The organism is Haloparvum alkalitolerans (assembly GCF_050122995.1).
In the GTDB taxonomy this organism is placed as follows: domain Archaea; phylum Halobacteriota; class Halobacteria; order Halobacteriales; family Haloferacaceae; genus Haloparvum; species Haloparvum alkalitolerans.
The window spans coordinates 57,672-113,626 of sequence record NZ_JBNLIA010000005.1 but is presented as its reverse complement, the minus strand read 5'-3'; the positions used below and the strand labels follow the sequence as shown (position 1 = coordinate 113,626).

Here is a 55,955-nt window from a genome sequence, read left to right as displayed (position 1 = left end):
TTCTCGTACTGATCGGGGATCGCCTGCCACGTCCCGTCGAGCGACCGCGTCTCTCGGGGGTATGCTAACAGGTGCATCACCGGGTACTCGGGTCACGAGTGTATTAAAAATACTGGAACGACCGATCGCGCTCCCGGCCGCCCGCTCCGAGCCCGTCGCGCCCCCCGGAATCCAACATCGTTGAACCGACTGGGCGTGCGGGACGGGGGGCGCGGAGTTCGCGCCGGAAACGACCCTCACGATCGTTACTGATCTTCCCGAACCCGCCGCTCTCCCGGCGCTGGCCGGCACGTCGTTCAACACTGTCGGACACACGCCGCTGGCCGGCGGCCGCCAACGCCACATGATTCCCGCATCCGACGGTAGATGGCCCAGAACGCGCATAAAATCGTTCTCTCGTTTCACCGGATCGAAAAAGATCCCTCTCGTGTCCGCGGGGCGTCGTCGACTGCAGGGCGGAGACGACGGTGAAAGACGGATAACGTTACAAATGTATTTCTGTAATCCCGATCCGGATCTGAATTCCTCTCCGTTCAACTATATCGGACGCTGATCGCGGTCGTGCTCTGCCGATCCGGTGTTCCTCGCCGCAGCACCGGCCACTCGGCGTAGCTCGCGTTGCCGATTCGTTCGATCACCTTGAACGATCGTCGTCGTTCACGGGGCCGCGGCCGCCGAGAGCCTCTTCCCCTCGAAGTCGATGACTGCGGTCGGGTTCGGGCGGACCGCACGCCGCTCGGGGCCGAAAACCCCCTCTAGAACAACTTTTATTTATTGGAGCGGAATTACTACTGACACATGGTACAACTGTCGCTGATCCTGCCGCCGGAGCCGGACGACCGGTGGCAGCTCGCCCGCCAGATGGGCGTCACGAACGCGGTCGTCCACCCCCTCGAGATCGGGGACGACAAGACGAACTGGACGTACGACGAGCTCAAGGGGATGGCCAACTGGTTCGAGGAGGTCGGCATCGACCTCTCGGTCATCGAGGGCTCCGTGCCGCTCACCGACCGCGTCCGGTTGGGGCTCGAGGGTCGCGACGAGGACATCGCCGAGTTCAAGCAGTTCCTCAGGGACTGCGGAGCGGTCGGCATCCCCGTGGTGTGTTACGACTGGATGGCGGGCGTCCGGTGGGCCCGAACCGAGGTCCACGTCGAGACGCGGGGCGGGGCGTACACGACCGGCTACACGGACGAGCGGATGTCCGGCGGTCCGGAGATCGACTACGCCGACGTGAGCCGGGACCAGCTCTGGGACGCCCTCGAGTACTTCCTGCAGGAGGTCGTCCCGGTCGCCGAGGAGGCCGGCGTGAAGCTCGGACTTCACCCCGCCGACCCGCCGATCGACTCGGTGCGGGGCGTGCCGCGGCTCGCCAACAGCGTCGAGTCGTACGACCGGATCCTCGACATCGTCGACAGCGAGCACAACGGCGTGACGTTCTGTCAGGGCAATTTCGCCGCGATGGGCGTGGACGTTCCGGAGACGATCCGCCACTTCGGCGACCGGATCAACTTCGCGCACTTCCGCGACGTGGAGGGGGAGGCGGACGACTTCGTCGAGACGTGGCACGACGACGGGCCGACCGACATGCTCGCGGCGATGCAGGCGTTCCGAGACGCGGGCTTCGACGGGCCGATGCGGCCGGATCACGTCCCCACGATGGCGGGCGAGGACAACTCAAACCCCGGCTACCACACGAAGGGGCGGCTGTTCGCGATCGGCTACATGCGGGGACTGCTGGAGCAGACGACCGCGGGCGGGAGCGAGACCGACGGCCGCGAGGCGGCCGTCAACCCCGAGACCACGGCGGACTGAGACCCTCTCGACGGATCCGGACGTAACTCTCGACCGACCCGGACGAAAAGATACATGCCGTCTGCACGCGAGGAACGAAGCAGACAGCCAATGAGCGTATCCAACGACTTCGACGTCGACGACAAGGTGTGCGTCGTCACCGGCGGTTCCGGCGTGCTCGGCTCCGAGATGGCGCGGGCCCTCGGCGAGAACGGCGCGACCGTCGCGATCCTCGCGCGGGGCGAGGAGAAACTGCGCGAGACCGGCGAGGAGCTCGCCGAGGCGGGGATCGAACACCTCACGCTCTCGGCGTCCGTCCTCGACCGCGTCGAACTGGAGGCGGCCGCCGAGACGGTGGTCGACGAGTACGGCCGGATCGACGTGCTGATCAACGCCGCGGGCGGGAACAGCCCCGACGCGACCACTGGGCCGGACACCTCGTTCTTCGACCTGTCGACGGAGGGGATCCGGCAGGTGCTCGACGTCAACTTCACGGGCACCGTGCTCGCCTCGCAGGTCTTCGGCGAGTACATGGTCGAGGAGGGGACGGGCTGTATCCTGAACGTCTCCTCGATGAACGCCTACACGCCGCTGACGAAGATCCCCGCGTACTCGGGCGCGAAGGCGGCCGTCTCGAACTTCACCGAGTGGCTCGCGGTCCACATGTCGCACAACTACTCGGCGGATATCCGCGTCAACGCCATCGCGCCCGGCTTCTTCCTCACCGAACAGAACCGCTACCTGCTGATCGATGAGGAGACCGGCGAGTACACGGACCGCGGCCAGACGATCATCGACCACACGCCGCAGAACCGGTTCGGGCGGCCGGAGGACCTCGCGACGACCGTCCTGTGGCTCGTCTCGCCGGGCGCGGAGTTCGTCCACGGCGCATCGATCCCCATCGACGGCGGGTTCTCCGCGTTCAGCGGCGTCTGAACGCTTCTTCCGGGCAGATTTCTTCTATCCGTTAACAGGCGGCCGTCAGAAGTCCCACAGCTCCGCCGGGCGCTCGTAGGCGACCCGCCGGACGAGGTCCTCGGCGACGTGGCCGGGCACCTGTCCGCGCTCGACCATCCCCCCGACCGTGTTCGCCAGCGTCCGGCGGAACATCTCGAAGCGTGAGCCGAACGACAGGAGCTTCCGAGAGTCGCTCACCATGCCGCCGTAGTTCGCGAGCAGGTCGACGGTCCCCACGTACTCCAGTTGCGACCCGATCCCGTGCGGGCTGTCGTTGAACCACCACGCCGCGCCGACGCTGACGTTCGGGAACGCGCGGGCGACGGTCGCCACGGTCGGGTAGTGGGTCGGGTCGACGACGTAGAGGACGACCTCCAGCTCCTCGTCGAACCGGTTGAGGAAGTACCGCAGGTTGTCGGCGAGGTCGAGGTCGCCCGTCGAGACGTCCCCGCCCGCGTCGGTGCCGAGCTCCTCGTACAGGGAGTCGCGGTAGTCCCGGACCGGCCCGATGTGCAGTTGCGTCACCCAGTCGGTCTCCCGGTTGAGCTCGCCGATCCGCTCGAGGACGAACGCCTTGAAGTCGGTGACGTCGGCGTCCGTCAGCGGTTCGCCGGCGTACGCGCGCTCGTACACGTCCGCGGCGCGGTCGCGGTCGACCGGCTTCGTGACGGCCTCGCTCAGGCCGTGGTCGCTGGCGCCGCAGCCGTTGGCGTCGAAGTACTCGTGGCTCGTCCGGAGCGCGGCGAGGAAGCCGTCGAGGTCCGCGACGTCCGTGTCGGTGGCGTCGCCGAGCCGATCGACGTATGCCGGCCAGTCCGGGGCGCCGGCCCCCATCGCGGCGTCTGGGCGCCACGTCGGGCGCACGGTCACGCCGTCGAACTCGTCGGCGAGCGTGCGGTGGTGCTCCAGGTCGGAGGTCGGGTCGTCCGTGCTAGAGACGACCTCGACGTCCATCTCATGGAGGAGTCGGCGCTGGCGCATCTCGGGGCTCTCGAGTGCCGCCTTCGTCTCGGTCCAGATCTCGTCGGCGGTCTCCGCGGAGATCGGCTTCTCGATCCCGAACCGGCGCTTCAGGTCGAGGTGGACCCATTCGTAGGTGGGGTTGCCCGCGAACTCCGGGAAGACGGCCGCGAACGCGTCCCACTTCTCGCGGTTGGGCGCGTCACCGGTGATCTTCCGCTCCGGGACGCCGCGTTTCCGCATCAGCTCCCAGACGTAGTGGTCGGTCGCGCCCTCGACCTCCCAGATGTCGGTCCACCCCTCGTTCCGCGCGAGCGCCGCCACGTCCACGTGGCTGTGCGGGTCCAGGATCGGTAGGTCGCGGATCTCGTCGTACAGCCGGCGCGCGGACGCCGATTCGAGCAGGTAATCTTCGTCGAGGAAGCCCATACGCGCCGGTCCGTCCGTCATCCTAATAAAACCGTTGCGGTCGTCGCACCGCCGCTGACGGTCGTCGCGCTCCGCTGTCCGGTGACTCACTCGTCCGGTCGTCGCTGGGCGCCCCCGTTCTCACCCGCCCGCCACACCGGTGACGATACCCGCCACTTACAAAAATTATTAATAATATAAACCGTGTATGTGTGGTCGTAGCATGAGAGACCACTACGGGGTCAATAGGCGACGGTTTCTCCGGACGGCCGGAGCGACCGGAGTAGGCGCATCGATCGCGGGCTGTCTGGGTGGTGACGGAGGCGACTCGGACGAATCGGGCGGGTCGACGTCCTCCGACGGGGCCGACGGCGAGACGACCCTCCAGATAACCCTGCTCTCGCAGATGACCGAGCAGGCGATAAACGGGTTTGAGCCCGCGCTCAAGGAGGCCGGCCTCTCGGAGGACATCACCCTCGAAATCAACACCGCGACCCCGGGCCAACTGGAACAGCAGTACCGGCAGTGGCTCAACGCCGGGCGCGGCGATCCCGACGTTCTCCTGATGGACGTCGGGTGGTCGATCCCCTTCATTCGCCGCGGCCAACTGCTCAACCTCAACGACCACCTCTCGGACGAGGAGATCGACACGCTCGAGTCCGAGTTCAAGGGGCCGAGCGTGGACTCTAGTCGAGGGCAGAACGGGAACCTCTACGGCGTCCCGTTCATCATGGACGTCCGCGGCGTGATGTACCGGAAGGACCACGCGGAGGCGGCCGGCTACGACCCCGAGGCGGAGAACTGGGGGAGCGAGCCGATGTCGTGGGCCGAGTTCTCGCAGATCGCCGCCGACGTGAAACAGCAGCAGGAGCTCGAGTACGGGATGACGATGCCGTTCGAGCTCTCACAGACGATCACCTGCTGTGCGTTCAACGGGATGATGTCCCAGTGGGGCGGCGCGTACTTCGGCGGCCGCGACAACCTGTTCGGCCCCGTGGGGGAGCGGCCGGTCACGGTCGACGAGGAACCGGTCCTGAACGCGCTCCGGATGCTCCGGACGTTCATGCACGGGCACGACGACGAACACTCCCTCGACGAGTCGGAGTTCGCGGGCGACATCGTCCCCAGCGACGCGCTCGGGTGGCGGTACACCACCGACATGGAGTCGTTCATCGCGGGCGACGCCTTCGCCTATACCGTCGGCCAGATGGGGCTCCTCCAGCAGATCGGCGCGTCGGTCGACGGCGACGTGAACGACATGATCGGCATGATGCCGTACCCCTACGGCGTCGAGCGGTCCGAGGCCGAGTACGAGGGGCTCGGCGGCAGCGTCTCGCCGCTGGCGGGGTACAACCTCTCGGTCAACCCGAACTCCGACAAGATCGACGCCGCACTCGAGGTGCTGCGGGCCGTCCTCACCGACGACTTCCACCGCAACTACTTCGAGGTGTCCGGCTCGCTCCCGCCGAAACCGAGCGTCTTCGAGTCCGAATCGCTCACCGAACACGAGACCTTCGGTCAGTACCTCGACACGTTCCGTATCGCGGCCGAGAACCCGGTTCCGCGTCCGGTGACGCCGATCTACTTCCAGGAGGCCGACATCATCGCGCAGGAGGTCCACAACGTCGTCTCGCAGGGCAAGCCGCCGGAGCAGGGGATGACCGACCTCAAGGAGCAGTTGCAACAGATCGAGGAGAACAATGCCTGACAGGGGGGCGAACGTCTCCACGCGGTCGACGCTGCTTCCCGACCCGGTCGCGGACGGCACCGCTCGCGTCACCGACTGGGTCGAGGACCTGTCGGAGACGCAGTTCGCGTACCTCGTGTTGGCTCCGGTACTCGTGGTGTTCTCGGTCGTCGCGCTGTGGCCGGTGCTCTACTCGATCGAGACGTCCTTCTACGCGGACAGCTTCAGCCAGTTCCGCGGCGAGTTCGTCGGGCTGACCAACTACGTCGAACTGGTCACGGGGCAGCGGGACGCCCTGCTGTTGCGACCGTTCCTCGACCTGAGCAACCCGTTCCAGAGCATCATTCCCACGACGCTCATCTACACGGCCGTCAGCGTCGTGCTGGTCACGACGCTCGGGTTCGTGCAGGCGCTCATCCTCGACAAGACGTTCCGGGGCCGCTCCGTCGTCCGGACCGCGGTGCTGCTCCCGTGGGCCGTCCCGGTCGTCATCCAGGGCATGATCTTCTACCTGCTGTTCATCCCCGACGCCGGTCTCGGGACGCAACTGTTCAACGAGCTCGGACTCATCGGGGCCCGCCCGCTCAACGACAGCGGGGCGACGCTCGGCGTCGTGACGCTGTCCGCGGTCTGGAAGCGCTCCGCGTTCGTCGCGCTGATCGTCCTCGCGGGGCTCCAGAGCATCGACGAGCGGCTCTACGACGTGGCGAAGGTGGCGGGAGCCTCCCGGTGGGAGCGGTTCCGGCTCATCACGCTCCCGCAGGTGATGCCCGTGCTCCTCATCGCCATGCTACTCACGTCGATCGGCTCGATGCGCGTGTACGGGCAGATCGACGCCATCTCGAACTGCAGCACGATGCCCTCGATCACCTGCGCGGTCGTCGGGACGTTCAACGGGAGCCTCTACGGCACCGCCTCGGCGCTCGCGATCATCACCGCGGTCCTGATCGGGCTGGTGTCGATGGTGTACCTGATCAAGTACAACGACTCCACCGCGGGGGGGATCTGAGATGGCGGCAGACGGCGCGGCGGGAGACGCAGCGGCGGACGGGACCGCGAACTCCGGGTCGGAGGGGCTGCTCTCGTCGGTCACGGACCCGGACGCGCTCCACCGGACGACGTTCTTCCTCTCGACCGCGGCGGTGTTGCTCATCGCGCTGTTCCCGTTCTACTACCTCTTCGTCATCGCGTTCACGCCCGCCGGGCGCACCACGGACGCCGGCCTGCTGCCGGCGGGGTTCGACCCGTCCTCGTTCGTCGAGATGTTCCAGGTGTTGCCGTTCCATCGGTTCGTGTTCAACAGCCTCGTCATCGCGGTCGGCGTGACGGCGTTCGTCCTGGTGTTCGCGAGCCTCGCGGGGTACGTGTTCGGTCGGATGGAGTTCAGGGGGAAGCGACCGCTCTTCCTGCTGCTCATCGCGGTCTCGTACTTCCCCGGTGCGACGTTCCTCGTGGGGCTGTTCAAGCTGCTCACCGGGAACGTCACCGTGTTCGGCGTCACCAGCCCGAACCTGTTCAACACGCCGGCCGCGGTCGGGCTGCCCCTGACCGCGCTGGCGCTCCCGTTCGCCATCCTCATTCTCACCACGTTCTACGGGCAGATCCCGGACGGGCTGGAGGACGCGGCGCGGGTGACGGGGTCGACCCGTCTGGGAGCGCTCTACCACGTCATCATGCCGCTTTCGGCGCCCGGACTCGTCACCGCCGGCATCCTCACGTTCATCACGGCGTACAACGAGTTCTTCTTCTCCCAGCTGATGACGACCGGCGCCGCACAGGACTGGTCGCCGATCGTCTGGGGGCTGACGAACTACCAGGCCGAGTTCTCCATCCGGTACGACCTGATGGCCGCGGCCAGCATCGTCGGCGTCCTTCCGGTCGCCATCCTCGTCCTGCTCGCGCAGCGAAAGATCGTCAGCGGCCTCTCGTCGGGGTCGCTGAAGGGATAACGCCGACGGACAACTCACACACAATACGAACATGACACACCTCAAACTCGACAACGTAACGAAGCAGTACAGCGACGTCGTGGCGGTCGACGGGATGACCCTCGACATCGAGGACGGCGAGTTCATCTCGCTCATCGGCCCCTCGGGCTGCGGCAAGTCGACGACCCTCGAGACGATCTCCGGGCTGACGAAGCCCACTGGCGGCCACATCGAGATCGCCGGGACGGACGTCACCGACGCGGCCCCGAAGGACCGAGACATCGCGATGGTGTTCCAGAACATCGCGCTGTTCCCGCACATGACCGTCGAGGAGAACCTCACCTTCGGACTGCGGCTGAAGAACTACGACCAGGAGGCGATCGACGACCGCGTTTCGCGCGCGGCGGACATCCTCCAGATCGAGGGAATGCTCGACCGCATGCCGGACGAGCTCTCGGGCGGCCAGCGGCAGCGGGTCGCGATCGGTCGCGCGATCGTGATGGACCCCGAGGTGTTCCTGATGGACGAGCCGCTGGCGAACCTCGACGCGAAGCTCCGCGTCCACATGCGCACCGAGCTCCAGCGGCTCCAGCAGGAACTGGACGTGACGACGGTGTACGTCACCCACGACCAGGCGGAGGCGATGACGATGTCCGACCGCATCGCGATCATCAACGAGGGGGAGCTCCAGCAGTTCGCACCCCCGCTGGAGTGTTACAACGAGCCCGCGAACCTGTTCGTCGCGGGCTTCGTCGGCTCCCCGAGCATGCGCTTCGTGAACGGAGCGGTCGAGGACGGCCGCTTCGTCGACTCGACGTTCGGGTTCGACATCGACGTGTCGGGCGCGCCGGTGGCGGCGGGCGACGACGTGGTGCTCGGCATCCGGCCCGAGGACGTGTACCTCGAGGGGTCCCACCGCGACCTCGACGACACGACCACCGCCCGCCTCATGGTCGACGTCGTCCAGCCGATGGGCGACGAGCTGGTCGTGTACCTCCGCGCGGACGACGGCGACGTCACGCTCGGCGCCGACCTCGACGAGGAGGGCGGTCGGCCGGCCGGCGGCACCGACCAGCTCCTCATGACCGTCGAGCCGACGGCGGACCTCTCCTCGGGCGACGCGGTCGACGTGGTCCTCGACCGCGCGCAGATCCACCTGTTCGAGGGAACGACCGGCGAGGCGATCAGTCACGGGCTCGGCGTCGACGACGAACCGCTCGCGAACGGCGCCGAGGTCTGATCTCTCGACCGCATCGCCCGTTCACGACCGCACCGCCCGCTCGCGACCGCACCGACCCCCCGTCCCGTACGTGGCGCTCCCCGACGAGACCCTCCGACCGCTCCGTTCTCGCTCCGCGATTCCGAGCCCGGTCGCTCGGGTCTAAGCGCTAGGATTACTATACTGATTTTGACCTTTTAACCGATAACTCGAATTTCTTATGATTATCTGCGACTCGGGATTTCGTCACACGCAACCCGATCTCGGTCCGTGACATCGCGACGATTCGGACGTACCGACCGGATCGACCGAGACAAACCCGCCGATGTCCGTGTCTTTTTGATTTCCATTGGACCCCCGATCGCGGTCGGCAGTCACTCGCGGGAACTGAATAGAAATCGCTGGGAGATCTGGAATATTGTAGAAAAGACCGACGAATATGGTCGTATAGTTCCTTCATAACCACAAAAAGAGGGATATTCGGAGTCCAATGTCGGATCATCCAGTTTTCTCACAACTGGGTTCTTCGATGTCGCCCAGTCCGGTTCATCCACAAACTTATCAATATCTAGTTTATTCGGTAATCGTTATCGTTATGCGAACCACCGCCGATCCGGATCGCCGGCTCCGCGCCGAGGACGGTCGCGGTCGCGCGTGGGGCTATCGACGCGTGCCGCTCGACTCCCTGTCGCTCCCGCCCCCCGGTTCGCTCCGCGAGGGTCTCGGCGAACGCGGGAGTCGGTCGCGGTCGAAAACGCGAACGCCGGCCCGGCCTCTCGGGACCGGTCAGCGGTCGGTCGTCACGTCGAAGCGGGCGCCGCCGTCGGCCCCGTTCGTCGCCGAGACCGCCCAGCCGTGGCGGTCGGCGACCTCGTCGACGATGCTGAGCCCGAAGCCCGTCCCGTCGTCGGCGGTCGTGTACCCCGACTCGAACACGTCCTCGAGCTCGGACTCCGAGAGCCCGACCCCGTCGTCGGCCACGTAGAACCCGTCCGGCGTGTCACCCACCGTTATGGTGACGTCCGCCCCGCCGTGTTTGACCGCGTTCCGGAGCAGGTTCGACGCGAGCTGGCGGAGCTGGTCGCGGTCGGCCTCGACGGTCCGGTCGGTCTCGACCGTCAGCGTCGCGGTCGTCGCCGGAAGCGTCTCCCAACACGACCGCACGACGTCGGCCAGCCGGACCGGCTCGACGTCCATCGCCGCTTCGCCGGTCTGTGCGAGCGCCAGCAGGTCCTCGATCAGCGCGTCCATGCGGTCCAGCGCGTCGCCGATCCCGTCGATGTGCTCGCTTTCGCAGTCCTCCCGCAGCAGTTCGAGGCGCCCCTCCGCGACCTGCAGCGGGTTCCGAAGGTCGTGGCTCACGACGCTGGTGAACCGGTCGAGCCGTTCGTTCTGTTGCATGAGTTCGCGCTCGCGACGCTTCTGCCGGCTGATGTCCCGGTCCATCGCCACGAACCGGTCCTCGCCGTCCAGATTCAGGCGGATGAGGTGGACCTCGATGGGGAACGTCGACCCGTCCTCGCGTTCGAGCTTTCCCTCGAACCGATGCGAGGTGTTCGGCGGGAGGGTCTCCCAGAACGAGGTCGCGCGGTCGCGGTCGGCCGTCGGGTCGATGTCCCAGACGGTTCGCCCGACGAGTTCGCTCTCGGCGTACCCGAGCTCGGCGCACAGTCGCTGGTTGACGTCCCGGATGACGCCGTCGATGTCGTGGACCGCGATCATGTCCGGCGAGTGCTCGAAGAGGGCTTCGAGCCGCGCGGTGTGGGACTGCAGCCGCTCCTCGTCACGTTTGCGCTCCGTCACGTCCTCGTGGAACTCGACGAAGAAGTCCAGGTCGCCCTCGTCGTCGAACAGCGGGGCGACGCGGACGCGGTTCCAGAACTCCTCGCCGTCTTTCCGGTAGCTTCGCAGTTCGACGGTCGCCGGTTCGCGGTCGTCGATCGCGGTGCGAAGCTCCGCGAGCGCCCCGGCGGCGGTGTTCTCTCCCCAGAGGATCCCGCGGTCCCGCCCGACGACCGCGTGCGTCTCGTAGCCGGTGAGCGTCGTGAACGCGTCGTTCGCGTAGACGATCGGCTCGTCCGTCTCGAGGGGATCCGTCAGGACGATCCCGATCGGCGCCTCGTTCATCGCCCGCTCCTTCGCCGACGGCGTCGACGCGCCCGCGTCGGCCGACGGCGTTTGTGCGTCCGCGTCGTCCATCGCCGGCGGTGTGCCCGTGTCGGCCATCGCCCGCGGACTGAGCGTACAGATGAGCGAGCCGTCGTCGCTGTACGAGAGCGCGTGATCGACGTCGATCTCCGTCCCGTCCTTCCGCACGAACGAGGTGGTCCCGCGCCACCGTCCGTCGCGCGCTTTCGGGAGGAGCACGTCGTAGACGAACGGCACGTCCTCGTCGCGGTAGAACGTCTCCCAGTGGAGCCCGACGAGCTCCTCGCGGTCGTAGCCGAGGATCTCGCCACAGGCGTCGTTCGCGTACTCGATGTGTCCTGTCCCGTCGAGAATAGCGATACCGTCCCGCGCCGTCTCGATGGCCTCGAGGCCGCGGTTCGCGTCCCGCTCGGCCCGGTACCCCGCGACCGCGTTCCGCACCCGATTGGCGAGGACCCGGTACTGCTCCGTGCCGCCGGCCTTCTGGAGGTAGTCGGTAACGCCGGCCGAGATGGCCTCGCTGGCGATCTCCTCGCTCCCCTTCCCGGTGAAGAGAACGAACGGGAGCCCGGGACGGCGGTCGCGGACGCGCTCGAGGAGGTCCAGGCCGTCCAGCGCCGGCATGTCGTAATCGCTCACGACGCAGTCGACGGCGCAGTCCTCGTCGTCGAGCCGGTCGAGGGCGTCCCGCGGGTCCGTCTCGGTGTGGACGGTGAACGCGCCGTGTTCGCGCTCCAGGAACGTGGCGACGAGGTCGGCGAAGTCCGGCTCGTCGTCGACGTGGAGGATGTCGACGTCCTCCAGCTCCGCGGGCAATGACGAGTCCGGGTTGGCTTCGGCGTCACCGGTCATGGGTCCGTCTCGGGGCCGCCGTGGTAATTGTCTTACTGGTCGCCCCGAACGCGGCTCGCCGCGGCGGTCGCGTCGCGGTCCCGTCGCCCGGCCGTCGCGGCCACGGTGGTTGTTGTCCCTGAAACCGGGAATACACTCCCAGTTGATAAGTAAACAGCAGCGTTTTGGTCGTCGCACGAGTAGCTGTCGGCATCAGACCCCCGCACCGACCCGCGGGTTTCGTGCTCGACCGTTCCCACTCCCGTTCCACACATGAGTCCCACCGCCAGTAGCCTCCTCGACACGTCCGCGGTCGTCGTCGTCGGCGACGAACCGTGGCTCGCCGCCTACGCCGACGCGCTCCACCAGGAATCCGGCGCGACCGTCCGCCGCGTCTCGACCGCGGCGGCGGCCCGCGAGACGCTCTCCCGCGAGCGCGCCGACTGCGTCGTCGCCGACTACACCCTCCCGAACGGAACCGGCATCGACCTCGTTCGTCGCGTCCGCGAGGAGATGCCGACGCTCCCGGTCGTCCTGGGAACGGCCGACGGCAGCGAGTCGATCGCCGCCGAGGCCATCGAGGCGGGGGTCACCGACTACCTCCGGGTCTCCGAGCCGGTGTCGGACGCCGTCGACGACGCCCTCCGGCGCACCGAGGCCGCGATCCGGGAGGCTCGCCGGTCGGAGACGCGGCGCGAGCGTGCGCGACAGTTCGACGCCGTCTTCCACGACGCCGAGTCGGCGACGTGGGTGCTCGACCCCGAGGGCACGCTCACGCGCGTCAACCGGGCCGCCCGCGAGGCGGTGGCCGCGGACGCCGACGCGGTCGTCGGGGAGCCGTTCTGGACGCTCCCGTGGTGGGGCGACGACCGGACGCGGGCGGACGTCCGCCGCCTCGTGGACGCGGCGCGGGACGGGGAGTCCGGTCACGCCGTGCTTCCCCGGGACGCGGTCGCCGGTAGCCGCGTGCTGGAACTCTCCGTGCGGCCGGTCACCGACGGACAGGGCGAGCTCGTCTCGATCATCGTCGACAGCGACGAGATCACCGACCGCGTCGACCTCGAGCGTGAGCTCCGGCAGTCCGAGGAGCTCCACCGGGTCACGCTCAACAACATGACCGACACCGTGCTCATGACCGACGCGGACGGCGAGTACACCTACGTCTGTCCGAACGTCCACTTCATCTTCGGCTACACCGCCGACGAGATCCGCGACCTGGGCACGATCGACGACCTGCTCGGCGACGACCTCTTCGACCGCGAGGCGCTCGCCGAGGAGGGCGTCCTGAAGAACATCGAGACCACCGCCACGGACAAGGCGGGCCGCGAGCACACCCTGCTGGTGAACGTCCGCGAGGTGTCGATCCAGGACGGGACGCTGCTGTACAGCTGTCGGGACATCACGAAGCGCAAGCAGCGCGAACAGGCGCTCGCCACCCTCCAGGAGACCGCCCGAGAGTTCCTGTACGCCGAGACCCATCAGGAGATCGCCCACCACGTCGTCGACGACACCGCGGCCGTCCTCGACCTCGACGCCAGCGCCGTCTACCGCTTCGACGCCGACGACAACCACCTCGAGCCGGTCGCTCACTCGCGGGCGATGCGGGAGGTCCACGGACCGCTGCCCGCCGTTCACGCCGACGGCAGCGACCTCACCAGCCACAGCTTCGTCGAGGACGAGCCCCTGTTCTTCGCGGACGTCCACGATTCGGACCGCCTCACGAACCCCGCGACCGACCTCCGGAGCGCGGCGTACATCCCGCTCGGGGACCACGGCGTGTTCGTCGCCGGCTCGACCGACGTCGGCGCCTTCGACGACGTCACTCGGGAGCTCGCGGACCTGCTGGCGGCGACCGCCGAGGCGGCGCTCGACCGCGTCGACCGGGAGTCGAAGCTTCGCGAACAGGACCGGGAGCTCCAGCGTCGGAACGACCAGCTCACCGCGCTCAACCGCATCAACGAGACCATCCGCGAGATCGATCAGGCGATCGTCCGCTCGGAGACCCGCGAGGAGATCGACCACACCGTCTGCGACCGACTCACCGCCGACGGGCGCTTCCGGTTCGCGTGGATCGGCACCCTCGACGACGCGGGGGAGACGGTGACGCCGCAGACGCGGGCGGGGACCGACCAGGGGTACCTCGACGCGCGGTCGATCCCCGTCTCCGCAGACGGCGTGGACCCCGCGGGCCGGACCGCGGCGACGGGCGAGGTGACCCACGTCGCGAACGTCGCGGCCAACCTCCGTGCGGCCTCGTGGCGCAAGGACGCGATCTCGCGTGACCTGCTCTCCGTGGTGAGCGTCCCGCTCGTGTACAACGACCTCTCGTACGGCGTGTTGACGGTGTACGCGGAGACGCCCGACGCCTTCGACGGGACCGTTCGGGCCGTGCTCGCGGAGCTGGGCGAGACTATCGCCGCCGCGATCAGCGCCAGCGAGCGCAAGCGCGCGCTCCTCACCACGTCGCTGACGCGGGTCGAGTACGCGGTCGCGGACCCGTCGTTCGTGCTCGCTCGGCTGGCCGACGCCGCCGACTGCGCGCTCACCTACGAGGGGGGCGTTCGACAGACGGCCGGCGGCAACGACGTGTTCGTCACCGTCGAGGACGCGCCGCTCGACGCCGTCGTCGACGCGACGCGCCGGCTCACCGTCGTCGAGGACGCGCGGCCGATCCGGGGCGGCGACGCCGGCGGCGTGGTGCGCCTTCGGCTCTCCGAGCCGTTCCTCGCGGCGGAACTGGCGGACCACGGCGCCGTTCTACAGAGCGCGACGGCCACGCCGGACGGGGCGGCGACGCTGGCCGTCGACGTGCCGGACGGCGTCGAGGTGCGGAACGTCACGCGGTTCGTCAGCGACCGGTTCGCGGACGCCGACCTCACGTCCAAGCAGACGCGCGAGCAGGCCTCCGAGCACGGGTTCTACGCGTCGGTGCTCGACCGCATGACCGACAGACAGCTCGAGGTCCTCGAGACGGCGTACTACAGCGGCTTCTTCGAGTCGCCGCGACAGGCGACCGGGGAGACCGTCGCGGACTCGCTGGGGATCTCCCCGCAGGCGTTCTACCAGCACATCCGGACCGCCCAGCGGAAGCTGTTCGCGGCGCTGATCGAGGACCACACCCCGGTCGCGACTCCCCCGTCAGGTTGAACTGTAAACCCCCACTCTCCACAGTGGTTCGATAATCAACTACTGGATATTCCCTTATATCCTCATTATGGCCTTGTAGAGTCCCCCGCGCCGGACGGCCGGGGCGCTCGACCACCCATGAGAGACGTCGACCAGAACTCGGCCGAGGTATCGCCCTACGAGTGCTTCGCGTGCGGGAACGTGGTGCTCGCCGAGAACGCCCCCGACCGGTGCCCGGACTGCGCCGGCGAGATGCGGAACCGACGGACGCCGATCGAATGACGATGCCTCCGACATCGACGTCCGCGACGACGCGCGCGGAGCGGGACGACGAGGCGCCGGAGGAGCCGACCGAACCGGAGTCGGCGCTGGAGACGGCGCGGCGACAGCTCCAGCACGCGGCCGACCACCTCGACATCGACCCGAACGTCGTCGAGCGGCTCAAGCATCCCAAAAAGGTCCACGAGGTCACCGTTCCGATCGAGCGCGAGAACGGCGACGTGGAGGTGTACACCGGCTATCGCGCCCAGCACGACAGCGTCCGCGGCCCGTTCAAGGGCGGCCTCCGATATCACCCGGACGTGACGCGCGAGGAGTGTGTCGGCCTCTCGATGTGGATGACCTGGAAGTGCGCCGTGATGGACATCCCGTTCGGCGGCGCGAAGGGCGGCATCGCGGTGAACCCGAAGGACCTGTCCACGGAGGAGACCGAGCGGCTGACGCGTCGGTTCACGGACGAGATCCGGTCGGTCATCGGGCCGACGACGGACATCCCCGCGCCCGACATGGGGACGGACCCGCAGACGATGGCCTGGCTGATGGACGCCTACTCGATGCAGGAGGGCGAGACGGTCCCGGGCGTGGTCACCGGGAAGCCGCCGGTCGTCGGCGGCAGTGAGGGCCGCGACGCGGCGCCGGGCCGGAGCGTCGCCATCATCGCCCGCGAGGCGATCGAGTACTACGACAAGGAGATCAGGGAGACCTCGGTCGCCGTACAGGGGTTCGGGAGCGTCGGCTCGAACGCCGCGAAGCTGCTCGACGACTGGGGCGCGAACGTGGTCGCCGTCAGCGACGTCAACGGCGGGGTCTACGACCCGAACGGGCTGGACACGCACGCGATCCCCTCCCACCACGAGGAGCCGGAGGCGGTGCTGACCCACGAGGCCCCGGAGACGGTGACGAACGACGAACTGCTGGAACTCGACGTCGACGTGGTGATCCCGGCGGCGATCGGGAACGTCCTGACCGCGGCCAACGCGGACGAGGTGGCCGCGGACATCGTCATCGAGGGGGCGAACGGCCCCACGACGAGCGCCGCCAGCGCGATCCTCGCCGAGCGGGACGTTCCGGTGATCCCGGACATCCTCGCGAACGCCGGCGGCGTTACGGTGAGCTACTTCGAGTGGCTCCAGGACATCAACCGTCGCGCGTGGTCGCTCGAGCGCGTCAACGAGGAACTGGAGACGGAGATGCTCGCCGCCTGGCGAGCCGTCCGCGAGGAGTTCGAGGCGCGGGACGTGACGTGGCGGGACGCGGCCTACATCGTCGCGCTGTCGCGGATCGCGGAGGCCCACGAGGCGCGTGGGCTCTGGCCCTGATCCACCGGTCTCGGCGGACCGGCCGAGATTTGGGTCTCTTTTGGGTCGCATCCGAGCCACATTCACGCGATCGTTGATTAGTACCGCGGTGGACCGTCCATCCGGGTGTATCCCATGAAGGCACACAGACGATCGGTACTGAAGAGCGTCGGCGCGGGAACAGCGGCTCTGGTCGGCGGGGTCGGCGCTGCCGCGGCCCGGCCCCCCAGCGAGGACGACACGATAGTCGACGTGGCCGTGGCGGCCGACGGCTTCGACGTGCTCGTCGCCGCGGTCCAGGAGGCGGGCCTCGTCGACGCCCTGAGCGGCAACCGCCAGCTCACCGTGTTCGCGCCGACCGACGAGGCGTTCAACGACGCCGGGATCACCGTCGACAACGTCGGCGCGGTCGACGAGGAGTTCCTCCGGAGCGTCCTCACCTACCACGTCACGCCGGGCCGCCGCAACGCGGCCTCGGTCACCGGATCGTCGGGGGTTCCCACGTTGAACGGCGCCCGAATCACGGTCGACGGGACGACGCTCGACGGCGGTCGGGCCGAGATAGTGGCCACCGACATCGAGGCGTCGAACGGGATCGTACACGTCATCGACGGCGTGCTGCTGCCGTAGCGACCCCGCTGTGGCCGCCGGCCCTCCATGGCGTCGCGCCTGCCCTCCACGACGGGAACCGCGGCGTTGGTCTTATGTTGCGGCACCCCGACGGATACTTCCGATGGAGGCGGTCCTCTGGCAGGTGTTGGCGGGGACCAGGGGCGGTCCCAACCGTGCCCGCCTGCTCCGGGCGCTCGACGAGCGGCCGCGAAACGCCAACCGGCTCGCCGAGGACCTCGACCTCGCGTACCAGACCGTCAGACATCACCTCGACGTGCTCGAGGACAACGGCGTGATCGAGAGCACGGAGCGTGACTACGGCGCGATCTACCTGCCCACCGACCGCACCCGGACGCACTGGGCGACCGTCGAGGAGATAATCGACCAACTGGAGTGACCATGAGCCGAATCAGGAACGCGGCGACGGACGGACGAACCGGCGGTGGCGTGAGATGAGTCTGACGCTCGAGGTGGCTCGGGTCGCCGCCGCGACGAACGTACTGCTCCTGCTCGTCCTCGTCGGCATCTGGGGGCGGAACTACGCCACGATCCGGTCGAAGCACACGCTCGGATCGGCCCTGTTCGCGCTCTTCCTCCTCGCCGAGAACGCGCTGGCGCTGTTCTACTACCTCGATCCGCCGTCGATGTCCGGGCCGGCGGTCCGGGCGATGATGTACCTGCAGGTCCTCGAGTTCGCTGGCATCGCCCTCCTCGTTTACGTGACCGTGGACTGAGGCGGGGACGCGGTCCGATCGCGCGATGCGCCGCGGTCAGGGCGTCCCTTCCTCCCCGCTCACCGACGACTCGACGAGCGAGACGATCAGTTCGGCGAAGCCGGACCCCTGACTCCAGAAGGCGGTCTCCTCGGCGTTCGGGAGGTCGTCGCTCCCGCGGACGCCGTGGAGCATCCCGTCGTCGTCGACGAGCAGCATGCGGCTGGTGTTCTCGTCGTCGGTGACCTCCTCGGGGGGGTCGAGCGTCGCGACCGGCGTGTCGGCGAACCGCTCCCGGATCGCCGGGTCCTCGGCGATCACGAGGACCTCGACGCCCTCGCCGGCGCGGTCGACGAGCGCGTCCGCGACGGCGTCGGGGAGGAACTCCGCTTCGGCGATGCCGGCGACTAGCCGCCGGTCCGCGTTCCGAATCAGTTCGATCACGCGGGCGTCGACCGACTCGCGCCCCCGGACGACCCATATCTCCTCGGCCGTCTCGTCGGCGCCGGTCTGGTCGCGCTCGCGTCGCTGTAACCCCTCGCGGGCGGCCTCGAGGTCGCGTTCGAGGCGGGACCGGAGCACTCCCACCGTCTCGTCCGGCGAGAGCGCCTGGTACTCCTTCGGGTTGGTGTGCTGAACGTGGAGCAGGCCGCGCGACTGGAGGCCGTCCGCGGCGGGGTACACCTGCGACCGGGGCACGTCCGCCGCCTCGGCGATCCGGCGCGCAGGCCCGGTGCCGATGGACTGCAGCCCCAGTAACACCTTCGCCTCGTTGGTCGCGAGACCCAACCGCTCGAGCGCGGCGAGCGCGTCGTCGTCGGTCATCGACGGAGCATTCCTTTCGGTACGTATATATGTGGTGGCTTTGTTGGGAGGAACATCACAACAGTCTCGCCGGCGAGTGCCGGCGACGGTCCTCCAACCCCATGGCCCACACGCACACGACCCCGGTGACGACGCGGCGAGGCGCGTACAGCGACATCGAGCCCTCCGGCGATACCGGGGGTGAGCCATGACGAGGCGGGCCCGCCTCGCGACCGCCGCGCTCGCGGTGCTGCTCGTGACCTCGATGGTCGCGGGGCCGGTCGCCGGCCAGAGCTTCGCCCGCGGGGAGCCGGACATCTCGGCGCACCTCCCGGACAACGACGTGACCCCGGGGAGCGAGTCGACCTTGGAGGTCCAGCTGCTGAACGACGGTGAGCTTGAGGCCGGACTGGACGGGTCGCAGGTGAAGACCGCCCGCGGCGTCACGGTCGCGGTCGACGACGCCGGTCCGTTCGAGGTGACCACCGAGCGCACGGCGCTCGGCACGATTCGTGACGGACAGGTCGTCACCGCCCCGTTCCGCGTGACGACGCCCGAGGATCTGGAGCCGGGCACCTACGAGGTCGAACTGGAGGTCGAGTACTCGTACACCTCCGGCTCCTACCCGAACTCCGGCTTCACGAACGAGCGCACGGAGACCGAGGAGGTGGCGGTGACCGTCGAGGTCGTCGACGAGCCGCGCTTCGCCATCGGCAACGTCAGTACCGACGTCCAACCCGGCACGAGCGGCGAGGCGACGGTCCCGATACGGAACGTCGGCTCGTCGACCGCCTACGAGGCGCGGGCGACCGTCTCCGGGAGCGGCGGCGTGACCGTCGGCGGGAGCGCGGGCGCCGCGGAGGCGTACCTCGGGACGCTCGCGCCCGGTGAGGTCCGCAACGTCACCGTCGACGCCAGGGTCGCAGAGTCGGTCGTCGCCGGCGACACGCCCGTCGAGGCGGCGGTCCGGTACCGCGACGACGACGGCGTCGACCGCGAGGCGCCGCCCGCGTACGGCAGCCTCCATCCCGAGGCGGAACAGGAGGTCGCCATCGAGGACCTCGCGGACACGCTCTCGGTGGGGTACGATGGCGAGATCAGGGGGACGCTCCGCAACGAGGGGCCGACTGCGCTCACCGACGCCGTGCTGGTGATCGAGCCGACCACCGACTCGCTGATCGTCGAGGAGCGGCGCTACGCGCTGCCCGAGCTGGCGGCCGGCGAGGCGGCCGACTTCGCGTTCCCGACCGACGTGGGCGGCTCCGCCGACCCCGGTCCCCGGCAGGTCCGGTTCTCCGTCGAGTACAGCAACGACGGCCGGCAGACCGCGACCGTCGGCCCTGTCTCCGAGCGCGTGGTCGTCGACGAGCGCCAGTCCGCCTTCGGAGTGGAGAACGTGCGGGCGAACGTCACCGCGGGCGGGTCGACGGAGCTCGTCGTGGCGATCACCAACCAGCGGCCCGAGCCGCTCTCGAACGTGAACGCGAAGGTGTACGCGGACAGCCCGCTGTCGGTCGCTAACGACGAGGCGTTCGTGGACGAGCTCGCGCCGAACGGGACGACCGAGATCCGGTTCTCCGTCTCCGCGTCCGCGGGGACGATGGCGAAGACCTATCCCGTCGAGATGGACTTCCAGTACGACACCGCCCGCGGCGAGACCGTCCTCTCGGACACGTACCAACAGCCCGTCGCGGTGTCCGAACCGGTCGACGACGGCGGCGGTCCGTCGCCGCTCGTCGTCGTCGGCGGGCTCGTCGTGGTCATCGCCCTGATCGCCGGCGGGATCGTCCTGTACCGGCGGCGCTGACAGATGCGCGGACCGGACCCTGATCGGACGCCGATCGACGCGCTCACGGAGCGGATCAACGACGCCGTCTCCGGCCGACCGCGGACCGTCGTCGTCGCGTTCCTGATCGTCTCGCTGGTCTTCGCGGGCGGGATGGGGATGGGCGGCGAACAGCAGGCCGGCACCGACCAGTTCACCGCCGACGTGGAGGAGCAGGACGCCCTCGACGCGATGGAGGAGGACTTCTCGCGCGGGAGCCGCGAGAGCGGCGGGAGCACGGCGACGCTGTTCGTCTCCGACGACCGCAACGTCCTCTCGAAGCCGAGCCTGTTGCGGATGCTGACCGCACAGGAACGGCTGGAGGACAAAGACGAGCTTCGGGTATCGACCACGACCGGACCGGCGTCGATCATCGCGACGCAGCTCGATCCGAGCGCCGACACCGCCGAGGCGCAGCGGCGAGCGGTCGAGCGCGCCACCGCGCGGGAGCTGGACGCGGCGATCCGACGGGCGGCGAACAACGGGGGGATCGGCCCGGTCAGCACCGACTTCACCGCCGAGTCGGGCTCCGCGGAGGTCGCGCAGGTCGTCGTCCAGTACGACACGCCGCCGGCCGCCAGCACCGGACAGCGCGCGAGCATCCAGACGCGGACGGTCGACGTGGTCGGCGGCGTCGAGGGGCTGGAACCGGGCGACAACGTGGTCGTCTTCGGCGACGCGATCATCAACGAGGAGGTGAACCAGCTGTTGACCGACACCGCGATCATCGTCTTCCCCGCCGCGCTGCTTCTGATCGTCTTCTTCCTCGTCGTGGCCTACCGGGACCCGGTCGACCTCGGCCTCGGCGTGGTCGCGCTGCTGATGACGCTCGTGTGGACGTTCGGGTTCATGGGCTACGCGTCCATCCCGTTCTCCGACTCGCTGGTCACCGTCTTCCCGCTGCTGCTCGCGGTCGGGATCGACTTCGGGATCCACATCATCAACCGGTACCGCGAGGAGCGCGCCGAGGGGGCGGCGATCGGCGAGGCGATGCGGCTCACGACCGACCAGCTGACGACCGCCTTCTTCATCGTCACGCTCACCACGGTGTTCGGGTTCGCCGCCAACCTCACCAGTTCGCTCGGCCAGCTCCAGGACTTCGGGATCGTCGCCGCCGCGGGGATCGTCTTCACGTTCCTGATCTTCGGCGTGTTCCTGCCCGCCGGGAAGGTCGTCCTCGACCGGCTCCGGGAGGGGACCCGCTTCCCGCGGTTCGGGACCGCGCCGCTCGGCCGCGAGGGGTCGATCATGGGGACGGTCCTCCCGCTCGGGGCGAAGGCGGCCCGGGTCGCGCCCGTCGTCGTCCTCGTCGTCGCGCTCGTCGCGGGCGCGGCGGGCGGCGCGTACGGGACCGGCGTCGACACGGAGTTCTCACAGGAGGCGTTCTTCCCCGACCAGGAGAAGGTCGACGCCTACGGCCAGCTCCCGGAGCCGCTCGCGCCGTCGGAGTACACGTTCATGCGCGTGCTCGACCACCTGGAGGAGGACTTCGACCAGGGGTTCATCGGCTCGGTGACGCTGTACGTGCAGGACAGGGACGTGCGGTCGAACGTCGCGCTGGAGGACGTCGACCGGGCCACGCAGGACCCGCCCGACGCGTTCGCCTCCGAGAACCGCCGCGCGGAGGCGACCAGCATCGTCTCGGTGATGGAGTCGCGCGCCGCCGCCGACCCCGAGTTCGCCGCGATGGTCGACCGCTTCGACACGGACGGCGACGGGATCCCGGACCGCGAGGTCGACCGCGTCTACGACGAGCTGCTGTCGTCGGCACACGGCGACCGGGCGCGCAACTACCTCACCGCGGACCGAAGCGCGACCCGGATCGAGTACACGCTCACGGCCGACGCCGACCAGGCGGAGGCGACCGCGGCCGCGAACGCGGTCGCCGAGGACATGCGCCTCGACGCGACGCCGACCGGCACGCTCGTGGTCAACCAGGTGGTGATCGACCGGATCACCGAGTCGGCGATCCGGAGCCTGATCGTCGCGTTCCTGCTGACGGCGGCGTTCCTGATGGTCTCGTACTGGTGGCTGGAGAGCCGGGCCGTCTACGGCCTGATCAACCTCGTCCCGGTGCTCGTCACCGTCGGCCTGCTGGCGGGGTCGATGCGCTACTTCGGGATCCCGCTCACGCCGTTCAACGCGCCGATCCTCTCCGTGTCGATCGGGCTGGGGGTCGACTACACGGTCCACTATATGCACCGCTTCGTCGACGAGTACGAGGCGGGCCGGAGCGTCGAGGAAGCCCTGCTGATCACCTCTCGGGGGACCGGCGGGGCGCTCACGGGGAGCATGCTCACGACCGTCTGCGGGCTCGGAACCCTCTATCTCGCGCTGATCCCGCTGGTCGCTGAGTTCGGGGTCCTGCTCGCGCTCGGGGTGTTCTACGCCTACCTCGCGTCGATCTTCGTGCTCCCCTCCGTCATCGTGGTCTGGGACCGCACCGCCTCGCTGGCCGCGCCGGTCGCGAACGCCGTGACGCGCTGACCCAACGGGAATCCGCGGACACTGAGCCGCCCCCGCTCCGTGGCCCCCTCAGAGCTCGCTGGCGAGGTAGGCCTCGATCTCGCGGACGGTCCCGGCGTCGAACGTCCAGTAGCCGTCCCACACGTTCCGCTCGCGCTCGATCGCGACGAGGCCGACGTGGTCGTCTCGGTCGTCGGGGTCGTCCGGCGTGAACACCACGAACCACGACCGCCGGTACTCGTAGGAGTCGCCGGCGTGGACCGTCACGGGGAGTTCGTGGACGTCCGCCCAGTCGTCGCGGCCGTAGACGTGGACGTCGACCGCCGTTTCGCCCAGGGACCGATAGACCTCGTTGGTCCCGCGCTCGTCCTGCAGGCGGGACAGTCGCTGGAACGACGACCGGAGCGTTCCCGCCCCGGCCTCGTAGGCAGTGCGCTCGATCACGCGCGACATCACGATCAGCAGGAGCTTCTCCTTGTTCGAGGCGGGGTAGCCGCGGACGGTGAACGCGAAGTCGTCGAGCCCCTCGAACACGTCCGGGAGGTCTATCTCCGTCAGCTTCCGGGCTCCCGTCTTGAACAGATCCGAGTTGATCAGCAGGACCGAGTCCATCAGCGCCGACAGCGGAGAGCGGGCGATTATCTCTCCGTCCTCGACGAGCGCGACCAGGTCCTCCGCTTCCCCTTCCATTTCGACGTCTTCGACGGGGACCGGCTGCGTGTCGAGGAGGTCGCCGAGGAGGTTCCGCACGGCGTCCGGGGACGACCGGTTGACGAGCAACAGCGACCGCTCGGGTGCGTCGGCCCGTTCGATGAACTCCCGGAGCGAATCGGCCATCGTGTTTACGACCAGTTGCGACGGCAAAAAGACAAGTGTTCCGGCCAGCACTCGTCCGTCTGCGATGCTCCGTCGAGTGAGGCCGTACCAAACAGCTACTAACCTCGATCCCGTACCGCGACACAGTGAGTCCAGACGATCCGGTTCCCCCGGCGATCCTTCGGGACGTGCTCGACGGGCTTTCGTACTGCCTGGCGGTCGTCGACGAGGACGGGCGCATCGTGGACCTGAACGAGGATTGGCGATCGTTCGCCGCGAACGCGGACGTCCCGCTCGCCGGCGCTGGCGACGACGCCGCGGACGGCCCGGCGTACCTCGACACGCTGCGGACGAGCGACGACCCGCACGCCGCCCGCGTCGCGGAGTCGGTCGTCACGGCGCTGGAGTCCGGCACCCAACCGCCGACGGTGCGGTACCCCTACACCGAGGGCGACGGCGCCCACGCGCGGTCGGTCCGCGTGATCCCGATCCAGCGCGACGGCCAGCGGTACGCAGTCGTCGTCCACGCCGACGTCGACGAGGACGTGCGCGCGGCCGCGGACCTCCGACTGAAGGAGCGCGCGATGGACGAGGCGCCGGTGGGGATCACCATCGCCGACCCGGACCGCCCGGACTACCCGATCATCTACGCGAACGAGGCGTTCGAGCGCATCACGGGGTACTCCGTGCCCGAGGTGCTCGGGCGGAACTGCCGGTTCCTCCAGAACGACAACAGCGACGAGTCGTCGATCGCCGAGATGCGCGAGGCGGTCAACGAGGAGGAGTTCGTCTCCGTCGAACTGATAAACGAGCGCAAGGACGGCGAGGAGTTCTGGAACCGGGTCACCATCGCGCCGCTTTTCGACGAGGACGGCGAGCTCACCCACTACGTCGGCTTTCAGGAGGACGTGACCGACCGCCACGAGACGGCGCTCGAACTGGAGCGGGAGCGCGACCGCCTGGCCCTGCTCAACCAGGTGGTCCGGCACGACATCCGCAACGACATGGCGGTCGCGCTGGGCTGGGGGGAGACGCTGACGGACCAGGTCGAGGGGGAGCGCCGCGACGCGCTCGAGCGCGTCCTCGACGCGGCGACCCACGCCAAGGACCTGACGACCGCGGTCGCCGACATCGAGCGCGTCTTCGCCGGCGAGGACCCCGAACTGGAGCCCACGCCGCTGGCGCCGGTGCTCCGCGAGGAGATCGGGCGGGTCAACTCCAGTTTCGACTTCCGCGCGGAGTCGGTGACGATCCGCGGCGGCGACGACCTCCCCGACGGCATCCGGGTCGAGGCAAGCTCGCTGCTCTCGTCGGTGTTCGGAAACCTGCTCGACAACGCCGTCTTCCACAACGACGGCGACCACCCCGAGATCACCGTCTCGATCGAGGAGCACGACGAGTCGGTCGTCGTCCACATCGCCGACGACGGTCCCGGCGTTCCCGACGACCGCAAGCGCGAGGTGTTCGGCCGCGGCGAGAAGGGGCTCGAAAGCGCCGGGAGCGGGCTCGGTCTCTACCTCGTCGACCAGCTCGTGCGGTCGTACGGCGGCTCCGTCTGGGTCGAGGACAACGACCCCCGCGGCGCGGTCTTCTGCGTCGAACTGCAGCGAGCCGACTGAGCGCAGGTCGCCCTCGCCAGACGGCACCCCCTCGCGCGTTCCGCCGGCGCCGAGGCTACCGTTCCGGCGGCGCTTCGGGACCGCCGGAGCGGTCCTCGCCGCTTCCCCCGGCATCGGTCTCGGCCCGCCCGCCGTGTTCCTCGTGGAACCGTTCCACCAGCGTCCGCGTTGCGCGCTTCCGCTCCCCCGCCGGCACGAAGACGAACGGGATCGGCACGTCGAAGGCGCGCTCGCCGTAGAGTCCCCAGTCGCCGACCGACCGTGTCGTGCCGCCGTACGCGATGGGGATGTCGCGGAGCTCCCCCGGCTCGTACTCCGGCACGTAGGAGCGCTCGATCCACACCTCGTGGGTCGGCATGCCGATCTCCGCGGCGACGAGCCCCTCGAGGCGGTCGTCGTTGCTCACCAGCCACTCGCCGAAGGCGTCGAGGTCGGCGTCGACGCGGTCGGCGTACGCGATCCGGTGTTTCCAGCAGGTCTTGGGGAACCGGCGCGCCCGGAAGCGGTCGTAGAGGTCCGCGAGCCGCCCCTCGGGGGCCTCGTCGGCGGCGTGGCGCAGCCGCTCCATCAGGGTGTTGTCGTCGACGTGGTCGTCCAGCACTCCGTCGATCGTGACCGGGGGAGCGTCCCGGAGGTCGGCCAGTTCCTCCAGCATCGCCCGGAGGAGGACGTTCGCGTACACCGACTTGTGGTGCTGAGTCACCCACATGTACAGCGCGATTCGCCCCTCGAGGTAGTTGCCGATGGTCGAGAGCGCCTTCTCGGAGAGCGCCAGCCCCTCCTCGGGGTGGGCGGTGTAGGCGCTCACCATCCGGTCGGTGTCGAAGCTCAACACGTCCGCGCCCGTCATCCGGTTGTCGCGGGTGATGTAGTCGAGCCGGTCCACGTCGATGGGCGAGTGGAGCAGCTGCGCGCCGAGCCCGTACTGCCACGGCCCGCCGCGCTCGTAGACGAGGCTGTAGCCGAGCACGTAGCCGCACACCTCCATCGGGTCCACCTCCAGCGCGCGGAGGGCGTCGCCGTACTCCCGCAAGACGATCAGACAGCCCAGCAGCTCGTGGGTGCTGGCCGCACGCAGGGGGCCGTCTCGCAGCCCGGCCTCCTCGAACGCGGCCACGAGCCCGCGGGTATCGAGCCGGTCGTACAGCTCGGACCGGTCCAGAAACCCCTCGGCGAGGTGCGAGAAGGGCGGATGGCCGATGTCGTGGAGCAGGCACGCGCACGCGAGCGTGCGCTGGATCTCGTCCAGCTCCTCGGCGCTCGCGTTTCGGGTGAAGTACGGCTGCGTGCGAAGGTTCTCGAAGACGGTGCGTCCGAGGTGGTAGACGCCGAGGCTGTGTTCGAAGCGCGTATGGTTCGCGCCGGGGTAGACGAGGTGCGTCGCCGACAGCTGGCGGACGTACCGCAGTCGCTGGAACGGGCGCGTGTCGACGATGCGGTCGACGACCGCGTCCGACAGCTCGATGTAGCCGTGGACGGGGTCCTTGATGGTTGTCGTGGACATGGTGGAAACGGCGCGGCCGCGACCGCCGGCGGCGTCTCTCGGCCATCCGGAGGTCGCGGTCGGTCCGGGATTGCGATCACTGCGACCGCTGGGCGGGAGGGTCTTTCGGTCGCGCCGGGGCTACCGGCGGCCGCGGCGGCCCGACCTCTCGCGTTACTCGTCCCGCAGGCGGTCGGGCGTCAGCGGCGTGTCCGGGTTCCCGCACCGCTCGCGGCCGCAGACGCCGGCGTCCGCTCCCGCGCGCTCGACGCCAGGGGAGAGCCCGCCGATCTCCCAGTCCGGCTCGTGGCCGGTCTCGCGGCGGTGCCGCGCGACGTGTTCGCGGGCGGGTCGGAGGGTTTCGAACCGCTCACGGAGGTCGCAGTCCGGGCAGGTCACGGTGACGCCGCGGTCGGTCATGAGTGATCAGTCCGATTCGGGCGGACAAAACGCCGTCGGCTCCGCTTCGAAATCGTGGAGGGGACCGTCGCGAACCCCGTATCAGCCCGCGTGCTCGTCGTCCGGCTCCTCGTCGCTCGCCGCCTCCAGCACCGTCTGCCGCTCGGGGAAGTACGCCGGAGCGTCGCGGTCGGCCTCGAACGCGGCCACGCGCTCCAGCGCCTCGCGGCCGTCCGCGGCCTCCGCCGCCAGTTCGTCCGCGAGTTCCTCGTACGCGGCCGCCAGGTCGCGGAACGTGGCGATGCGCGCCTGCTTCGCCTCCACGAGCGACTGCTTCCGCTCGATCTCCCGCTCCAGGTCCGCGAGCGGGTCCTCCGCGGGCGCGGCGTCCGGACTCGGCTCGGGGGGCGTCGCGGTCGGGGCGTCCGGGCGGTCGGCGCTGCCCGTCTCCGCCTCGTCGACGCGCTCGCGGAACGAGTCGAGCAAGTCGTCCACCTCGTCCAGCAGCTCCTCCGCCTCCGCGGTCATGGTGTCGACCGACCCCGACAACAGGCCCGCTTGCGTCCGACAGTAGTCGACGAACTCCTCGACCGAGAGGTCGGGGCCGTCCTCGCTCATACATCCCCGTCCGCGGCGACGCCCGAAGGGTCTTCGGGGATCGTCCCCGCCGAAGCAGTATTTAAACCACGGTTTCTGTCGGCGACCGCGGGTCGGGGAACGGGACTCCCGAAACGCCTCTGTGTCTGTGTCTCAACCCCGAGAGAAGACGATCAGGGTTGTTCATCCGAGTCCCATGTGTGCGTGTCACACGATGGATTTATATACTCCTGTCACCTAACTATGAGTGAAGCAAACCACTGAAAGGCACATCGTTTATTTTTGTGTCTTTCGGCCCGGCGCCCTCCAGCCCATTCACAATGAGTACACCCACCTTCCGCACCCACCAGGGTACCGAGACGGACGAGCGAGACCGAACCGAGAACGCGGCCGCGGAGCGAACGGACGAGCACGCGGACGAGACCGAAAGCCAGCGCCAGCTGACCTGTCCCGAGTGTGGCGGCCAGCTCGCATCCGACACCGAGCACGGCGAGACGGTCTGTGCCGACTGCGGCCTCGTCGTCGACGACGACGAGATCGACCGCGGGCCGGAGTGGCGCGCGTTCGACTCCAATGAGCGCGACAGCAAGTCGCGCGTCGGCGCCCCGACGACGAACATGATGCACGACAAGGGGCTCTCGACGAACATCGGCTGGCAGGACAAGGACGCCTACGGCAACAGCCTCTCGTCGAGCCAGCGCCAGAAGATGCAGCGGCTGCGCACGTGGAACGAGCGGTTCCGCACCCGAGATTCGAAGGAGCGCAACCTGAAGCAGGCGCTCGGCGAGATCGAGCGGATGGCCTCCGCGCTCGGCCTCCCGGACAACGTCCGCGAGACCGCCTCCGTCATCTACCGACAGGCACTCGAGCAGGACATGCTCCCGGGCCGCTCCATCGAGGGGATGGCGACCGCGAGCCTGCAGGCCGCCGCCCGCATGGAGCAGGTGCCGCGCTCGATCGACGAGATCGCGGCCGTCAGCCGCGTCGACGCCGAGGAGTTCAAGCGCGCGTACCGCTACATCAACCGCGAGCTCAAACTCGAGATCAAGCCGGCCGACCCGGTCCAGTACGTCCCCCGGTTCGCGTCCGACCTCGACGTGCCGGACGAGACCGAGCGGCTCGCCCGCGAACTGCTCGAGGACGCCAAGAAGCAGAACGTCCACTCCGGCAAGTCGCCGGTGGGGCTCGCCGCGGCCGCGCTGTACGCCGCCGGCATGCTCACCAACCTCGACGTGACGCAGGCGGAGGTCAGCGAGGTGACCGACATGAGCGAGGTCACCATCCGTAACCGGTACCAGGAACTGCTCGAGGCGCAGGAGGCGACCTCCCCGGTCTTCGGCGGCGAGGCGGCCGAGGCCTGACGACGCGGTCCGCCTCCGTCGACCGCTTTCCCGGATCCGCACGATGCGATTTCCGAGCGTTCTCCGACCCGGGGACTCGCGTTCAGCCTTCGAACCGTTGACTGAACCCGAACGCGCACGTAACCCCCGTTATTTCTTAAGTAATCCTTATCAGCATCTGCGAGAGAGGCTGACGGAGCGATCAGTTTCATGACGGACATCGAGGATTCGGCTGCGGCGCGCGCGGAGATCTACCGGCTGGCCGACGACGAGGACCTCGACGCCGACGAGACGGTCCGGCGCGTGATAGCGGTGGCACGCGAGCACCTCGGCGTCGACAACTCCCACGTCACGCGGATCGATCCGGATAGCGACTACTGGGTCGCGACCGAGAGCACGGACCCGCCCGACGGCGACTACCCCGCGGGCGTCGTCCGCAGCTACGAGGAGTCCTACTGCAAGCGGACGATCGAGCGCGGCGAGACGGTCGCGCTCCATCACGCGGCCGAACAGGGGTGGGCGGGCGAGCGCGCCTACGAGGTGCACGGCCTCGAGACGTACCTCGGCGTCCCCTTCGAGACGACCCAGGACGAGCTCGGCACGATCTGTTTCGTCTCGTCGGCGCCGCGCGACCGTCCCTTCTCCGACGCCGAGGTGACGTTCGCGGAGCTCGTCGCCCGGATCGTCAGACACGAGATGGAATGGGAGCGGGCCGAGACGCGGATCGAGCGGCTGGAGTCGTTCGCGGGCGTGATCGCTCACGACCTCCGAAACCCGCTCGCGGTGGCGCTGGGACGGGTCGACATCGAGCGGGAGGGGAACGACTCCGAGCACCTCTCGACCGCGGCGCGTGCGCTCGACCGGATCGACGAGCTCGTGTCCGACCTGCTCACGCTGGCGCGGCAGGGCCACGAGGTCCAGGACACCCAGGTCGTCTCGCTGGGCGCGACCGCGCGGGCGGCGTGGGAAGCGGTCGACACCGCCGACGCCACGCTGTCGGTCGAGGCGGACCTGAAGCTTCGGGCCGACCGGAGCCGGCTCCTCCAGCTGTTCGAGAACCTGTTCCGCAACTGCGTCGAACACGCCGGCGCGGACGTGCGGGTTCGCGTCGGCCCGCTCGCCGAGGAGCCGGGCTTTTACGTCGCCGACGACGGCCCCGGTATCCCGGCCGACCAGCGGGACGGGTTCTTCGAGTCGGCCGTCTCACGGGAAGGGGAACTGCGGCTCGGAACCGGGATCGTCGCCGCGATCGCGGACGCCCACGGCTGGGAGCCGTCGGTGACGGCGGCCGCGGACGGCGGCGCCCGGATCGAGGTCCGGGGCGTGGTCGTCGACCACCCCGTCTGACGGCGTCGCTCTTCGGCCCCTTCACGACCGCCGAACCGGGGGTTCGACGAACGACGTGAATCGGTGGCCGGAACCGGCCGAAATACCCCCTCGACGGTCGTCGATCCGTCGGGAACGGATAAACGGTGTTAAGTTGGGGGAGTGTCGACGGATAACGTAGACCGAGGCACGTGCTCGGAGGTCGGAACACATGTCAGAAGAATATGACCTAGTTATCGTCGGCGGTGGGATAAGCGGCGCGTCGCTGCTGTACACCGCGGCGAAGTTTACGGACATCGAACGGATCGCGCTGGTCGAGAAGGAGGAGGAGATCGCGGCGATCAACTCCCATCACACGAACAACTCCCAGACGCTTCACTTCGGCGACATCGAGACGAACTACACGCTGGAGAAGGCGGAGGATGTCAAGGAGGGGGCGGAGCTGCTCGCGGGCTACCTGGAGAACGTCGACCCCGACCGCGAGATGCACAGCAAGCGGAGCAAGATGGTGCTGGGCGTCGGCGACGAGGAGGTCCGCAGTCTCGAAAAGCGGTACCACGACGACGGCTTCGGCGACCTCTATCCGAAGCTCCGCCCGATCGGTCGCGACGAGATCGAGGACCTGGAGCCGAAGGTGGTGGAGGGACGCGACCCGAACACCGACATGCTCGCGCTCCAGACGCCGGACGGCTACGTCGTCGACTACGGGATGACCTCCCAGTCGTTCGTCGACGAGGCCCGCGAGGAGGACGGCGTCGACGTGCTGACGGGCACGAAGGTGACGGACATCACCGAGCAGACGGACGACTTCCGGATCGAGACGGACGCCGGCCTGCTGTACGCCGACACGACGGTCGTCGCCGCCGGCTCCCACAGCCTCCAGATCGCCCAGGAAATGGGGTACGGCGAGCACCTCTCGCTGCTCCCCGTCGCTGGCAGTTTCTTCCTCGCGGACGACTTCCTGAACGGGAAGGTGTACACCCTCCAGATGAAGAAGCTCCCGTTCGCGGCGGTCCACGGCGACGCGGACGTCCACGACGGCTCGATCACGCGCTTCGGCCCAACCGCGAAGGTCGTCCCGACGCTCGAACGCGGCCGGATCTCGACCGTGAGCGACTTCTTCGACGTGTTCGGGCTCCGCCCCGCGGCGGCGCTCAGCTACGCCAACATCCTCGCGGACCGCATCCTGCTTCCCTACGTGCTCCGGAACCTCGTGTACGACGTGCCCGAGGTCGGCAAGCGCGCGTTCCTCCCCGAGGTCCAGAAGGTCGTCCCGACCGCGGAGCTCGAGGACATCGACCGCGCGAAGGGCTACGGCGGCGTCCGCCCGCAGATCGTCGACACCGAGCGCAAGTCGCTCGACATGGGCGAGGCGAAGCTCACCGGCGACGACGTCATCTTCAACATCACGCCCTCGCCGGGCGCCTCGACGTGTCTGAAGAACGCGATGCGCGACACTCACCAGGTCATCGACTTCCTCGACGAGGAGTACGCCTTCGACGAGGAGGCGTTCCGCGAGGAGACGATCGGTCAGTTCCCGCGGCTCGAGGACTGAGCCGACCGCTTCCCCCTCAGTACCCCAGCCGTTCGCGAACGAGGACGACGGTGGTCCGCCCTTCCTCGAGTTCCTGCCGGAAGATCAGCTGCTTCGCGACGGCGCTTTCGACGCCGTAGGCGTCCTTCGCGCGCTCGTTCTCCAGGGGATAGGCGACCGACTCGAGGCGGTCGAGCGCGGCGTCGAGGTCGTCGACGATCTTGTTCACGCCGCTGACGATGACGACGTTGTCGGCGGCGAAGGGGTAGGCGCCGATCCGGCTCCCCGAGCGGTCGGCCGCGACCAGCTCGCCGGTCTCGGCGATCGCGTTGACGCTCCCGAGGAAGTAGTCGGCGGTCTGCGCCTCGCGGCGCGCGGCCTGTCGCTCCGCGTCGTCGTCGATGCTCCAGATCCGGTCGGGGAGGCTCTCCCACTCGTGGTCGCTCTCGCTCAGGTACTCCGCGAACCCGATCTCTTCGAGGGTCGTCGAGTGGCCGTTCATCACCGAGGCGCCCGCCGGAACCCGCGACTGGACGGCTTCGAGCGCGTCCGCGGCGCTGTCGACCACGGCGACCTCGAAGCCGTTGGCCTCGAGATTCGCGACGGTCTCCGCGATGGTCTCGTCGTCGGGCTGGTCGTCGAGCGACTCGTCGATCTGAGCGTCGTCTGCGTAATCGGCTTTCTGAGACATGTGGATAGATGGGACTGCGTTGCGCACCGATCGCTAGGAAAGGCGGACGCATAAGCGCTCGCGGACATCGGTGTCGGGTAGTGATCCGCGTGTTACCGGCGCCGACGGGGTCGGGGTTGGGGCTGGGATCGGGTGAGTCGGCGGACCGAGGGACCGCCGCGCGCTACGCGTGCTCGATGTGTACGCGCCACTCCCCCTCGTCGACCCGTTCCGTCCGGTAGCTGAACCCGCGGTCGTCCAGCACGTCGTACAGCGGTTCCGGCTCGAAGGAGTTGACGAGCGTCAGCGACTCGCCGGGCGGGAGCTCCTCCAGCGCCTCCTCGATGAGCGGGAACGGCGGTCCCTCGTGTTTGCGCACGTCCAGCACCTCCGTCGCGGGGTCGGAGTCGTCGGTCGTGGACATCACGCCGACGTAGGGGCCCCGGGCTCCTCCGGGTTGCCACGAACACGTTCGGGACTCAGAAGGGCGCGGAGGAGGCGCCGGAGCCGCCGTCCTCGCGGGTGCCCGTCTCCGACTCGTCGGCGCCCGACGCGGTCGGCGACTCCTCGTCGACCGCGACCTCGCCCGTCTCCAGGTATCGCTCCTCCAGCCCGGCCAGTTTCTCGTTGGTCGCCTCGCTGTGCTGATGCATCGGGGCGACGCGGACCGAGACGAGCCGGTACTCCGATTCGCTCGCGTTCCACGCGCGGAAGATCCCGGTCACCAGCGTCCCGCTCTGGGGACAGAAGGCGGTCGTCGGCGTGAACTCCACGCGGAGCACGTCCGGGGCCACGTCGTCGACCGCGTATCGCAGGCCGGCGTCGGGATGCCGGGTGTCGCGGTTGAGCTGTGCGAGGTTGTAGCCGAAGGTGGCGTCGTAGACGCCGAACTCCTCGAACCGCTCCCGGGAGGCGGCGTGGACCGCGAGGTGGTCGTCGCCGGTCAACACCTCGTGGCCGTCCAGGAACGCTCCCGGTTCGGGAAGGTGCTCGGGGACGTACGCGCCCTCCTCGTCGAAGACGTCGTCGTCCGCGTCGCCGCCGCGGAGCCAGTTCACGGCTCGGCCCTCCAGATGGCGGTGACGACCACCTTGCCGCTTTTGCCGCGCCCGTCGCTCCCGCCGTCGTCCGCCTGCTCGACCGTTTCGAAGACGTAGCCTCGGTCCGAGAGTTTCGGATAGAGGTGCTGGGGCGCGCGGTCGTTGCGCTGGATCAGGACCGTCTCGTCGTCCAGCTCCGCCAGCCGTTCGAGCGTTTGCGAGAGCGGCTTCGGCGGGCCGAGTTCCCGCACGTCGAGCGTCTCCGTGGGGCGGTGCGTCGGCGCGTTTTCGAAGTCGGCGTCCAGTCGGGGCATCGGGCGACGCTACGGACCGCGATCCCCCGGAGCTTCCCCCGAACGTGTTCGGAGCACTTGCCGTCTCAGAGAGACACCGGGGGTAGATTCGTTGCGCTTCTACGGGCGAAGCAGGCCGAGTGCCTCGGGGCTTGCCCCCGAGGTGGTTCACAGTGTTCGGTATCCCCGTCCGCAACAGAATCGTCGAAGCCCGAGTATATCTCAACACAGGGTATTACTCTCGAGTCTAGAGGTGACTTTATGTATCCTCGACAGGACATCTGGATATGGTTCGAGTAACATGTGAGGATGCTGGCGGGAACTGTGGTACTGTCTTCGAGGACATCGATGAATTGGACATCGGGAAGAAGTGCCCCATCTGCAATGAGTATCTGGATACGAGTGCCAGAAAACTGCTGAAGAAACACAGTTAGAGAACACTCAGATCCGCGACCGATCCGGTTTCCTGTCCTATAACTGACATTCAGTTAGTGATCGCCGATAGCGCGTGCCCCACGTCGAACGCTTCGGCTGTGAAGTGTCCTCGACTGGTGGGACGTTCAAAAAGCCCCGAAACGTGGAGGCCCGTTCGCGGCGCCCGCCTCAGTCGTCCGCTCGCGGCGCGAGCACGACCAGCGCGGTCGCGTCGGTGCGCGCGAGCGGCGAGACGTCGGTCTCGCCGGGGAACCGGACGAACTCGCCCGCCGCGAGGGCGACCGTCTCGTCGTTCAACTCGAGCGCGATCTCCCCGTCGAGGACGTGAATGAGGACGTCCCGTCCGGGGTGGTCGTGCGTCGGGACGCGCTCGTCGGCCGCCAGCGACAGCCTGACGGTCCGCGGCTCGGCGTCGGGGAAGACGGTCGCGTGCGGCGTCGCCTCCAGCTCTTCGAGCGAGGCCGTCTCGTAGTCGGCCGTCCGTCCGTCCGCGGCCGTCTCCTCGTCCTCGGTCGGCGTCGCGTCCGGCACGGTCACGCCTCCTTCGGCAGGTCCGCGACGAACCGCTCCGGCCCCTCCTGTTCCACCTCGTAGCCCTCCTCGTCGAACTCCGGGATCTCCGCCGCCATCTCGTAGTAGAGCGGCTGCGGGTCGTGGTCGTTCACGATGGTCAGCGACTCGCCCGGCTCCAGCGCGTGGAACGCCTCGTGGATCCGGTCGTGTCTGTTCACCGGCGGAATCTCGCGGACGTCTAGCGTCGTCATGCACTCGAGGGTTGTGGGCCCCCGAGCATCCGCCTTGAGCCGAACACGTTCGCCCGTACACCGAGGCGCGTGGCGCCCTTGGCTCCGAACATGAGCACGGTTCCCGGCGACCTCTCGACGGACGTGCAGCCACCGCTCGCGATCCCGGTCCGCCACTTCCTCGTGGGGCTGGGGTTCCTGTTCGCGGGGACGGCTGCGGGGCTGTGGGTCGCAGTCGGCGCCGCCCCGCCGTTCGCCCGCGTCGCGACCGCGCACCTGCTGCTGGTCGGCTGGGTGGCGGTAACGATCCTCGGCGCGGTCACGCAGTTCGTCCCCGTGTGGTCCGGCCTCCGACTCCACTCCCGGCGGCTGGCGAGCCTGCAACTCCTGCTCGTGGCCGGCGGCGTGCCCGGGTTCGCGGGCGCGCTCTGGCTCGGGCGCCCGGGGGCGGGCGCGCCGTTCGCGCTGGCGATGGTGCTCGGGGTCACGGTCTTCGTCTACAACGTCGCTCGGACGCTGCTCGCGGCCCGACCGTGGGACGTGACGGAGGCGCACTTCGCGCTCGCGCTCGGCTTCTTCGCGACTGCGATGACGCTGGCGACGGCGCTCGCGCTGGACTTCCGGACCACGGTGTTCCCCGTCGCCGGCGTCACGCGCGCGTCGGCGGTCGCGGCCCACGCCACGCTGGCCGTCCTCGGCGGCGTCCTGACGACGGTCGCCGGCGCGCTCTATCAGCTCGGACCGATGTTCACGCAGAGCGAGCCGGACGCGTTCGACGACCGGCTCCGCCGCGTCGAGTCCGCCGCGCTCCCGGTCGGAGTCGTCCTGTTGGCCGGCGGGCGGCTGGTCGCGTCGGCCCCGGTGGCGACGGTCGGCGGGGCCTTGGTCGCGGCCGCGGCGGCCGCCCTCGGCTGGTTCCTGCTGCGCCGGGTGCGGCGCGCGACCGGGACCCGGACGCCGATGCTCCCGCGGTACGGCGTCGTCGCGCTCGCGCTGCTGGCGTGGGGGCTGACGGCCGGCGCGGCGTGGGTCCGCGCCGCCGTCCTCGGCGCCTCCGGTCCGGGGGTCCTCGCGCCCGCGCTCAGGTTCGGCACCCCGTCCGTCGGCCCGGTCCTGCTGTTCGCGGCGATCGGCTTCGTCGTGGCGGGGACGCTGTACCACGTCGTCCCGTTCCTGATCTGGGTCCATCGGTACAGCGACCGCGTCGGACTCGAACCGGTCCCGACGATCGACGACCTCACCGGCGAACGGCTCGCGCGGGCGGACCTCGTCGCCACCGTCGGCGGGAGCGCGCTGGTGCTCGCGGCCGCGACCGCCGACCTCGTCGGCGTCGGCGCGCCGTCGATGCTCGCGCTCGCCGGCCTCGCGCTCGCCGCGCTCGGACTCTTGGCGTTCCTCGCGAATCTCCTCCGCGTCGTCGCGGTTCACGCGCCGGACGCCGCGGGGCTCCCGGCGCGGATTCTCCCGATCGGGGGCGGCGACCCGACCGGCGAGGCGACGGACGGTCCGGACCGTGGGGAGTCCTGACCGAAACCGCATCGCGACGGTGCCCCTCGACGGCCGTTCGGTAGTCCACCTCGACGCTCCGCCCCGACGTCGGTCGCGGCAGCTGATCGGCTACGCTCTTCCCCCCTCGTTCGACCTTCTGTGGGTGCGGCCATCGCCCACCCGTGCTCGTCGGCGGACACGAAAACATATCTCATCTGGTTGGATATAGAAAATATACTCAACGTGCTACTTTTTCACCGAGGGGTCAGATCGCGGAATGGGTAGAAATTCCAAAATTTTTACAAGGTCTAAAGATCTCCTGTCACACACGGTGTTCACGACTCACCGTTTGACGTGGCTGATCTCCGTGTATCTGTACGTCTTGAGTTCAGCCGTACCGTTACGGCACCTTTCACCTGCTCGACCCGTGTTTCGTTTCCCTGGGAGACCGTCTTACCCTATATGTCTACGTGAAGATGTATTTGATATATTTGTTGTTTTCCATTCTGAGTATTCTACCGTCTGTCCACTCGGCGTCCGGTCGTTTCACGTCGGTCGTGTGACTGTGAATCCGCTCGCTCGACTGTGCCGTTACGTGCGTATCGCTGTAATGCCCTCTTCGACCGATCGCGTCGCTTCGATGTCGCTCCGATGTTTTGCCAATGTCAAATTGATGTGGGCGGGATTCGGGAGTGCTCTCCGCGTTCCCCTTCGTTTCTATCGCCGGTGCTCTTCCAAATTTTGGGATACTGCTTCGAGAGGAACCTCGTTTCCGTCTTTCTCCGCCGTATTATCACGATCTTTAATTTCTATCGCGGCCGGCCGGGAGGATCGGATCGCGGCTTCCGCTACGGCGTCTGGATGTTCACTTCGATGACGTTTGCGACGTCGAGGATTCGTTCCGGCGCCGTGCTCACGAACTCGTCTTCCGGCATCCGGCTCGTCGGTGTCGAGAGGCTGATCGCACCGTAGATCGTGTCCTCGTGGACGATCGGTGCGGCGACCGCGCGGACGCCCGTGATCTGCTCTTCGTCGTTGATCGCGTAGCCGACCTGCCGGACCCGTTCCAGCTCCGCGCGGAGGGTCTCCTCGTCGGTGATCGTGTTCGGCGTCCGCGCGACGAACTGGTAGTCTGCCAGGATCTCGTCTCGCCGTGACTCGTCGAGGTGAGCGAGGATCGCCTTGCTCGCGGCCGAGCAGTGGAGGTTCCGACGAGGATACCCCTTGATCCGCGTGTAGAGATCCTCGCCGACCGCGTCGGGGCCGAACTGTTCGTACAGCAGGATCTCCCGGCCGTGACTCTCCACGACGAGGTGTGCCGCCTCGCCCGTCTCCTGTGCCAGTCTATCGACTTCCGGCTTCCCGACCTGGTACAGTCGCGACGTGGCTCTGACGTACTCCCCGAGCGGGAGCGCGAAGAGCCCGACCTGATACTCGCCGTCCTCGACTCTCACGTACCCCTTTTCCTGCATCGTCGCGAGGTACGTGTGCGTCGTGCCCGGGGAGCGATCGATCTCCTCGGCGATCTCGGTCACCGTCGCTCCTTCCTCATTTCTGAGTATTTTGAGTATGTCAAACGCGATCCCCACGGACTTGATCCGCCTCGGCGAACGATCATCGGTCATGGTTTCTCATGCCGTCGCGATCGGCATAATCTTTGTCATCGTCAAAATTGGCTGTCGACTCGGACGCGGATCCGGTCGGCGGTCCCCGCGTTGTCCGCCGATAATTTTTTGTGTGCCGCTATGGAGATGCCGACAGGCTACAATGAGCCAAGTACAGCTGTCAGACGTCACAAAAGTCTACGACGACGTGCTCGCGGTCGAGGACATCGACCTCACCGTCCGCGACGGCGAGTTCCTCGTGGTCGTCGGTCCCTCCGGGTGCGGGAAGTCGACGACGCTCCGGATGGTCGCGGGGCTGGAGACGATCTCCGGCGGCGAGATCACGATCGGGTCGGAGGTCGTCAACGACGTTCGGCCGCAGGACCGGGATATCGCGATGGTGTTCCAGAACTACGCGCTCTACCCGCACATGACCGTGCGGGAGAACATGTCCTTCGGACTGCGGCTCTCCGGGGAGTACGACGACGCCGAGATCGACGAGCGCGTCGAGGACGCCGCCGACCTCCTCGAGATCCCCGAACTCCTCGACCAGTACCCGAAGCAACTGTCCGGCGGACAACAGCAGCGGGTCGCGCTCGGTCGCTCGATCGTCCGGGACCCGGAGGTCTTCCTGATGGACGAGCCGCTGTCGAACCTCGACGCGAAGCTCCGCTCGCAGATGCGGACGGAGCTCCAGCGGCTCCACGAGGAGCTCGGGGTCACGACGATCTACGTCACGCACGACCAGACCGAGGCGATGACGATGGGCGACCGGATCGCGATCCTCAACGAGGGCGAGCTCCAGCAGATCGCGGAACCGGAGGTCTGCTACGGCGAGCCGAACAACCGGTTCGTCGCCGGGTTCATCGGCTCTCCCAGCATGAACTTCTTCGAGGTCGACGTGGAGTCAACCCCCGGGGGCATCTCCGTCACGGGGGACAGCTTCGAGACGGACCTCGACGTGTCGCTGCCGCCGGGCCGATACACGCTCGGCGTTCGCCCCGAGGACCTGTATCCGGCCGACGGGGCCGGTCGGATCCCCGCGGACGTCGACGTCGTCGAACCCATGGGCGCGGACAACTACCTCTACCTCACTCCGCCTACCGACGACGGCGGGGAGACGGAGATCATCGCCCGCGTCGACAACGAGTTCCGACCCGACCCCGGCGAGCGAGTCATGCTCGATTTCGACGTCGCGGACGTCCACTTCTTCGACGAGACGGGCGACCGGGTACCGACCGAGACGGCCGCGGAGCACGCGACGTGAGGACGGTCCAATGATCCACGAGACCATCGGTACGAACGAGTGGGAATGGGCTGGCAAACCGTACGCGGCGATCAAGGATGTCGGTCGGCAGGACGGTTCCATCCTCGTCGTTCCCGTCGGGAGCGTGGAACAGCACGGACACCACCTGCCCGTGATCACCGACACGCTCCTCGTGGAGGCGATGGTCCACGGAGCGGCGGAGTCGCTGCGGGACGACGTGCCGATCCTCGTCACGCCGCCGGTCTGGAGCGGCTTCTCGCCGCATCACCTCTCGTTCGGCGGCACGCTCTCGCTCGAGTTCGAGCACCTCAGGCAGACCCTGGAGGACATCGGCCGGACGGGGCTCGAGAACGGCTTCGACGCCGTCTGCTTCGTGAACGGGCACGGCGGGAACGCCGCCCTCATCGACGCGCTCGTGAGCACGCTCGGGAAGACGACGGACGCGGAGGTGCTCGGGACGACGTACTTCCAGCTCGCGGCGTCGGAGATCGCGGCCCTCCGCGACAGCGATCCGGGAGGCATGGCCCACGGCGGCGAGTACGAGACGTCGCTCATGCTCTACCTCCGTCCCGACCTGGTCGTGGACGCGATGATCGAGGAGGGGACGCGCTGGGACGAACACTACGAGTGGGGCGGCGGGGACCTCCTCGAGGGCGGCCAGCTCTCGGTCTACCGCGAGTTCGAGGAGTACTCGGACACGGGGGACATCGGCGCCCCGGAACTCGCCAGCGCGGAGAAGGGCGAGCGCATCCACGACATCGTGACCGACGAGCTCGGCGCCATGTTCACGGCCATCCACGAGCACAACCGATGAATCGGCGTCGCGGCGGGCGAACCGTTGTGACTACCCAAAGATATTAATAACCGCAAGTGAATGTCTAGCGCAGATGTCGACCGACAAGATTAGCGACACTGACGGGAGCATCGATCGGCGAAAAGTCCTCGAGGCGATGGGTGGCGGCGGAATCATCGCGTTGGCGGGCTGTCTCGGTGACGACGGCGGCTCCGGGGGCGGAGACGGCACCGAAGGCGGGAGCGGCGGCGGCAGCGACGACGGACGGACGATCCAGTTCCTGACGATGGGCGTCGGGGACAACATCGAGTCGTTCTTCGAGGAGAACAACGCGCAGTTCGAGGAGGAACACGACGTCACCCTCGAGTTCACCAGCGTCACCTGGGACAACGCCCAGCAGACGGTGAACAACCGCGTCGACGGGGGCGAGGCGCCCGACGTCGCTCGCTGGCCGGCCCGGTGGATCCCCCAGCTCGTCGGCAAGGGCGAGCTCGAACCGATCGACGAGCTCATGGAGGGCGACTTCGGCGACCGCTTCTACCAGGGCATGGCGGACGGCTGCATGTATCAGGGGTCCTACTACGGGGCGCCGTGGGCCGCGTCGAACAAGTGCCTCTACTACAACAAGGACGTGTTCGAGGCGGCCGGGCTCGACCCCGAGGACCCTCAGCTCGACACCTGGGAGGACATGATCGCGGCCGGCGAGCAGATCCGCGACGAGACCGACACGCCCGCGCTCGGGCTCGCGGGAGCTGACGCCATCGAGACGGGCTCGCAGTACTACCACTACCACTGGTCGCACGGCGCCGACCTGATCGACGACGAGGGGCGGCCGGTCGTGAACTCCGACGAGGGAGTCGAGGCGCTCGGGCTCTACTCCGACCTGCATCAGGAGTACGGGATCACCCAGCCCTCGCCGCTCTCGTCGACCCGACAGGACATCCGTCAGCTGTTCGAGTCCGGCGAGCTCGGCATGGTCATCGCTCACGTTTACACCGGGATCAACATCGACGCCGCGAAGGAGAACGACGAGGTCGACTTCGACTACGGGATCGTCCAGGTGCCGGCCGGCCCGGAGGGGCGGTACAGCCTGAACACGATCGACGCCGTCTCGATCTTCGCACAGACCGAGGTCAAGGACCTGGCGGAGGACCTCCTCAGGTTCTACCTCGAGCCGGACCGTCACTTCGAGTACGCGACGAACAAGGGGTTCATGCCGACCGTCGAGGAGGTCGGGGAACGCGACTACTTCCAGGAGTCGTCGAACTGGGCCCCCTACATCGAGGCCGGGCAGTACGCCCGCGCGCGGCCGAAGCTCTCGAACTTCAACGAGTTCAATAACCGCATGGTCCAGGCGATCCAGGAGGCCCTCGGCGGACAGAAGTCCCCGCAGAAGGCGCTCAACGACGCGCAGTCCGACCTCGAAGACGCGATGGAGTGATCCACACGAATGGGCACCGCAGAGGAGTACGCCGAGACGCCGGCCGGTTCGCGCCTCGAGCGGGGGGTCGACTACCTCCGCCACAACAGCCGCGCGTACCTGCTGATCGCCCCCGCGGCGATCTTCCTGCTGAGCGTCGTCGGCTATCCCATCATCGAGACGTTCCGGCTGTCGCTGTATGAATCGCCCGCCGACTCGTCGGTCGAGACGTACGTCGGGTTCCAACACTACGTCGAGATACTCGGCAGCGACATCTTCTACCAGCTCCTCTGGCAGACCGGCCGCTGGGTCGTCGTCGGGGTCGCGGGGAAGACGCTGTTGGGCCTGCTGATCGCCGTCCACCTGAAGGGCGACATCAAGGGCCGGAAGTTCTTCCGGACGGCGTTCCTGATCCCGTGGGGGATCCCGTACGCCATCTCCGCGGTCGTGTTCCGCTGGATCGAGCACCCGCAGTACGGCTACATCAACGCCGTGCTGCTCAAGCTCGGCGTCGTCGACCAGGGCGTCGGCATCCTCGGAAACCCGGACATCGCGTGGCTCGGTGTCGTCGTGGCGGACATCTGGATCGGAACGCCGTTCATGGCGATCATCTTCCTCGCGGGACTCCAGTCCATCCCGGAGGAACTGTACGAGGCGGCCGCGATCGACGGTGCCGAACGCTGGCACCAGTTCCGGTACATCACGCTGCCCCAGCTGAAGTCGGTCATCCTGATCGCCACCCTGCTGTCGACCATCTGGACGTTCGTCAGCTTCGACACCATCTGGACGATGACTCGCGGGGGACCGATCAACACCACGTCCACGCTGGTGATCTGGATCTACCAGGTCGGCCTGGAGAACGGGAACCTCGGCCGCGGCGCCGCGTTCAGCGTCATCGGGTTCCTCTTCCTCCTGGTGTTCGCCATCGTCTACCTGCGCGTCTACACGCACGGAGGTGAGGAGCTATGACGATGGCCGGCCAACAGCGGACGTGGCTCCGCAAGGTCCGCCTGTACGGGATGCTCATCGCGCTGTTGAGCGTCATGATGTTCCCGTTCTACGCGATGTTCTCGAGCACGCTCAAGACCGAGTCGGAGATATTCTCGAGTCCGGCGACGCTCGTGCCCGCGGACCCCACGATCGAGGCGTACCTGCAGGTGTGGAGCCAGACGGACGTGCTCCTGTGGGTCGCCAACAGCTTCCTGATCTCCATCGGCACCGTCGTCCTCACGCTCGCGCTGGCCATCCCGGCCGCGTACTCGTGTGCGCGGAACGACTTCATCGGGAAGCGGACGTTCCTGCTGTCCGTGCTCGTCGTGCAGATGTTCGCCCCGGTCGTGCTCATCGTCGGGCTCTTCGACGTGATCACGACCGTCGGGCTGTTCGACAGCTACCTCGCCGTCATCATCCCCGCGGCGGCGTTCACGCTGCCGTTCAACGTGTGGATGCTGTACGGCTACTTCAAGACGATCCCGGTGTCGCTCGAGGAGTCGGCGCGGATCGACGGTGCCGAACAGCGGCAGATCCTGACGAAGATCGTCTTGCCCCTGACCAAGCCGGCGCTCGTCGCGAGCGTCACCTACACGTTCCTGTACGCGTGGAACCGGCTGCTGTTCGTCCTGACGTTCCTCACGGACGCCGGGAAGTACAACGTCCCACGGGGCGTCTTCTCGATGGTCGGGGCGCTGCAGACGGACTGGCGGATGATGCTGACCGCTTCGGTCATCGGGATCATCCCGCTTCTGATCCTCTTCGCGTTCCTCGAGGAGTACATCGTCTCTGGCATGACCGCCGGCGCGGTGAAGGAGTAGCGACCCCCTCGGGGACGCTCTTCGCGGGCATCGAGAGCCCTCCGGACCGCTCTCCGCGGACGGTTTCCGCGTGACCGGAGTTTTAACTGCCTCGGCGTCGCTGTAGAGCCATGGAGTTTGCCACGTGGGCGTATCCGTGGGACGTGCGCGACGAGGGGGTCGACGCGGTCGCGTCGCGCCTCCGGGAGATCGGGATCGGGGAGCTGAACCTGGCGACGAATTATCACTCGGTGCAGGCCTTCTCCCCGCACAACCCGCAGCGGAAGACGCACTTCGCGCACGCGAGTTCGTACTTCCGGCCCGACGGCGAGTACGGGATGCTCCGACCGCACCCCTACGAGGGGATGGACGAGGACTGGGTCGACGCGATCGCGGCCGCCGCCGGGGACCTCCGGCTGACGTCGTGGACGGTCGGCTGTCACAACTCGCGGCTCGGAATGGCGAACCCCGACGCGACGCTCACGTCGCCGTACGGCGACGACCTGGTCTTCGGACTCTGCCCTTCGAACCCGGCGGTCCGCCGGTATCTGCGCTCGCTCGTCGCGGACCTCGCGTCGCGGGAGGGGTTCGACCGGATCGAGCTGGAGACGTTCGATTACTTCTACGGCACCGGCTTCGGCTGGCACCACCAGAAGATCCACGCCGAGTTGGGGACGCTCGGCGAGTTCCTGTTCGGCCTCTGTTTCTGTGACCACTGCCGGGAGCACGCCGCGGCGAGCGGGGTCGACGTCGAACGGGCGCGCGAGGCGGCCGTGACGGCCCTCGACGACATCGTCGCCGGGCGACTCCCGAGCGACACCGTTCCGGAGCAGTGGCTGCGACGGCACCCCCCCGTCGACGACTACGTGACCGTTCGCCAGGAGACGCTCACGGACCTCTACGCGGACCTGGCGGCGGCCGCGGGGGGGGCGCAACTGGGCTACTACGTCGGGATGCCCGAACCCGGCCGCGAGTGGATGGCTGGCGTCGATCCGACCGCGCTCTCCGAGCACGTCGACTACTTCTGTCTCCCGGCCTACGAGTCGAGCCGCGAGGACGTGCTCCGCGCCTACCGGCTGGTCGACGACCTGGATGCGGACGTTCCGATCCACGTCGGGCTGCTCCCCGGCCATCCCGCGATCGACGACCCGAACACGCTCTCACGCATCGTCGACGGGCTCCGCGAGGAGGGCGTCCCCCGCGTCTCCTTCTACAACTACGGGCTGCTCCCCGACCGGTCGCTGGACTGGATCGAGGCGGCAATTCGGTGAGGAGACGGTAGCTTCTTTTACGGGGCCCCTGCACTGAGTCACATGGAAATCACGGGCGTGACAGCCACGACTGTAGACGTACCGCTGGTCGACCTCGACGAACCGCTCGGCATCGGCCCGTACGTGACGAATCACGGGCAGGTCGACTCGATGGAGCGGGTCCTCGTCGAGGTCGAGACCGACGAGGGGGTCTCCGGCTGGGGCGAGATGCGGACGTTCCTCACCGCCGCGGCGACCGAGTCCGTCATCGAGGACGGGATCGGCCCCCTCATCGAGGGCCAGTCCCCGTTCGAGGTCGAGCGGCTCCGCCGGCAGGTCTTCATCGAGTACACGAACGTCGAGCTGTTCTTCGCCGCCGTCGAGACCGCCTGCTGGGACATCGCCGGCAAGGCGCTCGAGAAGCCCGTCTACGAGCTGCTGGGCGGGTCGACGGCGCCGGAGCAGACGACCGCGATGAACGCGGACGCGGCGGACCGCGAGTCCGGCACCGACCGGGACGTCGAGTTCGCGTTCTGTCTCGGGATCCTTCCGCCCGCCGAGTCGCGCGCGAAGGCCCGCGAGGCGGTCGACGCCGGCTTCTCGGTGCTCAAGACCAAGGCCGGCCGCGACTGGCAACAGGACGTGGCCCGTATCGAGGCCATGCACGACGAGGTCGACGGCGCCCTGGAGTTCCGGCTCGACCCGAACCAGGGCTGGTCGCTCGACCAGGCCGTCCGCGTCGGCGCGGCGCTGGAGGATTCGGGGATCTACCTCCAGTACATGGAGCAGCCGATCCGGGTCAACGCTCACGACTCGCTGGCCACCCTGCGGAAGCGGCTCCGGCAGCCGATCGCGCCGAACGAGGACACCTACATCCCGAACAACCTGCGGTCGCTCGTCGACGCCGGCGCCATGGACGTCGCCGTGCTGGACCTCACGCCCGCGGGCGGGATCAGCGGGCTCCGGCAGCAGGCCTCGATCGTCGAGGACGCGGGCGTCCCGTTCACGCACCACTGCGCGTTCGATCTGGGGATCCGAACCGCGGCCATCCTCCAGGCGGTCCACGGAATTCCGGGCTTCTCGCTCCCGCCGGACACGACCTACTACGCCTGGCAGGACGACGTCATCGCCGACCCCTTCGAGGTCACGGACGGCTGCATGCGCGTCCCCGACGAGCCCGGGCTCGGGGTCGAGATCGACCGGGAAATGGTCGAGCGGTACGAGGTCTAGCGCCGCGCGTTTCCCACCGCGGATCGACCGCGTTCCTCGACGTCCGCCGCTCGCGTCGGAACCTTCTTTATCGCCCCCGCTGATGGTTCAGCCGACATGGTCGAGCTGTCACTAGCGGACCGTCCGGCGATCGTGACCGGCGCATCACGCGGCATCGGGAAGGAGATCGCGGCGGCGTTCGCCGAGGCGGGCGGCGACGTGGCGATCTGCTCGCGGACGTACGAGGACGTCGCGGCCGTCGCGGAGGAGCTCACGGACGCGCACGACGGGCGCGTCGTTCCGGTCGAGTGTGACGTGACCGACGCGGACGCCGTCCGCGACCTCGTCGACACGGCGGTCGAGGAGTTCGGGGACCTCCGCGTCCTCGTCAACAACGCGGGCGGCTCCGTCGAGTCGGCGGACCTGCTCCACCGGTGTAGCGAGGAGGAGTTCGAGTGGATGCTGGAGCTGAACCTGAAGGCCCCCTACCTCCTCGCTCGGGAGGCGCTGCCGGCGATGATCGCCGCCGGCGGCGGGTCGATGGTCCACGTCGGCTCGGTGAACGGGCTCTTCGGGATCGGGCTCGCGGGCTACTCGGAGGCGAAGAGCGGACTCCTCGCGCTGTCGCGGAACATCGCCACCCACTACGGGCAGTACGGGATCCGGTCGAACGTGCTCTCGGCGGGGACGATCGAGACCCAGAACCGCCGCGATGAGATGGAGAGCACGGAGGAGCGGTCGGGCGGGACGAGCGCCCGCGACCGGTGGCTCGACCAGTACCCGCTCGGTCGGTTCGGCCGACCGCGCGAGGTCGCGGACACCGCGCTGTTCCTGGCCAGCGACCGCTCCGGCTTCATCACCGGCGAGAACGTCGTCGTCGACGGGGGTCTGACCGCGGGGCTGCCGCAGTCGTTCGAGAACGAGATCTATCAGGCCGACGAGCCGCCGACCGGTCGATGAGGACGACCGCGGTTCGCCGCGTCTCCAAGTCGCCGCCGCTCGGCGGGGACGTGGCGGGGACGGCGTGGGAGCGCGCGGATCCCGTTCCGATCGACCGGTTCCGCTGGACCGCTCCCGAGCGGCGGCCGTCCACGACCGCGAGAGTGCTGTACGACGACGAGACGCTGTACCTGCACTACGAGGTGGTCGACGGGCACAGCTACGCGACGGCGACGCGGCTGAACGGGCCGGTGTGGGAGGACAGCTGCGTCGAGTTCTTCGCCGCTCCGCGGCCGGCGAGCGGCGACGCGTACGTCAACCTCGAGGTGAACTGCGTCGGGACCTTCCGGCTGGGCTACGGGGCCGGTCGCACGGACCGGGCGCTCGTGGACCCGGAAGCGGCGGGCGACGTCCGGATCCGGAGTTCGATCGACGGCCCCACGAAGGATCCCGAACCCGACGACGAGGGGTGGTGGGTCGCGGCGGCGCTCCCGTTCGAGACCCTGGGCGCCCTCGCCGGCGACGCGGTCGCCCCGGTGTCGGGCGATCGGTGGCGCGCGAACTTCTACCGGATCCGGAAGCGGCCGGAGCCGCTCTACGCGGCGTGGAACCCGGTCGACGCGCCGGAACCGGACTTCCACCGTCCCGCGGAGTTCGGGGAGCTCCGGTTCCGGTGACGGCGGGCCGTCGATCCGGTGCCGTCCGGCCCGGCGGCGCGCTGACGAAAGATACAAGCGGTCGCTGTGAGACACTCGACGTATGCAGGAAGTCAGCACTGACGACGCGCCGGACGCGATCGGACCGTACTCGCAGGGGATCATCGACGACGGCCGGGTCTACGTCTCCGGACAGGGTCCAGTCGACCCGCAGTCCGGCGAGGTCGTCTCCGAGGACGTGAGCGAACAGACCGCACGGACGCTGGAGAACGTCGCCGCGATCCTCGAGGCGGCGGGTACGTCGCTGGAGAACGTCGTCCACGCGAACGTCTACGTCACCGACATGGACGATTACGACGCCGTCAACGAGGTGTACGCCGAGTACATGAGCGAACCGTACCCGGCACGGGCCGCCATGGAGGTCTCCCGGCTCCCCATCGACATCGGGGTCGAAATCGAAGTCGTCGCCAGCGCGTGAGGCGACCGCGACCCGGCTGACCCCGCTCCCGTCCACCTGCCGCGGCGGGTCCACTTCGACCTTCGCGGCACTCAGTGTCCGCACCTGCTTCCGTGTCTACCCGCGGGCCTTTTTGTGTCTGGTTATTTATGAAACTACAAAAAGAACGATAAGTAGACAATACGCGCTGTGGACACTTTTCTCTTAATCACAAAAAATCTCTCTTTACAGGGTGAAAATTAGAATATCAGCCGAATCTCTCCCATATTTACATTTTTATTTGTGTTTATATCTTGGTTAGGAAACCGACCGTCTGAAAATATATGAGATCCGTCATTCAATTTTTCTTGTCATTACCTCTGTTCGATGGTCGAACCGGCGTGCCGGCCGTCGGGTCTCGATCCCGATGGCGGCACCGTCAGCCGGCGGGGCGTCCGCGGCCGACTCGCGTCGAGTCACCCTCCCGCTGACGCGGGTCCGGCGGAGCCGGTTTCAGTCGCTGCTGTACTCCTTCTCGAAGCCGCGGAACTCCGTGCGGTGGGCCTCCTCGTCCGCGAGGACGGTGACCGCGAGGTCCTCGGTGACGGGGTCGCCGGCCTCCTCGGCCGCGTCGACGAGGGAGCGGTACGTCTCGATGGCGTCCTCCTCGGCGTCGAGCACGCCCCGGATCACGGAGAGCACGTCCGTCGAGTCCTCGGGCGGCTGCAGGGAGTCCTGCCGGGCGGTGAACTCCGCCGACCCCGGCGGGCGGGCGTCGAGCTGTTTGAGGCGCTGGCCGATCTGTTCGGCGTGTCCCAGCTCCTCCTGGATGTCCTGTTTGAGGCTCTCCTTGATCTCCTCGGCGCGGACGCCGTCGAGGACGATGGCGTTCGTCTGGTAGTTCATCACCGTCTCGATCTCGTCGCTGTAGGCCTTGCGCAGCAGGTCGATGACGCGGTCTGATGTCATGCGGTCACACCATTCGCGCCGGGGGGCAAAAGCGGTGCGGCGACCCTCGCCGGCCGGGACCGCTCCCTGCCGGGAGGTCGATCAGGCGTCCTCGTCGTACACGTCGGGGTTCTCCTCGCCTTCGACCTGCACCACGCCGAGGGCGCCGCGGCGGCCCGCCCGGCTGAGCGCGTGGTCGACGATCTTGATCGGGCCGGGCACCGGCGTCTCCATCTCGGCGGCGGTGACGGTACCGGGCGCGACCGGCGTCGTCTCGACGTTTCGGGCCGGCTCGCTCAGCACGTCGCCGTCGCGGTAGAGCCGCGCCCAGACGTTGCCGATCGGGTGCCACGAGCTGATCTTGTTCGGACCGCCGTTCGCGAAGTAGACGCGGACGGTCTCGTCCCGCTGGACCGTCACGGGCCCGTAGCCGTCCGCGGTGAACGCGTACGGCTCGCCGTTGAAGACGACGTAGGTCGGCTCCTCGTTCTCCATCGCCTCGCGGTCGAAAGCGTGGTGGCCCTCCTCGCCGACCTCGCCGGTCGTGTACAGCTCGTGCTGGCCGAAGTAGAGCTCGCGGTCCACCTCGGGGAGTCCCTCCTTCGGCTCGACGATCACCGCGCCGAACATGCCCGAGCTGATGTGCACGTCCATGTTCGGCACCGCGCAGTGGTAGATGTGGACGCCGGGGTAGCTGGCGGTGAACTCGATGACTGCCGCGTCGTCGCCGGGCGCGAGCGTCGTCGCCTCCGCGCCGCCGCCCGGGCCGTAGATGGCGTGCGAGTCGACGTTGTGCGGGAGCTCGTTCTCGTCCGCGGGCACCTCGAAGCGCAGGCGCACGCGGTCGCCCTCCCTGACGCGAAGCATCGGCCCGGGGATCTGCCCGTCGTAGGTCATGTAGTCGAAGGTGACGCCGGGTTCGATCTCGGCGGTCACCTCCTCCGCGGTCAGCGTGAACTCCAGCTCCCGCGGCTCGTCGCGGTCGATCGGGTCGGGGACCGCGGTCGGGTCCGCGGCGACCCGGTCGACGTCGACCGGCTTCGCGGGGTCGAGGCTCGCGGCCGCGGCCTCCGTCGACGGTCCCGCGTCCGACGGCTCGTCCACGTCGTTCGTCTGCGCCGCCGGCGCCGAGACGCAGCCCGACAGCAGGGCCGCACCGCCGAGGCCGACGGTGGTCAGGAACTGTCGCCGTCCGGTCTGCGTCGTGTGGGACATTGGGTTTCCCTCCAGGTGGACATAGCGGTAGGACTACCATGAAACGAGTTGGAAGTTCCCGGCCCGTGGGGACAACCTCCGAACATATCCGGTGTTTTGACTTAAACTCCGGTACGATCGTCTAAACCGACCTCCCGGGCTATCGCGTCCCGCTTCCGCGCGGGTCGGCCGCGGGCGGCGCGGTCAGGATTCCTCCGACCGTTCCTCCCGGACGTAGCCGGGGAGGTCGTCGACGAACTCCCGGATCACGGCCGCCTCCGCGCGGTGGAGCGTCTCGCTCGCGGTGGACTTCGCCACCCCGACCCGATCGGCGAGGTCGGTGAGCGAACAGGTTCGGGGCGTGTCGTAGTACCCGGATTCGACCGCCGCGAGGAGGATCTCTCGTTGCGCGTCGGTGAGCAGTTCGCTCGGCTCCACGCGCTCGCGGACGTAGCGCACCTCGAACGGGACCCCGAGGTCGTCGAACTGCGCGGCCAGCGCCGAGAGGCGGTCGTGGGGACCCGTCACGTCGATCGTCGCCTCCCCGTCCCGGATCTCCAGCGGCATCTCGATCGGGACGCCGGCGCGCTTGGCGGCGATCAGGAGCAGGGGCGCGGAGGTCTCGAACTGGACCGTCGCTTCGCGCTCCGTCCGCTGGGCCACCGACAACTCGGTCACGGCCGGGTGGGCTGCCATGTCGTCGAGGATCGGATCGATCGGGGCGCCGGTGATCCAGACGAGCGCGAATCCGGGTCCGTCCCCCGCGAGCGCGGTCAGCACCTGAAACGTCGCCTCCGGGTGTGCGCGGGACACGTCGGCCACCCACGGCCCCTCCGGGAGGTCGACGATGAGGCGTGCTTGAGACATGGATGGAACTGTCCCGCCGGCGTCATAAATGGCGCCCGGTGACGACGCGTTTCGGGGGATACTGCTCCCGTTCGGTGTCGACCTCCGCTACGGGTCGGGCTGGCCGTAGCACCCGACGACGGCGCCGAGCGCGACGACCGCGGCGAGGAGCACCCCGGCGTCGAGGGCGCCGGCGTCGCCGAGGCGGCCGATGATCGGCGGGGCGGTCGCACCGAGACCGATGTACACGGAGCGGAGGAGCCCGTAGCCGCTGCCCTGCATCGAGTCGGGGAGCTGGAGGACGATGTTCGTGTTCGCAGGCGGGATGGCGCCGAGGATCGACGCCGACAGCAGCACCGCCCCGACCACCGGGACCGCGCCCTCCGCGAACGGGAGCGCGGCCGCGCCGACGAACCCGGCGGCGACGAACCCGGCGACGGCCCGGCGCTCGCCGTATCGGTCCGCGGCGGCTCCGGCGAGGAACTGGAGCCCGATCGCCGCCGCGAAGAAGCCGCCGTAGACCACAGAAACGGCCGACTGCGAAAGCCCCTTGGTCTCCAGGAGGTACGTCGGGAGGAACCCCGTGATCCCCTGATAGTAGAACAATAGGCAGAACAGGATCGCGGTCGCGTACAGCACGGGCGGCTCGCCGACGACGCGGCGTAGTGTTCGGAGGTATGCACCGCCCGACTCGCTCGTCGGTGCCGCGGAGGTCCGAGACGGCACGAACAGGGCGACGCCGACGAACGTGAGCAGGAACCCCGGAAGCAGGTATCCGAACCCGTACCGCCACCCGAAGGCGACGGCGATCATCCCCGCCGCGATGGGCAGCAGCGCGTTCCCAGCGTTTCCGGCGGCCTGACTGAAGCTGATCGCCGTGTTGCGTTGGTCCGGAAACACGTCCGAGAGGACCGTCACCCTGCTCGGCCCGAACAGCCCGGTGCCGACCCCCAGCAGGACGGTCGCCACGGCGAAGAGCGCGAACGCTGGCGCCGCGACGATGAGCACCGCAGCCGCCCCTCCGAGGCCGAGACTGGCGAGCAGGACGCTTTGCTCGCCGAACCGGTCCGCGAGTATTCCGGCCGGAAACTGCATGAGTGCGTACGATATCCACAGCGCCGAGAGGAGGGCGCCGCCGCCGGTGAATCGCATTCCGAACTCGGTCATGATGTCCGGGAGCAGGACCGGGTAGACGATCCGGATCCCGAGCGACAGGAGCCAGCCCACCGACACGGTGAGCAGGAGTGCGACGTTCCCCGAGTTTCGGAGTGTCTGAAGCGATCGGAACATGTGACTCCTGGCGAGCGGGTGCTCCCTCTCGGAGCGGCATTCGCGTATAGCCATCCGAACCGGTGAATGCTGACGCATTCGGCCGCCCGCGTGAGGCGCGGCCGCCTCCGAGGTGAGGGCCGATTCCCGAATGGACTCCCCCTCCGAAAACAAATTTTGTTTACACCGTCACAGCTTGCTGGTTGCACCAGCCCTTTGTAGACGTGTCGTATCGAGGGGCATATGGCGGGACCGCCGATCCACGACCTGCACTTCGCGGAGGAACCGACCGTCGACGACGTCCCCGGCCCGGAGTCCCGGCGGCTTCTCGACAGACAGGACGACATCGACAGCAGCGCGGTCGCGTACCCCAACAACATCCCCCTCGCGTTCGAGGAGGGGCGCGGCGCGACCCTGAAGGACGCGGACGGAAACGTCTTCCTCGACTTCTTCGCGGGCATCGGCGTCTACAACGTCGGGCACGCCAACCCCTACGTCAACGAGGGGGTCCACGAGCAGATCGACAAGCTCACGCACGCCGTCGACTTCCCGACGCAGCCGCGGATCGACCTGATCGACAAACTGGAGGAGATCGCGCCCGGCTCGCTGGCCGGCAACAGCCGCGTCGTCTTCGGCGGTCCGACCGGCAGCGACGCCGTCGAGGCGTCGATCAAGCTCGCGAAGTACAACACCGGCGGCAACGGCCTGCTCGCGTTCCGTAACTCCTACCACGGGGCGACGGCCGGCGCGATGAGCATCACCTCGAACAAGAAGTTCAAGAAGCCGTACGCGCCGCTGCTGCCGGACGTGGTTCACGCTCCGTTCCCGTACCCCTTCCGCGAGGGCCGCGACCCCGAGGCGTCCGTGAACCGGGCGCTCGAGGAGGTCCGCGCCATCGTCGAGGAGCCGTACGGCGGGCTCACCGACCCCGCGGGCATCTTCGTCGAACCGATTCAGGGCGAGGGCGGCGTCGTCGTCCCGCCGGAGGGGTTCCTCTCCGGCCTCCGCGAGATCGCCGACGAGAACGACCTGCCGCTGGTGTTCGACGAGATCCAGGTCGGGCTCGGCCGCACCGGCGAATGGTGGGCCGCCGAGCACTACGACGTGACCCCGGACGCGATGACGACCGCGAAGGCGCTCGGCGGCAACGGCCAGCCGCTCTCCGGAACGATCTACCACGAGGACCTGGACACGTGGGGGCCGGGCGACCACGCGGGCACCTACCGCGGCCACGTCCCCGCGATGGTCGGCGGGCTCCGGGCCATCGAGTATATCGAGTCACACGACCTGCTCGACCACGCGACGGAGGTCGGCGCGTGGATCCGCGACCGCCTCCGCGACGCCGGCGCGGGCGATCCGGGGCTGGGCGAAGTCCGCGGCAAGGGACTGTTCGTCGGCGCCGAGTTCGTGGACGCGGACGGTGACCCCGACGCCGACCGCGTCGAGGCGATCCAGCAGTACTGCTACGAGCACGGCGTGCTCGTCTGGACGGCGGGCCAGTACGACAACGTCGTCCGGCTGCTCCCGCCGCTCGTGTTGACCCAGCGGCAGGCGGAGGTCGGCACGGAGGTCATCGCGGACGCCATCGCGGCGACCGCGGAGTAGCGCGCTTCGGACCGGGACGTTTCCGAACCCGGACGACTCCAGGGACGCCGTTACGCCGGGGGAGCCGGGAGCGCCGACTCCGGCACGGTCCCGTCGTCGTTCCACCCGCGGCGGTCGTAGTAGGTCTCGATGGCGTCGTCGAGCCCCGGCAGCTCGTCCTCGTACGGGAGGCGGTCGTCGGCGCCGTCGATCCCGCGCCGGTTGTTGAAGTGCCGCTCGAGCGTCACCGTTCGCGCCCCGACCGCCAGCAGGTCCTCGAAGTCGGCGTCGAACAGCAGTTCGTAGCGCTCGGGAGTCATGAAGTCCCGCGAGAACTTGCAGACGACGCCGCTGTCGTTGAGCGCCATCAGGTTCTCCCGCTCGACGAGCCGCTCGGCCTTCCCCTCGAACCCGGACGGAGGCATCGCCTCGTCCTCGTCGACGAGCGGGTACTCCACCGAGTAGAACGTGGCGTACATGTGGTCGGCGCCCCGGTTCGCGACCGCGTACGAGAGCGCCTGCCCGTGGAGCAGCCGCCCCTCGTGGGCCGCGAAGTCCATGTTCTTCACCGACCAGTTCCCGACGCCGAGCTCGTCGTGGATCCGGCCGATCCCCTCCGCGAGCGTGTCGCCGACCCCCTCGCGGTAGGCGGTCTTCTCGACGAGGTCCCAGATGAGCTCGCGGTTGCCGAACTCCTCCTCCGCGTCGAGGTAGGCGGCGACCGTGTTGCCCATCGAGATGGCGTCGAGGCCGTACTCGTCACAGAGGCGGTTCGACTCCATCACGTCGACGATGTCGTCGACGCCGGAGTTGGAGCCGAACGCCATCGCCACCTCGAACTCCGGGCCCTCGGTCTCGACGCCGCGCTCCTCGTCGCGGGTCGGGAGCTTGCACGCGAACGCACACGCCGAGCAGGTGCCCTTCTTGTACTTCTTCTCGGCGACGCGGTCGCCGTTGATCCCGTCGGCACCCTCGAAGGAGCGCTCGGAGAAGTAGTAGGAGGGGAGCCCGTCCATCTCGTTGGCCAGGTCCAGCACCGCGACCGTCCCCTGCTCTTTCATGATGTGGTCCGTCGTCGCGGCCTCGCGGTGGATCTCGTTGGCGGTCGCCGGGATCTCCAGGTCGGGCGCCGACTCGCCGCCGAACGTGACCGCCTTGACGTTCTTCGCGCCGAGGACCGCGCCCAGCCCCCCGCGGCCGAACGCGCGCTCCTCCGTCGTCATGATCGACGCGAACCGGACCTCGTTCTCGCCCGCCGGGCCGATAACCGCGGTCCGGTCGCTGGAGATGTCGTGTTCCGTCTCCAGGTACGCCGTCGTCTCGGGGACGGTCGCCTCTCGGAGGTCCGGCACGGTCTCGAACTCGACGCCGTCGTCCCGGACGTGAACGACGACCAACTCGTCGCTCTCGCCCGTCAACTCGACCGCGCCGTAGCCGGTCGCCGCGAGGTGACGCGACATGAACCCGCCCGCGTTCGAGGAGAGCAGGCCGTCCGTCAGCGGCGAGACGGCGGTGCAGTTCGTCCGGCCGGTGAAGCTCATCTGGGAGGCCTGCATCGGGCCGGTGGTGAACACCGCCCGGTTCTCCGGACCGAGCGGGTCCGCGTCGAACGGGATGCGCTCGTGCGCGAGCCGCGTCCCCACGCCGCGCCCGCCGATGTAGCGCTCCTGGACCTCCGTGATGTCCGTCTCCGACGTCTCCCGGTCGCCGAGGTGGACCGTCAACAGCGGTCCGGTACTGTGAAGCATGGTCGTACCTCCGTCGACCTGCTACAAAAACCCAGGGCCAAGAGGCACGGATTGGGGGTTTCGTGGGCTCTCGCGGCCGGTGGTGGCCGGCACTCCGTGCCGGAGAGCCCCGCTATCGCGGGGATTCGAGCGGTTCGGCGCCGCAGATTATACACAATATCTGT

51 protein-coding genes (1 of these 51 only partly in view) are annotated in these 55,955 nt (G+C 68.4%); 31 read left to right on the top strand and 20 right to left on the bottom strand.

Features of this window, described 5'->3' with window-relative positions:
* Positions 1 to 77, bottom strand: partial view of a glycoside hydrolase family 2 protein gene (locus ACQE3L_RS07745; protein ID WP_426963212.1) — the 5' portion only. It extends 1,681 nt beyond the left edge of the window; 77 of the gene's 1,758 nt are visible here — the first part of the coding sequence; its start codon is at positions 75 to 77; its stop codon lies beyond the left edge, outside the window.
* 784 nt (positions 78 to 861) lie between these two features.
* On the opposite strand from ACQE3L_RS07745, the gene ACQE3L_RS07740 reads away from it, so the two are divergent.
* Positions 862 to 1,815 carry a mannonate dehydratase gene (locus ACQE3L_RS07740; protein ID WP_426963349.1) on the top strand — a complete coding sequence of 318 codons (954 nt, stop codon included), beginning with the start codon at positions 862 to 864 and terminating at the stop codon, positions 1,813 to 1,815.
* 90 nt (positions 1,816 to 1,905) lie between these two features.
* Positions 1,906 to 2,730, top strand: coding sequence for an SDR family oxidoreductase (locus tag ACQE3L_RS07735; protein ID WP_426963210.1), 825 nt, complete (start codon positions 1,906 to 1,908; stop codon positions 2,728 to 2,730).
* Between the two features lie 45 nt (positions 2,731 to 2,775).
* On the opposite strand, the gene uxaC is transcribed toward ACQE3L_RS07735, so the two are convergent.
* Positions 2,776 to 4,140: a glucuronate isomerase gene (gene uxaC, locus ACQE3L_RS07730; protein WP_426963208.1), complete on the bottom strand. Its 1,365-nt coding sequence runs from the start codon at positions 4,138 to 4,140 to the stop codon at positions 2,776 to 2,778.
* 202 nt (positions 4,141 to 4,342) lie between these two features.
* On the opposite strand from uxaC, the gene ACQE3L_RS07725 reads away from it, so the two are divergent.
* From ACQE3L_RS07725 to ACQE3L_RS07710, 4 genes are read left to right on the top strand one after another with little or no spacing between them, the layout of a single operon-like run.
* Positions 4,343 to 5,827 carry a substrate-binding domain-containing protein gene (locus tag ACQE3L_RS07725; RefSeq protein WP_426963207.1) on the top strand — a complete coding sequence of 495 codons (1,485 nt, stop codon included), beginning with the start codon at positions 4,343 to 4,345 and terminating at the stop codon, positions 5,825 to 5,827.
* Positions 5,820 to 6,815 carry a carbohydrate ABC transporter permease gene (locus ACQE3L_RS07720; protein WP_426963206.1) on the top strand — a complete coding sequence of 332 codons (996 nt, stop codon included), beginning with the start codon at positions 5,820 to 5,822 and terminating at the stop codon, positions 6,813 to 6,815. Before ACQE3L_RS07725 ends, ACQE3L_RS07720 begins: the two co-directional genes overlap by 8 nt.
* A 1-nt stretch (position 6,816) precedes the next feature.
* A complete protein-coding gene (locus ACQE3L_RS07715) occupies positions 6,817 to 7,755 on the top strand; it encodes a carbohydrate ABC transporter permease (RefSeq protein WP_426963204.1) in 939 nt (312 codons plus the stop codon).
* 31 nt (positions 7,756 to 7,786) lie between these two features.
* Positions 7,787 to 8,974 (top strand): ABC transporter ATP-binding protein, encoded by a 1,188-nt coding sequence (locus tag ACQE3L_RS07710; protein ID WP_426963202.1) that lies wholly within the window; start codon positions 7,787 to 7,789, stop codon positions 8,972 to 8,974.
* Positions 8,975 to 9,739: 765 nt separating this feature from the next.
* On the opposite strand, the gene ACQE3L_RS07705 is transcribed toward ACQE3L_RS07710, so the two are convergent.
* Positions 9,740 to 11,953 carry a PAS domain S-box protein gene (locus ACQE3L_RS07705; RefSeq protein WP_426963200.1) on the bottom strand — a complete coding sequence of 738 codons (2,214 nt, stop codon included), beginning with the start codon at positions 11,951 to 11,953 and terminating at the stop codon, positions 9,740 to 9,742.
* A 252-nt stretch (positions 11,954 to 12,205) separates the two neighbouring features.
* Here ACQE3L_RS07705 and ACQE3L_RS07700 point away from each other — a divergent pair, with 252 nt between their 5' ends.
* The 6 genes from ACQE3L_RS07700 (at position 12,206) to ACQE3L_RS07675 (ending at position 17,981) form a co-directional block, all read left to right on the top strand.
* Positions 12,206 to 15,079: a bacterio-opsin activator domain-containing protein gene (locus tag ACQE3L_RS07700; RefSeq protein WP_426963198.1), complete on the top strand. Its 2,874-nt coding sequence runs from the start codon at positions 12,206 to 12,208 to the stop codon at positions 15,077 to 15,079.
* Positions 15,080 to 15,196: 117 nt separating this feature from the next.
* Positions 15,197 to 15,340, top strand: a complete 144-nt coding sequence (locus tag ACQE3L_RS07695) for a rubrerythrin-like domain-containing protein (protein WP_426963197.1) — start codon at positions 15,197 to 15,199, stop codon at positions 15,338 to 15,340.
* Positions 15,337 to 16,656, top strand: coding sequence for a glutamate dehydrogenase GdhB (gene gdhB / locus ACQE3L_RS07690; RefSeq protein WP_426963196.1), 1,320 nt, complete (start codon positions 15,337 to 15,339; stop codon positions 16,654 to 16,656). Before ACQE3L_RS07695 ends, gdhB begins: the two co-directional genes overlap by 4 nt.
* 114 nt (positions 16,657 to 16,770) lie before the next feature.
* A complete protein-coding gene (locus ACQE3L_RS07685; RefSeq protein WP_426963195.1) occupies positions 16,771 to 17,265 on the top strand; it encodes a fasciclin domain-containing protein in 495 nt (164 codons plus the stop codon).
* Between the two features lie 103 nt (positions 17,266 to 17,368).
* Positions 17,369 to 17,644 (top strand): ArsR/SmtB family transcription factor, encoded by a 276-nt coding sequence (locus ACQE3L_RS07680; protein ID WP_426963194.1) that lies wholly within the window; start codon positions 17,369 to 17,371, stop codon positions 17,642 to 17,644.
* 55 nt (positions 17,645 to 17,699) lie between these two features.
* Positions 17,700 to 17,981: a DUF8036 family membrane protein gene (locus tag ACQE3L_RS07675; RefSeq protein WP_426963193.1), complete on the top strand. Its 282-nt coding sequence runs from the start codon at positions 17,700 to 17,702 to the stop codon at positions 17,979 to 17,981.
* A gap of 36 nt (positions 17,982 to 18,017) precedes the next feature.
* Here ACQE3L_RS07675 and ACQE3L_RS07670 read toward each other — a convergent pair whose 3' ends face one another.
* Positions 18,018 to 18,785, bottom strand: coding sequence for a TrmB family transcriptional regulator (locus ACQE3L_RS07670; RefSeq protein ID WP_426963192.1), 768 nt, complete (start codon positions 18,783 to 18,785; stop codon positions 18,018 to 18,020).
* A 187-nt stretch (positions 18,786 to 18,972) separates the two neighbouring features.
* Between ACQE3L_RS07670 and ACQE3L_RS07665 the strand changes: the two genes are divergently transcribed.
* On the top strand, positions 18,973 to 20,571 hold the full coding sequence (locus ACQE3L_RS07665) for a COG1361 S-layer family protein (protein WP_426963191.1): 1,599 nt from the start codon (positions 18,973 to 18,975) through the stop codon (positions 20,569 to 20,571).
* 3 nt (positions 20,572 to 20,574) lie between these two features.
* Positions 20,575 to 23,076 carry an efflux RND transporter permease subunit gene (locus ACQE3L_RS07660; protein ID WP_426963190.1) on the top strand — a complete coding sequence of 834 codons (2,502 nt, stop codon included), beginning with the start codon at positions 20,575 to 20,577 and terminating at the stop codon, positions 23,074 to 23,076.
* 48 nt (positions 23,077 to 23,124) lie between these two features.
* Here ACQE3L_RS07660 and ACQE3L_RS07655 read toward each other — a convergent pair whose 3' ends face one another.
* A complete protein-coding gene (locus ACQE3L_RS07655; protein ID WP_426963189.1) occupies positions 23,125 to 23,892 on the bottom strand; it encodes a DICT sensory domain-containing protein in 768 nt (255 codons plus the stop codon).
* A gap of 125 nt (positions 23,893 to 24,017) precedes the next feature.
* Here ACQE3L_RS07655 and ACQE3L_RS07650 point away from each other — a divergent pair, with 125 nt between their 5' ends.
* Positions 24,018 to 25,490, top strand: a complete 1,473-nt coding sequence (locus tag ACQE3L_RS07650) for a sensor histidine kinase (RefSeq protein WP_426963188.1) — start codon at positions 24,018 to 24,020, stop codon at positions 25,488 to 25,490.
* Positions 25,491 to 25,545: 55 nt separating this feature from the next.
* On the opposite strand, the gene ACQE3L_RS07645 is transcribed toward ACQE3L_RS07650, so the two are convergent.
* From ACQE3L_RS07645 to ACQE3L_RS07635, 3 genes are all read right to left on the bottom strand, one after another.
* The gene (locus ACQE3L_RS07645; protein ID WP_426963187.1) at positions 25,546 to 26,994 is read right to left on the bottom strand and encodes an HD domain-containing protein; all 1,449 of its coding nucleotides are present in this window, start codon (positions 26,992 to 26,994) and stop codon (positions 25,546 to 25,548) included.
* Between the two features lie 153 nt (positions 26,995 to 27,147).
* Entirely contained in the window at positions 27,148 to 27,393 is a 246-nt protein-coding gene (locus ACQE3L_RS07640; RefSeq protein WP_426963185.1) for a DUF7542 family protein, read from the bottom strand.
* An 81-nt stretch (positions 27,394 to 27,474) separates the two neighbouring features.
* On the bottom strand, positions 27,475 to 27,990 hold the full coding sequence (locus ACQE3L_RS07635; protein ID WP_426963184.1) for a hypothetical protein: 516 nt from the start codon (positions 27,988 to 27,990) through the stop codon (positions 27,475 to 27,477).
* 299 nt (positions 27,991 to 28,289) lie between these two features.
* On the opposite strand from ACQE3L_RS07635, the gene ACQE3L_RS07630 reads away from it, so the two are divergent.
* From ACQE3L_RS07630 to ACQE3L_RS07620, 3 genes are all read left to right on the top strand, one after another.
* Complete coding sequence (locus ACQE3L_RS07630) at positions 28,290 to 29,330, top strand: transcription initiation factor IIB (RefSeq protein ID WP_426963183.1); 1,041 nt, start codon at positions 28,290 to 28,292, stop codon at positions 29,328 to 29,330.
* Positions 29,331 to 29,519: 189 nt separating this feature from the next.
* Positions 29,520 to 30,656 (top strand): sensor histidine kinase, encoded by a 1,137-nt coding sequence (locus ACQE3L_RS07625; RefSeq protein WP_426963182.1) that lies wholly within the window; start codon positions 29,520 to 29,522, stop codon positions 30,654 to 30,656.
* A 190-nt stretch (positions 30,657 to 30,846) separates the two neighbouring features.
* The gene (locus ACQE3L_RS07620; protein ID WP_426963181.1) at positions 30,847 to 32,190 is read left to right on the top strand and encodes an FAD-dependent oxidoreductase; all 1,344 of its coding nucleotides are present in this window, start codon (positions 30,847 to 30,849) and stop codon (positions 32,188 to 32,190) included.
* A 16-nt stretch (positions 32,191 to 32,206) separates the two neighbouring features.
* On the opposite strand, the gene ACQE3L_RS07615 is transcribed toward ACQE3L_RS07620, so the two are convergent.
* The 4 genes from ACQE3L_RS07615 to ACQE3L_RS07600 all read right to left on the bottom strand — a co-directional run bounded on the left by ACQE3L_RS07615 (position 32,207) and on the right by ACQE3L_RS07600 (position 34,193).
* Positions 32,207 to 32,860 carry a lactate utilization protein gene (locus ACQE3L_RS07615; protein ID WP_426963180.1) on the bottom strand — a complete coding sequence of 218 codons (654 nt, stop codon included), beginning with the start codon at positions 32,858 to 32,860 and terminating at the stop codon, positions 32,207 to 32,209.
* A gap of 163 nt (positions 32,861 to 33,023) precedes the next feature.
* Entirely contained in the window at positions 33,024 to 33,263 is a 240-nt protein-coding gene (locus ACQE3L_RS07610; RefSeq protein WP_426963179.1) for a DUF2249 domain-containing protein, read from the bottom strand.
* A gap of 55 nt (positions 33,264 to 33,318) precedes the next feature.
* Positions 33,319 to 33,897, bottom strand: a complete 579-nt coding sequence (locus tag ACQE3L_RS07605) for a DUF7998 family protein (RefSeq protein WP_426963177.1) — start codon at positions 33,895 to 33,897, stop codon at positions 33,319 to 33,321.
* The gene (locus ACQE3L_RS07600; RefSeq protein ID WP_426963176.1) at positions 33,894 to 34,193 is read right to left on the bottom strand and encodes a DUF2249 domain-containing protein; all 300 of its coding nucleotides are present in this window, start codon (positions 34,191 to 34,193) and stop codon (positions 33,894 to 33,896) included. The genes ACQE3L_RS07605 and ACQE3L_RS07600 overlap by 4 nt, the downstream gene beginning before the upstream one ends.
* Before the next feature lie 266 nt (positions 34,194 to 34,459).
* Between ACQE3L_RS07600 and ACQE3L_RS07595 the strand changes: the two genes are divergently transcribed.
* Complete coding sequence (locus ACQE3L_RS07595) at positions 34,460 to 34,606, top strand: hypothetical protein (protein WP_426963175.1); 147 nt, start codon at positions 34,460 to 34,462, stop codon at positions 34,604 to 34,606.
* 169 nt (positions 34,607 to 34,775) lie between these two features.
* On the opposite strand, the gene ACQE3L_RS07590 is transcribed toward ACQE3L_RS07595, so the two are convergent.
* Entirely contained in the window at positions 34,776 to 35,138 is a 363-nt protein-coding gene (locus ACQE3L_RS07590) for a cupin domain-containing protein (RefSeq protein ID WP_426963174.1), read from the bottom strand.
* A gap of 2 nt (positions 35,139 to 35,140) precedes the next feature.
* Entirely contained in the window at positions 35,141 to 35,371 is a 231-nt protein-coding gene (locus ACQE3L_RS07585) for a DUF2249 domain-containing protein (RefSeq protein WP_426963173.1), read from the bottom strand.
* A gap of 90 nt (positions 35,372 to 35,461) precedes the next feature.
* Here ACQE3L_RS07585 and ACQE3L_RS07580 point away from each other — a divergent pair, with 90 nt between their 5' ends.
* Positions 35,462 to 36,877, top strand: a complete 1,416-nt coding sequence (locus ACQE3L_RS07580) for a hypothetical protein (protein ID WP_426963172.1) — start codon at positions 35,462 to 35,464, stop codon at positions 36,875 to 36,877.
* An 809-nt stretch (positions 36,878 to 37,686) separates the two neighbouring features.
* Here the strand turns inward: ACQE3L_RS07580 and ACQE3L_RS07575 are convergent.
* Positions 37,687 to 38,463 carry an IclR family transcriptional regulator gene (locus ACQE3L_RS07575; protein WP_426963171.1) on the bottom strand — a complete coding sequence of 259 codons (777 nt, stop codon included), beginning with the start codon at positions 38,461 to 38,463 and terminating at the stop codon, positions 37,687 to 37,689.
* Positions 38,464 to 38,605: 142 nt separating this feature from the next.
* On the opposite strand from ACQE3L_RS07575, the gene ACQE3L_RS07570 reads away from it, so the two are divergent.
* From ACQE3L_RS07570 to ACQE3L_RS07525, 10 genes are all read left to right on the top strand, one after another.
* A complete protein-coding gene (locus ACQE3L_RS07570) occupies positions 38,606 to 39,709 on the top strand; it encodes an ABC transporter ATP-binding protein (protein WP_426963170.1) in 1,104 nt (367 codons plus the stop codon).
* A 10-nt stretch (positions 39,710 to 39,719) separates the two neighbouring features.
* On the top strand, positions 39,720 to 40,523 hold the full coding sequence (locus ACQE3L_RS07565; protein WP_426963169.1) for a creatininase family protein: 804 nt from the start codon (positions 39,720 to 39,722) through the stop codon (positions 40,521 to 40,523).
* Between the two features lie 73 nt (positions 40,524 to 40,596).
* Entirely contained in the window at positions 40,597 to 41,943 is a 1,347-nt protein-coding gene (locus tag ACQE3L_RS07560) for an ABC transporter substrate-binding protein (RefSeq protein ID WP_426963168.1), read from the top strand.
* 9 nt (positions 41,944 to 41,952) lie between these two features.
* Positions 41,953 to 42,891, top strand: coding sequence for a carbohydrate ABC transporter permease (locus ACQE3L_RS07555; protein WP_426963167.1), 939 nt, complete (start codon positions 41,953 to 41,955; stop codon positions 42,889 to 42,891).
* Positions 42,888 to 43,733 carry a carbohydrate ABC transporter permease gene (locus ACQE3L_RS07550; RefSeq protein ID WP_426963166.1) on the top strand — a complete coding sequence of 282 codons (846 nt, stop codon included), beginning with the start codon at positions 42,888 to 42,890 and terminating at the stop codon, positions 43,731 to 43,733. The genes ACQE3L_RS07555 and ACQE3L_RS07550 overlap by 4 nt, the downstream gene beginning before the upstream one ends.
* Positions 43,734 to 43,843: 110 nt before the next feature.
* Positions 43,844 to 44,983 (top strand): hypothetical protein, encoded by a 1,140-nt coding sequence (locus tag ACQE3L_RS07545; protein WP_426963165.1) that lies wholly within the window; start codon positions 43,844 to 43,846, stop codon positions 44,981 to 44,983.
* A 42-nt stretch (positions 44,984 to 45,025) separates the two neighbouring features.
* Positions 45,026 to 46,192 (top strand): mandelate racemase/muconate lactonizing enzyme family protein, encoded by a 1,167-nt coding sequence (locus ACQE3L_RS07540; protein ID WP_426963164.1) that lies wholly within the window; start codon positions 45,026 to 45,028, stop codon positions 46,190 to 46,192.
* Between the two features lie 96 nt (positions 46,193 to 46,288).
* Positions 46,289 to 47,131: an SDR family NAD(P)-dependent oxidoreductase gene (locus tag ACQE3L_RS07535; protein ID WP_426963163.1), complete on the top strand. Its 843-nt coding sequence runs from the start codon at positions 46,289 to 46,291 to the stop codon at positions 47,129 to 47,131.
* Entirely contained in the window at positions 47,128 to 47,787 is a 660-nt protein-coding gene (locus ACQE3L_RS07530; RefSeq protein WP_426963162.1) for a carbohydrate-binding family 9-like protein, read from the top strand. Before ACQE3L_RS07535 ends, ACQE3L_RS07530 begins: the two co-directional genes overlap by 4 nt.
* A gap of 82 nt (positions 47,788 to 47,869) precedes the next feature.
* Positions 47,870 to 48,244, top strand: coding sequence for a Rid family detoxifying hydrolase (locus tag ACQE3L_RS07525; RefSeq protein WP_426963161.1), 375 nt, complete (start codon positions 47,870 to 47,872; stop codon positions 48,242 to 48,244).
* 471 nt (positions 48,245 to 48,715) lie between these two features.
* Here ACQE3L_RS07525 and ACQE3L_RS07520 read toward each other — a convergent pair whose 3' ends face one another.
* The 4 genes from ACQE3L_RS07520 to ACQE3L_RS07505 all read right to left on the bottom strand — a co-directional run bounded on the left by ACQE3L_RS07520 (position 48,716) and on the right by ACQE3L_RS07505 (position 52,480).
* A complete protein-coding gene (locus ACQE3L_RS07520) occupies positions 48,716 to 49,171 on the bottom strand; it encodes a ferritin-like domain-containing protein (RefSeq protein WP_426963160.1) in 456 nt (151 codons plus the stop codon).
* A gap of 81 nt (positions 49,172 to 49,252) precedes the next feature.
* Positions 49,253 to 50,365 (bottom strand): copper-containing nitrite reductase, encoded by a 1,113-nt coding sequence (nirK, locus tag ACQE3L_RS07515; RefSeq protein ID WP_426963159.1) that lies wholly within the window; start codon positions 50,363 to 50,365, stop codon positions 49,253 to 49,255.
* A 183-nt stretch (positions 50,366 to 50,548) separates the two neighbouring features.
* Positions 50,549 to 51,211 carry a helix-turn-helix domain-containing protein gene (locus ACQE3L_RS07510; RefSeq protein WP_426963158.1) on the bottom strand — a complete coding sequence of 221 codons (663 nt, stop codon included), beginning with the start codon at positions 51,209 to 51,211 and terminating at the stop codon, positions 50,549 to 50,551.
* A gap of 87 nt (positions 51,212 to 51,298) precedes the next feature.
* Positions 51,299 to 52,480 (bottom strand): MFS transporter, encoded by a 1,182-nt coding sequence (locus tag ACQE3L_RS07505; protein ID WP_426963157.1) that lies wholly within the window; start codon positions 52,478 to 52,480, stop codon positions 51,299 to 51,301.
* Positions 52,481 to 52,702: 222 nt separating this feature from the next.
* On the opposite strand from ACQE3L_RS07505, the gene ACQE3L_RS07500 reads away from it, so the two are divergent.
* Positions 52,703 to 54,064, top strand: coding sequence for an aspartate aminotransferase family protein (locus ACQE3L_RS07500; RefSeq protein WP_426963156.1), 1,362 nt, complete (start codon positions 52,703 to 52,705; stop codon positions 54,062 to 54,064).
* Positions 54,065 to 54,114: 50 nt separating this feature from the next.
* Here the strand turns inward: ACQE3L_RS07500 and ACQE3L_RS07495 are convergent, their stop codons facing one another.
* Positions 54,115 to 55,791, bottom strand: a complete 1,677-nt coding sequence (locus ACQE3L_RS07495) for an aldehyde ferredoxin oxidoreductase family protein (protein WP_426963155.1) — start codon at positions 55,789 to 55,791, stop codon at positions 54,115 to 54,117.
* Positions 55,792 to 55,955 lie beyond the last annotated feature (164 nt).

What these genes read in the sequence shown, in the direction of transcription:
- ACQE3L_RS07685 (WP_426963195.1), top strand. Translation starts at nt 16,771, where the DNA reads ATGAAGGCACACAGACGATCGGTACTGAAGAGCGTCGGCGCGGGAACA.
- ACQE3L_RS07740 (WP_426963349.1), top strand. Translation starts at nt 862, where the DNA reads ATGGGCGTCACGAACGCGGTCGTCCACCCCCTCGAGATCGGGGACGAC.
- ACQE3L_RS07495 (WP_426963155.1), bottom strand. Translation starts at nt 55,791, where the DNA reads ATGCTTCACAGTACCGGACCGCTGTTGACGGTCCACCTCGGCGACCGG.
- ACQE3L_RS07720 (WP_426963206.1), top strand. Translation starts at nt 5,820, where the DNA reads ATGCCTGACAGGGGGGCGAACGTCTCCACGCGGTCGACGCTGCTTCCC.
- nirK (WP_426963159.1), bottom strand. Translation starts at nt 50,365, where the DNA reads ATGTCCCACACGACGCAGACCGGACGGCGACAGTTCCTGACCACCGTC.
- ACQE3L_RS07615 (WP_426963180.1), bottom strand. Translation starts at nt 32,860, where the DNA reads ATGTCTCAGAAAGCCGATTACGCAGACGACGCTCAGATCGACGAGTCG.
- ACQE3L_RS07505 (WP_426963157.1), bottom strand. Translation starts at nt 52,480, where the DNA reads ATGTTCCGATCGCTTCAGACACTCCGAAACTCGGGGAACGTCGCACTC.
- ACQE3L_RS07510 (WP_426963158.1), bottom strand. Translation starts at nt 51,211, where the DNA reads ATGTCTCAAGCACGCCTCATCGTCGACCTCCCGGAGGGGCCGTGGGTG.
- ACQE3L_RS07560 (WP_426963168.1), top strand. Translation starts at nt 40,597, where the DNA reads ATGTCGACCGACAAGATTAGCGACACTGACGGGAGCATCGATCGGCGA.
- ACQE3L_RS07565 (WP_426963169.1), top strand. Translation starts at nt 39,720, where the DNA reads ATGATCCACGAGACCATCGGTACGAACGAGTGGGAATGGGCTGGCAAA.
- ACQE3L_RS07580 (WP_426963172.1), top strand. Translation starts at nt 35,462, where the DNA reads ATGAGCACGGTTCCCGGCGACCTCTCGACGGACGTGCAGCCACCGCTC.
- ACQE3L_RS07660 (WP_426963190.1), top strand. Translation starts at nt 20,575, where the DNA reads ATGCGCGGACCGGACCCTGATCGGACGCCGATCGACGCGCTCACGGAG.
- ACQE3L_RS07520 (WP_426963160.1), bottom strand. Translation starts at nt 49,171, where the DNA reads ATGACATCAGACCGCGTCATCGACCTGCTGCGCAAGGCCTACAGCGAC.
- ACQE3L_RS07555 (WP_426963167.1), top strand. Translation starts at nt 41,953, where the DNA reads ATGGGCACCGCAGAGGAGTACGCCGAGACGCCGGCCGGTTCGCGCCTC.
- ACQE3L_RS07680 (WP_426963194.1), top strand. Translation starts at nt 17,369, where the DNA reads ATGGAGGCGGTCCTCTGGCAGGTGTTGGCGGGGACCAGGGGCGGTCCC.
- ACQE3L_RS07625 (WP_426963182.1), top strand. Translation starts at nt 29,520, where the DNA reads ATGACGGACATCGAGGATTCGGCTGCGGCGCGCGCGGAGATCTACCGG.
- ACQE3L_RS07535 (WP_426963163.1), top strand. Translation starts at nt 46,289, where the DNA reads ATGGTCGAGCTGTCACTAGCGGACCGTCCGGCGATCGTGACCGGCGCA.
- ACQE3L_RS07725 (WP_426963207.1), top strand. Translation starts at nt 4,343, where the DNA reads ATGAGAGACCACTACGGGGTCAATAGGCGACGGTTTCTCCGGACGGCC.
- ACQE3L_RS07705 (WP_426963200.1), bottom strand. Translation starts at nt 11,953, where the DNA reads ATGACCGGTGACGCCGAAGCCAACCCGGACTCGTCATTGCCCGCGGAG.
- ACQE3L_RS07640 (WP_426963185.1), bottom strand. Translation starts at nt 27,393, where the DNA reads ATGACCGACCGCGGCGTCACCGTGACCTGCCCGGACTGCGACCTCCGT.
- ACQE3L_RS07620 (WP_426963181.1), top strand. Translation starts at nt 30,847, where the DNA reads ATGTCAGAAGAATATGACCTAGTTATCGTCGGCGGTGGGATAAGCGGC.
- ACQE3L_RS07670 (WP_426963192.1), bottom strand. Translation starts at nt 18,785, where the DNA reads ATGACCGACGACGACGCGCTCGCCGCGCTCGAGCGGTTGGGTCTCGCG.
- ACQE3L_RS07715 (WP_426963204.1), top strand. Translation starts at nt 6,817, where the DNA reads ATGGCGGCAGACGGCGCGGCGGGAGACGCAGCGGCGGACGGGACCGCG.
- ACQE3L_RS07645 (WP_426963187.1), bottom strand. Translation starts at nt 26,994, where the DNA reads ATGTCCACGACAACCATCAAGGACCCCGTCCACGGCTACATCGAGCTG.
- ACQE3L_RS07675 (WP_426963193.1), top strand. Translation starts at nt 17,700, where the DNA reads ATGAGTCTGACGCTCGAGGTGGCTCGGGTCGCCGCCGCGACGAACGTA.
- ACQE3L_RS07585 (WP_426963173.1), bottom strand. Translation starts at nt 35,371, where the DNA reads ATGACGACGCTAGACGTCCGCGAGATTCCGCCGGTGAACAGACACGAC.
- ACQE3L_RS07500 (WP_426963156.1), top strand. Translation starts at nt 52,703, where the DNA reads ATGGCGGGACCGCCGATCCACGACCTGCACTTCGCGGAGGAACCGACC.
- ACQE3L_RS07525 (WP_426963161.1), top strand. Translation starts at nt 47,870, where the DNA reads ATGCAGGAAGTCAGCACTGACGACGCGCCGGACGCGATCGGACCGTAC.
- ACQE3L_RS07550 (WP_426963166.1), top strand. Translation starts at nt 42,888, where the DNA reads ATGACGATGGCCGGCCAACAGCGGACGTGGCTCCGCAAGGTCCGCCTG.
- ACQE3L_RS07540 (WP_426963164.1), top strand. Translation starts at nt 45,026, where the DNA reads ATGGAAATCACGGGCGTGACAGCCACGACTGTAGACGTACCGCTGGTC.
- ACQE3L_RS07570 (WP_426963170.1), top strand. Translation starts at nt 38,606, where the DNA reads ATGAGCCAAGTACAGCTGTCAGACGTCACAAAAGTCTACGACGACGTG.
- ACQE3L_RS07635 (WP_426963184.1), bottom strand. Translation starts at nt 27,990, where the DNA reads ATGAGCGAGGACGGCCCCGACCTCTCGGTCGAGGAGTTCGTCGACTAC.
- ACQE3L_RS07655 (WP_426963189.1), bottom strand. Translation starts at nt 23,892, where the DNA reads ATGGCCGATTCGCTCCGGGAGTTCATCGAACGGGCCGACGCACCCGAG.
- ACQE3L_RS07610 (WP_426963179.1), bottom strand. Translation starts at nt 33,263, where the DNA reads ATGTCCACGACCGACGACTCCGACCCCGCGACGGAGGTGCTGGACGTG.
- ACQE3L_RS07575 (WP_426963171.1), bottom strand. Translation starts at nt 38,463, where the DNA reads ATGACCGATGATCGTTCGCCGAGGCGGATCAAGTCCGTGGGGATCGCG.
- ACQE3L_RS07695 (WP_426963197.1), top strand. Translation starts at nt 15,197, where the DNA reads ATGAGAGACGTCGACCAGAACTCGGCCGAGGTATCGCCCTACGAGTGC.
- ACQE3L_RS07700 (WP_426963198.1), top strand. Translation starts at nt 12,206, where the DNA reads ATGAGTCCCACCGCCAGTAGCCTCCTCGACACGTCCGCGGTCGTCGTC.
- ACQE3L_RS07530 (WP_426963162.1), top strand. Translation starts at nt 47,128, where the DNA reads ATGAGGACGACCGCGGTTCGCCGCGTCTCCAAGTCGCCGCCGCTCGGC.
- uxaC (WP_426963208.1), bottom strand. Translation starts at nt 4,140, where the DNA reads ATGGGCTTCCTCGACGAAGATTACCTGCTCGAATCGGCGTCCGCGCGC.
- ACQE3L_RS07665 (WP_426963191.1), top strand. Translation starts at nt 18,973, where the DNA reads ATGACGAGGCGGGCCCGCCTCGCGACCGCCGCGCTCGCGGTGCTGCTC.
- ACQE3L_RS07600 (WP_426963176.1), bottom strand. Translation starts at nt 34,193, where the DNA reads ATGCCCCGACTGGACGCCGACTTCGAAAACGCGCCGACGCACCGCCCC.
- gdhB (WP_426963196.1), top strand. Translation starts at nt 15,337, where the DNA reads ATGACGATGCCTCCGACATCGACGTCCGCGACGACGCGCGCGGAGCGG.
- ACQE3L_RS07545 (WP_426963165.1), top strand. Translation starts at nt 43,844, where the DNA reads ATGGAGTTTGCCACGTGGGCGTATCCGTGGGACGTGCGCGACGAGGGG.
- ACQE3L_RS07595 (WP_426963175.1), top strand. Translation starts at nt 34,460, where the DNA reads ATGGTTCGAGTAACATGTGAGGATGCTGGCGGGAACTGTGGTACTGTC.
- ACQE3L_RS07735 (WP_426963210.1), top strand. Translation starts at nt 1,906, where the DNA reads ATGAGCGTATCCAACGACTTCGACGTCGACGACAAGGTGTGCGTCGTC.
- ACQE3L_RS07710 (WP_426963202.1), top strand. Translation starts at nt 7,787, where the DNA reads ATGACACACCTCAAACTCGACAACGTAACGAAGCAGTACAGCGACGTC.
- ACQE3L_RS07630 (WP_426963183.1), top strand. Translation starts at nt 28,290, where the DNA reads ATGAGTACACCCACCTTCCGCACCCACCAGGGTACCGAGACGGACGAG.